52 protein-coding genes and 1 riboswitch (2 of these 53 cut by a window edge) are annotated in these 57,671 nt (G+C 38.5%); of the genes, 40 read left to right on the top strand and 12 right to left on the bottom strand.

Features of this window, described 5'->3' with window-relative positions:
- The 4 genes from ACFPM4_RS17540 to ACFPM4_RS17525 form a co-directional block, all read left to right on the top strand.
- On the top strand, nucleotides 1-452 hold the final stretch of the coding sequence (locus tag ACFPM4_RS17540; RefSeq protein ID WP_382354673.1) for a sensor histidine kinase. 550 nt of this gene lie to the left of the window's left edge; 452 of the gene's 1,002 nt are visible here — the last part of the coding sequence; its start codon lies beyond the left edge, outside the window; its stop codon occupies nucleotides 450-452.
- A 390-nt stretch (nucleotides 453-842) separates the two neighbouring features.
- Nucleotides 843-1,526 (top strand): ABC transporter ATP-binding protein, encoded by a 684-nt coding sequence (locus ACFPM4_RS17535; protein WP_382354670.1) that lies wholly within the window; start codon nucleotides 843-845, stop codon nucleotides 1,524-1,526.
- Nucleotides 1,523-4,117, top strand: a complete 2,595-nt coding sequence (locus ACFPM4_RS17530) for an ABC transporter permease (protein ID WP_382354667.1) — start codon at nucleotides 1,523-1,525, stop codon at nucleotides 4,115-4,117. The genes ACFPM4_RS17535 and ACFPM4_RS17530 overlap by 4 nt, the downstream gene beginning before the upstream one ends.
- A gap of 95 nt (nucleotides 4,118-4,212) precedes the next feature.
- Complete coding sequence (locus ACFPM4_RS17525; RefSeq protein ID WP_382354664.1) at nucleotides 4,213-5,472, top strand: hypothetical protein; 1,260 nt, start codon at nucleotides 4,213-4,215, stop codon at nucleotides 5,470-5,472.
- A 473-nt stretch (nucleotides 5,473-5,945) separates the two neighbouring features.
- On the opposite strand, the gene bshB2 is transcribed toward ACFPM4_RS17525, so the two are convergent.
- The 3 genes from bshB2 to pdxK all read right to left on the bottom strand — a co-directional run bounded on the left by bshB2 (nucleotide 5,946) and on the right by pdxK (nucleotide 8,441).
- Nucleotides 5,946-6,629 carry a bacillithiol biosynthesis deacetylase BshB2 gene (gene bshB2, locus ACFPM4_RS17520; protein ID WP_382354661.1) on the bottom strand — a complete coding sequence of 228 codons (684 nt, stop codon included), beginning with the start codon at nucleotides 6,627-6,629 and terminating at the stop codon, nucleotides 5,946-5,948.
- 25 nt (nucleotides 6,630-6,654) lie between these two features.
- A complete protein-coding gene (locus tag ACFPM4_RS17515; RefSeq protein WP_144921500.1) occupies nucleotides 6,655-7,002 on the bottom strand; it encodes a YojF family protein in 348 nt (115 codons plus the stop codon).
- A gap of 617 nt (nucleotides 7,003-7,619) precedes the next feature.
- A complete protein-coding gene (pdxK, locus tag ACFPM4_RS17510; protein ID WP_382354657.1) occupies nucleotides 7,620-8,441 on the bottom strand; it encodes a pyridoxine/pyridoxal/pyridoxamine kinase in 822 nt (273 codons plus the stop codon).
- 367 nt (nucleotides 8,442-8,808) lie between these two features.
- Here pdxK and rsgA point away from each other — a divergent pair, with 367 nt between their 5' ends.
- Both rsgA and ACFPM4_RS17500 read left to right on the top strand, forming a co-directional pair.
- A complete protein-coding gene (gene rsgA, locus ACFPM4_RS17505; protein WP_382354654.1) occupies nucleotides 8,809-9,870 on the top strand; it encodes a ribosome small subunit-dependent GTPase A in 1,062 nt (353 codons plus the stop codon).
- Between the two features lie 265 nt (nucleotides 9,871-10,135).
- Nucleotides 10,136-11,188: a PAS domain S-box protein gene (locus ACFPM4_RS17500; protein ID WP_382354651.1), complete on the top strand. Its 1,053-nt coding sequence runs from the start codon at nucleotides 10,136-10,138 to the stop codon at nucleotides 11,186-11,188.
- Between the two features lie 55 nt (nucleotides 11,189-11,243).
- Here ACFPM4_RS17500 and ACFPM4_RS17495 read toward each other — a convergent pair whose 3' ends face one another.
- The gene (locus tag ACFPM4_RS17495) at nucleotides 11,244-11,822 is read right to left on the bottom strand and encodes a YdcF family protein (protein ID WP_382354648.1); all 579 of its coding nucleotides are present in this window, start codon (nucleotides 11,820-11,822) and stop codon (nucleotides 11,244-11,246) included.
- A gap of 78 nt (nucleotides 11,823-11,900) precedes the next feature.
- Between ACFPM4_RS17495 and mobA the strand changes: the two genes are divergently transcribed.
- From mobA to ACFPM4_RS17470, 5 genes are all read left to right on the top strand, one after another.
- Nucleotides 11,901-12,482: a molybdenum cofactor guanylyltransferase gene (mobA, locus tag ACFPM4_RS17490; RefSeq protein WP_382354645.1), complete on the top strand. Its 582-nt coding sequence runs from the start codon at nucleotides 11,901-11,903 to the stop codon at nucleotides 12,480-12,482.
- Nucleotide 12,483: 1 nt separating this feature from the next.
- Complete coding sequence (locus ACFPM4_RS17485; protein ID WP_382354642.1) at nucleotides 12,484-12,948, top strand: molybdenum cofactor biosynthesis protein MoaE; 465 nt, start codon at nucleotides 12,484-12,486, stop codon at nucleotides 12,946-12,948.
- Complete coding sequence (gene moaD / locus ACFPM4_RS17480; protein ID WP_382354639.1) at nucleotides 12,941-13,168, top strand: molybdopterin converting factor subunit 1; 228 nt, start codon at nucleotides 12,941-12,943, stop codon at nucleotides 13,166-13,168. Before ACFPM4_RS17485 ends, moaD begins: the two co-directional genes overlap by 8 nt.
- A 4-nt stretch (nucleotides 13,169-13,172) precedes the next feature.
- Nucleotides 13,173-14,195: a ThiF family adenylyltransferase gene (locus ACFPM4_RS17475; protein ID WP_382354636.1), complete on the top strand. Its 1,023-nt coding sequence runs from the start codon at nucleotides 13,173-13,175 to the stop codon at nucleotides 14,193-14,195.
- Nucleotides 14,196-14,793: 598 nt separating this feature from the next.
- A complete protein-coding gene (locus ACFPM4_RS17470) occupies nucleotides 14,794-15,579 on the top strand; it encodes a YhfC family intramembrane metalloprotease (RefSeq protein ID WP_382354634.1) in 786 nt (261 codons plus the stop codon).
- Between the two features lie 39 nt (nucleotides 15,580-15,618).
- Here the strand turns inward: ACFPM4_RS17470 and ACFPM4_RS17465 are convergent, their stop codons facing one another.
- Entirely contained in the window at nucleotides 15,619-15,939 is a 321-nt protein-coding gene (locus ACFPM4_RS17465) for a YflT domain-containing protein (RefSeq protein WP_144927031.1), read from the bottom strand.
- A 125-nt stretch (nucleotides 15,940-16,064) separates the two neighbouring features.
- On the opposite strand from ACFPM4_RS17465, the gene ACFPM4_RS17460 reads away from it, so the two are divergent.
- Both ACFPM4_RS17460 and ACFPM4_RS17455 read left to right on the top strand, forming a co-directional pair.
- Entirely contained in the window at nucleotides 16,065-16,349 is a 285-nt protein-coding gene (locus ACFPM4_RS17460) for a YwdI family protein (RefSeq protein ID WP_382354631.1), read from the top strand.
- Between the two features lie 53 nt (nucleotides 16,350-16,402).
- The gene (locus ACFPM4_RS17455) at nucleotides 16,403-16,774 is read left to right on the top strand and encodes a DUF423 domain-containing protein (RefSeq protein WP_144927036.1); all 372 of its coding nucleotides are present in this window, start codon (nucleotides 16,403-16,405) and stop codon (nucleotides 16,772-16,774) included.
- Nucleotides 16,775-16,830: 56 nt separating this feature from the next.
- On the opposite strand, the gene gerQ is transcribed toward ACFPM4_RS17455, so the two are convergent.
- A complete protein-coding gene (gerQ, locus tag ACFPM4_RS17450) occupies nucleotides 16,831-17,256 on the bottom strand; it encodes a spore coat protein GerQ (protein ID WP_144927103.1) in 426 nt (141 codons plus the stop codon).
- A 209-nt stretch (nucleotides 17,257-17,465) separates the two neighbouring features.
- On the bottom strand, nucleotides 17,466-18,209 hold the full coding sequence (gene hemQ / locus ACFPM4_RS17445) for a hydrogen peroxide-dependent heme synthase (protein WP_382354628.1): 744 nt from the start codon (nucleotides 18,207-18,209) through the stop codon (nucleotides 17,466-17,468).
- A 229-nt stretch (nucleotides 18,210-18,438) separates the two neighbouring features.
- Here hemQ and pta point away from each other — a divergent pair, with 229 nt between their 5' ends.
- A complete protein-coding gene (pta, locus tag ACFPM4_RS17440) occupies nucleotides 18,439-19,443 on the top strand; it encodes a phosphate acetyltransferase (RefSeq protein ID WP_382354625.1) in 1,005 nt (334 codons plus the stop codon).
- A 378-nt stretch (nucleotides 19,444-19,821) separates the two neighbouring features.
- The gene (lipL, locus tag ACFPM4_RS17435; RefSeq protein WP_382354622.1) at nucleotides 19,822-20,652 is read left to right on the top strand and encodes an octanoyl-[GcvH]:protein N-octanoyltransferase; all 831 of its coding nucleotides are present in this window, start codon (nucleotides 19,822-19,824) and stop codon (nucleotides 20,650-20,652) included.
- Nucleotides 20,653-20,742: 90 nt separating this feature from the next.
- Here the strand turns inward: lipL and ACFPM4_RS17430 are convergent, their stop codons facing one another.
- The gene (locus ACFPM4_RS17430; protein ID WP_382354619.1) at nucleotides 20,743-21,477 is read right to left on the bottom strand and encodes an RsfA family transcriptional regulator; all 735 of its coding nucleotides are present in this window, start codon (nucleotides 21,475-21,477) and stop codon (nucleotides 20,743-20,745) included.
- Between the two features lie 179 nt (nucleotides 21,478-21,656).
- On the opposite strand from ACFPM4_RS17430, the gene ACFPM4_RS17425 reads away from it, so the two are divergent.
- Nucleotides 21,657-22,958: an HD domain-containing protein gene (locus ACFPM4_RS17425; RefSeq protein WP_382354616.1), complete on the top strand. Its 1,302-nt coding sequence runs from the start codon at nucleotides 21,657-21,659 to the stop codon at nucleotides 22,956-22,958.
- A 633-nt stretch (nucleotides 22,959-23,591) separates the two neighbouring features.
- Here ACFPM4_RS17425 and ACFPM4_RS17420 read toward each other — a convergent pair.
- Nucleotides 23,592-23,780 (bottom strand): 2-hydroxymuconate tautomerase, encoded by a 189-nt coding sequence (locus ACFPM4_RS17420; protein ID WP_382354613.1) that lies wholly within the window; start codon nucleotides 23,778-23,780, stop codon nucleotides 23,592-23,594.
- Nucleotides 23,781-23,901: 121 nt separating this feature from the next.
- Between ACFPM4_RS17420 and ACFPM4_RS17415 the strand changes: the two genes are divergently transcribed.
- Both ACFPM4_RS17415 and ACFPM4_RS17410 read left to right on the top strand, forming a co-directional pair.
- Nucleotides 23,902-24,540, top strand: a complete 639-nt coding sequence (locus tag ACFPM4_RS17415; protein ID WP_382354802.1) for a site-2 protease family protein — start codon at nucleotides 23,902-23,904, stop codon at nucleotides 24,538-24,540.
- 20 nt (nucleotides 24,541-24,560) lie between these two features.
- Entirely contained in the window at nucleotides 24,561-25,082 is a 522-nt protein-coding gene (locus tag ACFPM4_RS17410; RefSeq protein ID WP_382354610.1) for a YwhD family protein, read from the top strand.
- Between the two features lie 368 nt (nucleotides 25,083-25,450).
- On the opposite strand, the gene ACFPM4_RS17405 is transcribed toward ACFPM4_RS17410, so the two are convergent.
- A complete protein-coding gene (locus ACFPM4_RS17405) occupies nucleotides 25,451-27,463 on the bottom strand; it encodes a transglycosylase domain-containing protein (RefSeq protein WP_382354607.1) in 2,013 nt (670 codons plus the stop codon).
- Between the two features lie 352 nt (nucleotides 27,464-27,815).
- On the opposite strand from ACFPM4_RS17405, the gene ACFPM4_RS17400 reads away from it, so the two are divergent.
- Both ACFPM4_RS17400 and argS read left to right on the top strand, forming a co-directional pair.
- Entirely contained in the window at nucleotides 27,816-28,259 is a 444-nt protein-coding gene (locus ACFPM4_RS17400; RefSeq protein WP_382354604.1) for a YwiB family protein, read from the top strand.
- Entirely contained in the window at nucleotides 28,256-29,926 is a 1,671-nt protein-coding gene (argS, locus tag ACFPM4_RS17395; RefSeq protein ID WP_382354601.1) for an arginine--tRNA ligase, read from the top strand. Before ACFPM4_RS17400 ends, argS begins: the two co-directional genes overlap by 4 nt.
- Nucleotides 29,927-30,801: 875 nt before the next feature.
- Here the strand turns inward: argS and cls are convergent.
- Nucleotides 30,802-31,998, bottom strand: a complete 1,197-nt coding sequence (gene cls / locus ACFPM4_RS17390) for a cardiolipin synthase (RefSeq protein WP_382354598.1) — start codon at nucleotides 31,996-31,998, stop codon at nucleotides 30,802-30,804.
- A 134-nt stretch (nucleotides 31,999-32,132) separates the two neighbouring features.
- A riboswitch (cobalamin riboswitch) is annotated at nucleotides 32,133-32,318 on the top strand.
- A gap of 116 nt (nucleotides 32,319-32,434) precedes the next feature.
- Here cls and ACFPM4_RS17385 point away from each other — a divergent pair.
- The 14 genes from ACFPM4_RS17385 to ACFPM4_RS17320 all read left to right on the top strand — a co-directional run bounded on the left by ACFPM4_RS17385 (nucleotide 32,435) and on the right by ACFPM4_RS17320 (nucleotide 50,301).
- Nucleotides 32,435-33,415 (top strand): ABC transporter substrate-binding protein, encoded by a 981-nt coding sequence (locus ACFPM4_RS17385; RefSeq protein ID WP_382354595.1) that lies wholly within the window; start codon nucleotides 32,435-32,437, stop codon nucleotides 33,413-33,415.
- On the top strand, nucleotides 33,378-34,439 hold the full coding sequence (locus tag ACFPM4_RS17380) for a FecCD family ABC transporter permease (protein WP_382354592.1): 1,062 nt from the start codon (nucleotides 33,378-33,380) through the stop codon (nucleotides 34,437-34,439). Before ACFPM4_RS17385 ends, ACFPM4_RS17380 begins: the two co-directional genes overlap by 38 nt.
- 3 nt (nucleotides 34,440-34,442) lie before the next feature.
- The gene (locus ACFPM4_RS17375; RefSeq protein WP_382354589.1) at nucleotides 34,443-35,654 is read left to right on the top strand and encodes an ABC transporter ATP-binding protein; all 1,212 of its coding nucleotides are present in this window, start codon (nucleotides 34,443-34,445) and stop codon (nucleotides 35,652-35,654) included.
- A gap of 190 nt (nucleotides 35,655-35,844) precedes the next feature.
- Nucleotides 35,845-36,774 (top strand): EamA family transporter RarD, encoded by a 930-nt coding sequence (gene rarD, locus ACFPM4_RS17370; RefSeq protein ID WP_382354586.1) that lies wholly within the window; start codon nucleotides 35,845-35,847, stop codon nucleotides 36,772-36,774.
- Nucleotides 36,775-36,943: 169 nt separating this feature from the next.
- The gene (locus ACFPM4_RS17365) at nucleotides 36,944-37,456 is read left to right on the top strand and encodes a DinB family protein (RefSeq protein WP_382354583.1); all 513 of its coding nucleotides are present in this window, start codon (nucleotides 36,944-36,946) and stop codon (nucleotides 37,454-37,456) included.
- Nucleotides 37,457-37,646: 190 nt separating this feature from the next.
- Nucleotides 37,647-39,719, top strand: coding sequence for a heterodisulfide reductase-related iron-sulfur binding cluster (locus ACFPM4_RS17360; RefSeq protein ID WP_382354580.1), 2,073 nt, complete (start codon nucleotides 37,647-37,649; stop codon nucleotides 39,717-39,719).
- Nucleotides 39,720-39,788: 69 nt separating this feature from the next.
- Nucleotides 39,789-40,949 carry an acetyl-CoA C-acetyltransferase gene (locus tag ACFPM4_RS17355; RefSeq protein WP_382354575.1) on the top strand — a complete coding sequence of 387 codons (1,161 nt, stop codon included), beginning with the start codon at nucleotides 39,789-39,791 and terminating at the stop codon, nucleotides 40,947-40,949.
- A 37-nt stretch (nucleotides 40,950-40,986) separates the two neighbouring features.
- Complete coding sequence (locus ACFPM4_RS17350; protein ID WP_382354799.1) at nucleotides 40,987-41,838, top strand: 3-hydroxybutyryl-CoA dehydrogenase; 852 nt, start codon at nucleotides 40,987-40,989, stop codon at nucleotides 41,836-41,838.
- A gap of 97 nt (nucleotides 41,839-41,935) precedes the next feature.
- Nucleotides 41,936-43,072, top strand: a complete 1,137-nt coding sequence (locus tag ACFPM4_RS17345; RefSeq protein ID WP_382354571.1) for an acyl-CoA dehydrogenase — start codon at nucleotides 41,936-41,938, stop codon at nucleotides 43,070-43,072.
- Between the two features lie 61 nt (nucleotides 43,073-43,133).
- Complete coding sequence (locus tag ACFPM4_RS17340; RefSeq protein ID WP_382354568.1) at nucleotides 43,134-44,273, top strand: acyl-CoA dehydrogenase; 1,140 nt, start codon at nucleotides 43,134-43,136, stop codon at nucleotides 44,271-44,273.
- Nucleotides 44,274-44,308: 35 nt separating this feature from the next.
- Nucleotides 44,309-47,521 carry a fused isobutyryl-CoA mutase/GTPase IcmF gene (icmF, locus tag ACFPM4_RS17335; RefSeq protein WP_382354565.1) on the top strand — a complete coding sequence of 1,071 codons (3,213 nt, stop codon included), beginning with the start codon at nucleotides 44,309-44,311 and terminating at the stop codon, nucleotides 47,519-47,521.
- A gap of 56 nt (nucleotides 47,522-47,577) precedes the next feature.
- Entirely contained in the window at nucleotides 47,578-47,805 is a 228-nt protein-coding gene (locus ACFPM4_RS17330) for a hypothetical protein (protein ID WP_382354562.1), read from the top strand.
- Nucleotides 47,806-47,922: 117 nt separating this feature from the next.
- Complete coding sequence (gene rpoE / locus ACFPM4_RS17325; RefSeq protein WP_144920788.1) at nucleotides 47,923-48,507, top strand: DNA-directed RNA polymerase subunit delta; 585 nt, start codon at nucleotides 47,923-47,925, stop codon at nucleotides 48,505-48,507.
- A gap of 192 nt (nucleotides 48,508-48,699) precedes the next feature.
- Nucleotides 48,700-50,301: a CTP synthase gene (locus ACFPM4_RS17320; RefSeq protein WP_382354559.1), complete on the top strand. Its 1,602-nt coding sequence runs from the start codon at nucleotides 48,700-48,702 to the stop codon at nucleotides 50,299-50,301.
- 519 nt (nucleotides 50,302-50,820) lie between these two features.
- Here the strand turns inward: ACFPM4_RS17320 and ACFPM4_RS17315 are convergent.
- Nucleotides 50,821-51,342, bottom strand: a complete 522-nt coding sequence (locus ACFPM4_RS17315) for a DUF2529 domain-containing protein (protein WP_382354556.1) — start codon at nucleotides 51,340-51,342, stop codon at nucleotides 50,821-50,823.
- A 225-nt stretch (nucleotides 51,343-51,567) separates the two neighbouring features.
- Here ACFPM4_RS17315 and ACFPM4_RS17310 point away from each other — a divergent pair, with 225 nt between their 5' ends.
- The 6 genes from ACFPM4_RS17310 to ACFPM4_RS17285 all read left to right on the top strand — a co-directional run.
- On the top strand, nucleotides 51,568-51,945 hold the full coding sequence (locus ACFPM4_RS17310; RefSeq protein ID WP_382354553.1) for a response regulator: 378 nt from the start codon (nucleotides 51,568-51,570) through the stop codon (nucleotides 51,943-51,945).
- Between the two features lie 187 nt (nucleotides 51,946-52,132).
- A complete protein-coding gene (locus tag ACFPM4_RS17305; protein ID WP_144920780.1) occupies nucleotides 52,133-52,987 on the top strand; it encodes a class II fructose-bisphosphate aldolase in 855 nt (284 codons plus the stop codon).
- Nucleotides 52,988-53,439: 452 nt separating this feature from the next.
- A complete protein-coding gene (locus ACFPM4_RS17300) occupies nucleotides 53,440-54,726 on the top strand; it encodes a UDP-N-acetylglucosamine 1-carboxyvinyltransferase (RefSeq protein ID WP_382354549.1) in 1,287 nt (428 codons plus the stop codon).
- A gap of 472 nt (nucleotides 54,727-55,198) precedes the next feature.
- Nucleotides 55,199-56,482, top strand: a complete 1,284-nt coding sequence (gene rho / locus ACFPM4_RS17295) for a transcription termination factor Rho (protein ID WP_144920776.1) — start codon at nucleotides 55,199-55,201, stop codon at nucleotides 56,480-56,482.
- 148 nt (nucleotides 56,483-56,630) lie between these two features.
- Entirely contained in the window at nucleotides 56,631-56,831 is a 201-nt protein-coding gene (gene rpmE / locus ACFPM4_RS17290) for a 50S ribosomal protein L31 (protein WP_144920774.1), read from the top strand.
- Between the two features lie 335 nt (nucleotides 56,832-57,166).
- On the top strand, nucleotides 57,167-57,671 hold the 5' portion of the coding sequence (locus ACFPM4_RS17285; RefSeq protein ID WP_382354544.1) for a thymidine kinase. 113 nt of this gene lie beyond the right edge of the window; only the first 505 of its 618 coding nucleotides appear in the window; the start codon lies at nucleotides 57,167-57,169; its stop codon lies beyond the right edge, outside the window.

Below are 57,671 nucleotides of genomic sequence, written 5' to 3'. Positions count from 1 at the left end.
AAGAACGGGTGGAAGTTAAATCTCTAATACAAAAAGCACTAAAGCCGATTTTAATTCCGATAGATATTAAAGAGCAGAAATTATCGATTACAGGTGATGCTTCTGTATCATTTTTAGGCGATGTGAATTGGACAACTGAAGCATTAATTAATATCTTGAAGAACTGTGTAGAACATACGCAGGATGGCGGGGAAATCATGATTTCCTTTTCCGAAAACGCCTTGTTTACAGAAATAATCATTACGGATAGTGGCAAGGGAATTCCAAGAGAGGATCTTCCTTATATTTTCAAACGATTTTTTAAAGGCAAAAATGCAAGTGATGAAAGTATTGGTATCGGACTTGCGATGGCACATAGTATTATTACGAGCCAGAATGGTACGATTGAAGTGAAAAGTGATGAAAATGTAGGAACAGAGTTTCATATTAAGTTTTATAAACAAGTTATTTAATTCTATGCCGCTTCGGAAATACAATACGCTGGTAACTTTAATTATTCGCATAGTGGACCGTCTCATCCTGCGATACAACACTTCGAAGAAAAAATAAAAAGACCGAACTATCGTGAGTTGATAGTTCGGTTTATTATTTGACTTATATTCCTTTGTAACAGTCTCTTTTCGTTTTTCCTTGTCTCAAAACCTTTGCATGTCACGGGCAGGCACGGTGCGGGTCAGGAGGTCGCTACTTAAGCCTGCCGACAGGATGTGTTGTATTAGCCTTCCTTCAAGGACCCTTCGTATTTTTTCACCTTAAGTGACTAAATTGTTATTTTAAAGTCACTTGAAAGTCATTTTGGATGGATAAACTGTAATCATAGTCATTCATACGGAGGTATTATAATGGAAATATTAAAAATAGAGAATCTATCGAAGGTATATGGTAAGGGAGAAACGGCGGTAAAGGCTTTAGATAATGTATCTTTTTCTGTAAAAAAAGGTGAGTTTGTCGCTATTATTGGACCATCTGGGTCTGGGAAATCTACCTTACTACATTTACTTGGCGGTGTGGACAGACCGTCAAGCGGTAAGGTATATGTAGACAATACAGATATTTACAATTTGAATGAAACTCAGTTAGCCATTTTTAGAAGAAGACAAATAGGATTAATCTATCAATTTTATAATTTGATTCCAGTTTTAACTGTGGAGGAGAATATTTCATTGCCTATGTTACTGGATGGACATAAAGTAGATCAGAAACAGTTTGCTGATATTGTTAAAACTTTAAATTTAGAAAATCGACTTACTCACTTGCCGAACCAGCTTTCTGGTGGACAGCAACAACGGGTATCAATCGGAAGAGCTATCATTAGCAATCCTGCTATTATGTTGGCAGATGAACCGACAGGGAATCTAGATAGTAAGAATAGTAGTGAGATTATTGATTTGTTAAAAATGTTGAATAAAACATACAACCAAACATTGATTATTATTACGCATGACGAGCGAATTGCTCTCCAAGCAGATAGGGTAATCATGATTGAAGATGGAAAAATCGCCAAAGACGAGGTGGTTCGTCCGTGAATATTGTCAATAAACTAACGCTTAGACACTTGAAAGAAAATAAACGAAGAACACTCGTTACGATTATTGGTGTTATCATTTCAGTGGCCATGCTAACTGCTGTAGCAACAATTGGGGTTTCCTTTTTAGATTTGATGAAGCGGCAAGAGATTGCAGATAATGGAGAATGGCACGTACTATACAAAAATGTAAATGAGAAACAAATTGAAGCGATAAAAAAGGATGATAATTCGAAGAAAGTAGTACTTTCAAGAGACTTAGGCTATGCCAAGTTAGAAGGTAGTGAAAATGTTTATAAACCGTATTTTTTCATAAAAGAATATAATCACCATGGTTTTAAACAATTTCCGATTGAATTAAGTTCAGGTCGTTTACCAAGATCAGCAGGTGAAGTAGTCATTTCAGACGCCATAGCAGCAAATGCTAACGTTGAATATAAGGTTGGAGATATTTTAACGTTAGAGATAGGGGAGCGAATAGGTGATTTAAGTAATGGCAACGCCTTAAGTCAAATCGATGCCTTGCAAGTAGACGAAGATGGAAATGTGCTAGAAACATTAACAAACAAAACATCTAGAACATTTAAAATTGTGGGTATTATCGAAAGACCAACGTGGGAGCCTACTTGGTCACCCGGGTACACGATTATTAGTTATGTAGATGAAAACACACTTGCAAGTGGAGACACGGTTAACGCATCTGTTGTATTAAATAAAGTGAATAGATCCCTTTATTCACATGCTGAAGAGTTAGCTGCTGAAATACAGTTAGACAAGACATCTATCGGATATAATAGTGAACTTCTTCGCTACCATGGATTAACAAATAATGATAACTTACGGGCTACACTTTATTCCTTAACGGCAATCATTATGGCGGTCATCATTATTGGTTCTGTATCGCTTATTTATAATGCATTTGCGATTTCCGTTTCGGAACGTTCCCGTCATTTAGGAATGCTTGCTAGTGTCGGTGCTACAAAACAACAAAAGCGTAATTCTGTGTTTTTTGAAGGTGCAGTCATTGGTTTAATCAGCATACCAATTGGGATTTTTAGCGGACTGGCCGGAATTGGTATTACTTTTTATTTCATTAACACCTATATTCATGGAGCACTAAATGTATCTGAGAAATTAGCTGTAGCAGTTACACCAATGTCGATTTTAGTAGCTTGTGTTGTTTCCATCCTTACAATTTTTATATCTACTTATATACCTGCGAAAAGAGCATCCAAAGTATCAGCAATAGATGCTATTCGCCAATCAACAGATATAAAACTTACTGGTAAAGCTGTCAAAACGTCAAAACTAGTACGTAAGCTGTTTGGAATAGAAGCGGAATTTGGTTTAAAGAACTTAAAAAGAAATAAGCGCAGATACCAAGCAACGGTGTTTTCACTAGTGATTAGTATCGTCCTTTTCTTAGCGGTATCGTATTTTACAGATAGTCTCAAAAAGTCATTACAGCTTTCTCAAGATGGGGTTAGTTATGATATTCAAGTATCATTCCGAGGTGACGGGATTGATCATCAGATAGTTGACTCCATTACGTCACTTAAGAATGTAACAGGCAGTAGTATTGTGCGAGAAATGAGCTTATCTACATGGATTGAAGAAGAGGCAATTTCTAAAGAACTAAAAGAACTTGTAGAGCAAGATAAAAGTACGCTTCAGGATGGAAAGATTAACCACTTTATTAATATGACCGCGCTCGATGATGAAAGTTTAGAAGCATATGCAAAAAAAATAGGTATCGATAAAAATCAGTTGTTCGATTCAGAACGTATTAAAGGAATTGTGATTGATACAAATTCCTATCAAGACGCATATACTGGCAAATTTATTGAGTCCAAAGCAATCAATACAGAAGTTGGCAAAACGTTAGAGTTGTTATCTTGGAACGATGATGATGAAGAAGAGTTTGTAGATACAATGGAAATTGCAGCACTAACGGATGAACTACCGATGGGAGTAAATCAAGTTGGTGGAGCGAGCCTGAATGTTATTGTTTCCGAACAATCATTGGAAAAACTGCTAGCGAATAAAAATTTAAGGTCATATGCATATCTTTATTTAAACACTACTGATCCAATGAAAACACAACAACAGATCGAGGATTTAAAAGAAAGCGGGCTATATATTTACAATGTGTATCAACGAAGGCAACAACAAGAACAAATGATTATGTTAATGTCCGTATTCACGTATGGCTTCATTTTGTTGATAACGGCAATTTCGATTGCGAATATCTTTAATACCATTTCAACTAGCATTTCGCTCCGTAAACGTGAATTTGCAATGCTTAAGTCAGTTGGGATGACACCAAAGGGATTCAATAAAATGATAAATTACGAAAGTGTTTTTTATGGAATGAAATCATTACTTTACGGATTACCAATCAGTATCCTTGTTATGTATTTAATTCATAGATCTATGATGAACACGTTTAGTTATCAGTTTGAATTACCTTGGTTAAGCATACTATATGTCATTGTTGCAGTCTTTTTCATTGTAGGGTCTGCAATGCTCTACTCTAGCACTAAAGTGAAAAAAGAAAATATTATTGATGCGTTAAAACAAGAAAGTATATAAAATGGCAAAACAGGCTTCCAATATGGTGGCCTGTTTGCATTTTATGAAACTATTTGGAATAACCATTCGTACGTATGATAGCGGAGGTGGAGAAAATGAGTAAAAGTGTACAGCAATGGGAGAATGAACTTAAATCAAATTGGGGTTTGAATGATTTTGAGTTGCGACATTCAACCATTCATCGTGAAGTTTCCCCAATTAAAACGACTGAATATAAATTAGATATGGAATGGTTTCCTCCTGGAACGGAGATGGAGGATGACTTGAATCCCCCAGGAACTGTTGCTACTACTGTGAATTTAACTAATGGTGTGTTAACTAGTTTTATTGTAGTTATGAACGAAGACCACAGAGAGAATCCGCCTATCTTACCTAGTTCTAATTTGAATGATGTGGTTGCTTGGATAGAGTTACAAACAGGTTTAAAGTATAAGGTGGATTTCCAGTATAAGCGTAAAAAAACAGAAGATAATGGTGAAGAATATTTATTTATTGCTGTTTTAAATGGAAAAAAAGTATCTCCAGGTGGCTGGATAGAAATAAAAGTGAATGAAGCAGGAAGCATTGTTTTCTATTCATTGTACGGATATTTCCCAGCATTTTACCCTCCAATTGGAATCGAAGAGAGTCCAAAACTGAACGATTCATATGTAAAAGAGGTAATAAAACAACAGGTTATATTATTCGGAACGTTAGAAGAAGAGTACAAGCTTTTATATGGGGTAGAGGAAACATTTGTAGATGGGGTGGAGTTGCCGCGACAGGATGAATTAATTATTCGTTGGGAAGAATCGGATCCACTGGTGGATGTGGAAATTACGGATCAATATATCGGAGAAGATTGGGATGACTTTCGGATATCACAAACCATAACAGAAGAGGAGATAGCTAATAATATAGCTCATCCTGACACCTTACCAATTACAGTAGAGGAAAAACAAGCATGTATTCAGTTAGTTACGAACTACATACGTAATAGTCGTCCACATCAAAATGGAGAATGGAAAATAGAGAAGTTTGAGCGGGATTATGGGGATATTCATATGGAAGTAGTTCCAGTAAGTACGTTAGATCGAATCACAGATAAATTGAAAATTACTTATAACCATGAAAAAGGTGCTATCTTGAGTGTGCTGGATAAAAAGGAGATGTTCAGCCGATTTATGGACTTACCCGCGCCTCCATTAGAGCAAATCAGCATTTCACAAGAGCAAGCAATTGCTAATCTAGAAGAAGACATTTACTTTGAAGAACACTACGTCTATGATATCGAACGAAAAAAATTAAAGCTAATGTACAAAATAGATTGCCATTCATTTGTAAATGCAATAACAGGAGAGAAGTTTAGTAGTTAAATATGTTGTGTTGGTGAGAGATAGTATTCTACAAGGGAGTAACTGTTGTGTTTTCGTGACTGTGGGGGATATGCGTTCGTGCGAGGTTTTATTTGCGGGATTGTATTGAGATATTCGCGATTATGAGGAGTATTCTCGCGGTAAAGGAGATATACTCGCGATTATGAGGTTATTCTCGCGATTATGAGGTTATTCTCGCGATTATGAGGTTATTCTCGCGATTATGAAGTTATTCTCGCGATTATGAGGTTATTCTCGCGATTACGAGGTTATTCTCGCGGTTATGAGGTTATTCTCGCGATTACGAGGTTATTCTCGCGATAAGGAGAGATAATCTCGCGATAATGAGATTATTTTCGCGAAACCAGTAGAATTACTCGTGCAATCGAGTGAAGTGGAAGGATCCTCACAAAAGCTATGGGATACAGACGCAAAAAAATCTGCATGGAATAGTAATCCGTGCAGATTTTTAATTATAAGACTTTATCATTATCCCAATCATACGTCCAGAAGCGTTCTTTTTTCCAATGGGCGAGTAAGTCAGGATTGTCATCGGATATTTGTTTTTCCATATCAGCAAGCATCCATGCTGTTTGTGAGATGTGTGCTTTTAATGCACCAAACTTTTGCTCCCAGACATCACTAACATCATGAACGATATCTGCTGGGCCGATTTCTGCTTCATGGCCTTTCGAGAATGCAACACAATGCAGTTTCGGGCGTTTTTCGATAGGTAATCTGCGAACTGCCCGGACAACGGCACGTCCAGTAGCTTCATGATCTGGGTGAACAGAATATCCAGGGTAAAAAGTGATGACAAGTGATGGATTTAATTCTTCAATTAAGCCAAATACCATATTGGCTAGAGCTTGATCATTTTCAAATTCTAGTGTTTTATCACGATAACCCATCATTCGTAAGTCGGTAATTCCCATTGCTTTTGCAGCAGCTTCTAACTCTGCCTTTCGCACTTTTGGAAGTGATTCGCGTGTCGCAAATGGAGGGTTACCAAGGTTTCTTCCCATCTCTCCGAGCGTTAAGCACGCATATGTTACAGGCGTTCCATTTTTTATATGGCTCGCGATTGTCCCGGATACACCGAAAGCTTCGTCATCGGGATGAGGAAATACAACTAATACATGGCGTTCTTTTTCCATTAAAGTAACTCCTTTCCTTCCTCGTTTATTCAAACGGCGTCTTACTGATCTCCAAAGCAACGGCTAGTTTTCCATCAAAGCCGTGTCCTGCAAGAAGAAGTCTACCTAATTCATCTACTTCATAATGGGTAAGACCCTCTGCGTAAATCCAGCCAATTGGAAGTTTTAAGCCGACACGAAACGGTCCATCGCCAACAATTTTTCCGTGTTCATAGCTAACTTGCGCATTACGAATAAATGCTCCCGCTGAAAAAAATGATTCATCATTATGGGCTGCATATGCTCCATTAGTCGTTTCTAAATGTATGTAAACAGTCTCTCCAGCAAAGTCATTAATCAATTGCTGTACTTTATTAACATTAATAACCTCCATGACAAATGCCTCCTTCCATATGAAAGCTAATATTATTTTACTAAAAATTACAGGAGATTACGATTTAAAAGTTTTATACAATGCTGAGGAATTTCATAAGCATGATAGTATTAAGAATCTTTCTCTTGACCGATATTGTACTCATATCTTTACACAATAGTCGAGAGAACGTTCCTCACGACGCATTTAGAGGAAGAAGCTACCCGAAAAGGACGATAGAACGCTTGTCGCGACGGTTCTAGAGGGAATAGCCCTCATCCTGGTTGAGAGACCGCCCCTCAAGACTAATTCAGTGAAGGAAGCAACTCACAATGGTCGATAGAACGTTTATCACGACGGATTCATCGGAAGAAACACCACGAAATGGTCGAGAGAACGTTTGTCAAGACGGTTGCATAGGAAGAAACGCCATATAATGTTCGAGAGAATGGTTGTCACGACGTTTTCAAAGGGAATAGCATCACACAATGGTTGAGAGGCCGTCCCTCTAGACTGACTCATAGCGAAAAGGAGCGGACATTAGTTTAGAGGTTGAAAGAACTCCAGCAAGAAGTACATTATAAGCTTCCAGATGAACAAAAACCCAGTAGTGCTGATAACACTTACTGGGTCAGGTTTTAGTTTTTTGCGTTGCCTACAAATTCGTTATATGCGCCATGTTTTACAGGTCCAACATATTCGTTTAGTTTCCAACCGTGTTCAATGGCAGCTGTGACGAATTCTTTTGCTGCTGAAACTGCTTCTTTTACAGATTTTCCTTTTGCTAAGTTAGCGGTAATTGCTGCAGCAAATGTACAGCCGGCGCCGTGGTTGTATGTTGTTTCTAGTTTTTCTTTTTCTAATAAAACAAATTCTTGTCCATCATAGAATAGGTCGACTGCTTTGTCATGGTTCAAGCCTTTTCCACCCTTTATGACAACATTTTTTGCCCCTTGGTCTAAAATCTTGACAGCAGCTTCTTTCATATCGTCAATTGTTTTTATTGGGCCTGTTTTCGCTAGTTGCCATGCTTCAAACAAATTTGGAGTTACAATTGTTGCACGTGGCAATAACAATTCACGCATTGCTTCTGTGTTTTCGGGTTGTAGTACCTCGTCTTCTCCTTTACAAACCATTACAGGGTCAATCACGACTTTATCAAGTTTGTGTTCATCGATTTTACGAGCACCTAGTTCAATAATATCTACAGATCCAAGCATTCCTGTTTTCATTGCATCGATGCCAACTGAAAGGATGGTATTTAATTGTTGTTCTACGATATCAACGTCAATTGGAAAAACGCCATGGCTCCAATTGTTTTCTGGATCCATCGTTACGATTGACGTTAGAGCGTTCATACCATAAACGCCATTTTCTTGGAATGTTTTTAAATCTGCTTGTATACCTGCACCACCGCTAGAATCAGAACCAGCAAGTGTTAATACTTTTTTCATTGTCATTACAGTTGCCTCCCAGTTGAAATTTAACTTAAGTTTAGAATATACCAATTAATTACTAAAGAAAAGTAATAAATACTACCTATTTTAACCAAGAAAACGCTTAAAAATTGCTTTACAATAATGAAACGCCAATGTAAACTGAAATTGTAAAATTTTACTGATTTTCCAAGGGGGAGTGTCGCATGAGCATCATTCATATGTTTTGCGAAGATAATTTAATAATACCCTTAAGGAAATTAGTATGGAATTGATATAGGTCTATTTTCCAGGGGGAATGTGTAGCTCACGGTTATTAATAACAAAATGTAAAAGCGCCAGCCGCTGTGGGCGGTTATTTTTTATGTAAAAATATCATTGGAGGATAGACATGAATTTAGAAACATTAGGTTGGGGACCTTTTTTTGAAGCAGAGTTTACAGAATACAAAGATGAAGGATATGCAGTAGGGAGAGTATCATTAGAACATAAACGTTTATATAGAGTATTAACAGAATCAGATGAAGTATTAGCCGAAGTATCTGGGAAATATCGTTTTCATGCTACTGAACGTGGCGACTTCCCGTCTGTAGGGGATTGGGTTGTATTGTCTGTGCGACCTGAAGAAGGAAAGGCAACCATTCATGCGACGTTATCACGTAAAAGTAAATTTTCTAGAAAAGTGGCTGGAAATACAACGGAAGAACAGATTGTGGCAGCAAATGTAGATGTTGTGTTTATTGTTGCAGCACTAAATGCAGACTTTAATGTTCGAAGGCTTGAAAGATATATATTAACAACCTGGGAAAGTGGAGCAAATCCAGTCATTGTTCTCAGTAAGGCGGATTTATGTGAAAATATCGCTGATAAAGTACGAGAAGTTGAGTTGATTGCAATGGGGGTACCTATCCATGTTGTGAGTGTAGAAACAATGTTAGGTATAGATGAGCTTCAGGGATATATAAAACCAGGAAAAACAATCGCATTACTTGGTTCATCTGGGGTAGGTAAATCAACATTAATAAATTATTTTGCTGGAAAAGAGATGTTGAAAACTGGTTCTATACGGACAGATGATGACAAGGGACGACATACGACGACACATCGTGAGTTGCTCGTGTTAGATCAAGGTGGAATTTTGATTGATACACCAGGGATGAGGGAGCTACAACTGTGGGAGGCTGAAGCGGGACTTAGCCAAGGCTTTGCAGATGTCGAAGAGTTAGCAAGCCAATGTAAATTTAGGGATTGTCGACATAATGCGGAACCTGGATGTGCAGTGAGGCAAGCGATTGAAAATGGCGACCTTGATGAAAAACGCTATGAAAGTTATGTGAAACTGCAGAAAGAATTAGCTTATTTTGAACGAAAAGAAGATAAATACTTGGAGCTCGAAGAAAGAGATAAGTGGAAAAAGCTAACAATGGAGCAAAGAAGAAAAAAATTAAAATGATGAATACACGGGCTGGTTAATACTCCAGTCCGTGTATTTTTTGCGTTTTAAGCGTTATTATTTGATATTATATTTATAACTATCTAAAATGAATTAGTATTGTAAATACTCAATTTATCATAATTTTTGATTAATGCTTTGAATGGCATGAATAACTTAGCAAATTACATCATTGGTGAAATGCTAAACGAGGGATATAGGCATAAGCCAAATAAGAATTCTCTCTTATTTGGCACTTTTTAATACACCATAAGGAGTAAATAATATGAAGCAGGTTGATCTAGAGAATCCAACGTTAATATTACATGCATTTGATTATGCGGTGATAGGTAAGGCGCTAGTAGATTTAGATGGCATACTGTTAAAAGTTAATCATTCTTTATGTGATACGCTTGGTTTTGAGGAAGAAGAATTACTGAAACAAACCTTCAATGATATTACGTACCATGAAGATCGGGATAATGAATCATATTATATTGAAAAACTTTTGGTAGGTGAGGTAAACGATTTCCAACTAGAGAAACGTTTAATTCATAAGGATGGGCACATTATCTGGGGGTTATTAAGTGTTTCATTAGTAAGAGATGAAGATGGAGATCCTCTGTATTTTGTTAGTCAAGTACAAGATATTTCAGAAAGAAAACGAGCAGAAGAATTTATGAATAATTCGGAGAAGCTTACTGTTGCAGGCCAATTAGCAGCAGGAATTGCCCATGAGATACGAAATCCATTAACAGCTATTAAAGGCTTTTTTCAAATTATGGAACATGAATTTACAGATAAAAAAATGTACTTTGAAGTGATTAATACGGAAATGGAGCGTATAGAAACAATATTAAATGAATTACTTGTACTCTCAAAGCCACAAAAAACAAATTATAAACAAAAAAACATCACTACTATTTTACATCATGTGACAACACTACTAAAGACACAAACAAATCTCCACAATATAGAAATTACAGAACGTATCGATTCCAATTTACCCCCTATTTATTGTGATGAAAACCAATTAAAACAAGTCTTTATAAACTTTCTAAAAAACTCAATAGAAGCAATGGATAGTGGAGGCCGAATACATATTGAAGTTAGTAAGATGGAAACGAGTATGCTACTTGTCCGCTTTAAAGATGAAGGACCAGGAATACCAGATCACGTACTGAAACGAATTGGTGAGCCCTTCTTTACTACAAAGGAAAATGGAACTGGTTTAGGCATCATGATTTGTAAGCAAATTATTGAGAATCATAGAGGGAATATGCATATAGAAAGTGGTCCACTAGGTACAATCGTGGAAGTAGAATTGCCGATATTTTAAAGGATGAAAGGGTGTTGTATATATAATTACAACACCCTTTTAGTATTTTAGATTTCTACTTTCCAAATATATAAGTTTTTACTAAAGCAAATCGTTCGCGGACGTTTAATTGGAAACTTACGACATCAGGAGTTTCGGCTGCAACTACATCTGCTTCAAGCCCAAGATTACTTGCTATTTTCTTTGCCCTTGCAAGGTGATAATCGCTTGTAATGATGGTAATACTATCTGTTGAATCAGGTATTAATTTTTTGGAAAAAAGGATATTTTCATAGGTGGAAGTCGACTTATCCTCTATAATGAGTCGTTCTTCATCTATTCCGTAATCAATAAGGAATCTTTTCATTGCCTCTGCTTCTGTAATTTGTTCGCCAGAACCTTGTCCACCTGATAAAATTAAATGGACATGAGGATTATCCATTGCATAATGCAAGGCAGCATTTAGACGATAACGTAACGAGAGGGATGGCGATTCTCCATCAACTTTCGCTCCAAGAATAATGGCGTACTCGTTTTTTCCACGTGCTTCGGGAAATTTCCCGCTTTTGATCATTTCTCCTGTCATCATCCAAAAACCGACAATAAGAACGATAATAATTAATAAAATGATGATTATTTTTTTCAACGTTTCCACCACACATTTCTTCTAACTAGTATTTTAAGAATAACGTATTTATTTCTAATAGTAAATCAATTAAAGGAGCCGTATTAGGTGATAACGATTATTTTAGCTGGAGGAAATTCAAGCAGAATGCGCCAAAATAAAGCGCTTATGAAGATAAATGGGGAAAGAGTAATTGATCGACTAGTAGCAGAGTTTGACGAAATATCGGAAGAAATCTTTCTGATTGCAAAGGATGTCGCTCCATATGAAAATTTGTCGGTAAACATTCTACAAGATGATGTAAACTATAGAGGACAAGGTCCACTTGCTGGATTTTGGACCGCAATGTCAATGATAAAAACAGGTCCTTGCCTTGTAGTAGCATGTGATATGCCGTTTGCAACGAAAGAATTAGGACAAGCACTCATTCATAAGTTGATAGAAAGTAAGGGTGACGCAGTAATTCCTGTTGTGAATGGGCAACAGCATCCATTATTTGCTGCATACGACGCAACAATTGCAGATAAAGTAAGGCTTCACTTAGATAAAGGAAAGAGATCCGTTCATTCATTATTAGATACTATTGAGGTGAGCTATTTTCAGTTACCTACAGATGCTCATGATGTTTGGAATATGAATACCCAGGAAGATTACATACAAGCATTGAAAATAGTAGAAGGGAAAGAATAACATGAACTGCGAAATTACACGAGAACCAATTAAAATAGAGGATGTGTACGAGAAAGTAGTCCGCAGAGAAGCTGGTGCGGTGACATTGTTTATTGGTACAGTCCGCGAGTTAACTCATGGAAAGAAAACACTATACCTAGAATACGAAGCATATGAAGCAATGGCAGTTAAGAAGATGGAGCAAATTGTATCAGAAATGAAAAAGCGTTGGCCTGACGTAGAAGCAACAATCATTCACCGGATTGGCCGCTTAGAAATTACGGATATTGCAGTTGCCATTGCTGTTTCTTCTCCACATCGACCAGAGGCATATGAGGCAAATCGTTATGCGATCGAACGAATCAAGGAAATAGTCCCGATTTGGAAAAAAGAACATTGGGAAGACGGAGAAGAGTGGATAGGTAATCAACAAGGAACAAAAGCTTATTCAGGAGGAAAACCAGAGGAGGAAGATTTGCGTGAATAAGGTAATGTTATTTGCTCATTTAAAAGAAACTGCAGGAAATAGTACTTTACAGGTAGACGCAACTGGAAAAACAGTAGCCGAAGTCCGCAATCTATTGTCACCGAAGCTAGGTGATTTAGAAGGTGTTATGGTTGCAGTGAATGAAGAGTTTGCGACGGAAGATTATATGATTGCAGCGGATGATGTAATCGCCTTAATTCCCCCTGTTAGTGGAGGGTGAGGAAATGGATAGAGAAAGATACTCACGGCAAATATTATTTAAACCAATCGGCGATAAGGGACAGAATGAGATAAGTTCAAAACATGTACTAATTCTTGGGGTTGGTGCACTTGGGACTCATACAGCTGAGACACTTGCTAGAGCTGGCGTCCGCAAAATCACGATTATCGACCGAGATTATGTAGAAATGAGTAATTTGCAACGGCAACATTTATATACAGAAACAGATGCGTTGGAAAGATGGCCGAAAGCAGAAGCGGCAAAAGATAAGTTAAAGCGTATTAATAGTTCAGTAGATATTGAGGCAATCGTCGGCCACGCAGATGCAGATCTGTTAGAGTCGATTATGGACGATGTTGATTTACTTATGGATGGGACTGATAATTTCGATGCTCGTTTTCTATTAAATGACTTAGCCCATAAGTACAACATTCCATATATTTTTGGATCATGTGTCGGGAGCTTCGGTATGACGTTTACCATCATTCCAGGTGTAACTCCATGTTTGCAATGTCTGTTAAAAAGACTACCTTTACAGGGGCAAACATGTGATACAGTAGGCATTATCGCACCTACCGTACAAATGGTTACCGCACAACAAAGTGCCGAAGCATTAAAAATTTTATCCGGAAACAATGAGGCAGTGAGGAAGACATATGTTTCCTTTGATCTTTGGGAAAATGACTATTTATCTTTAAAGGCTGGAGCACTGAAAGACCCCAATTGTCATACATGTGGCCCAAGTCCCACATACCCTTACTTACAAAAAGATGCAGAAATGAAAGTAGCTGTCCTTTGTGGCAGAAATACCGTGCAAATAAGACCAGCTGCTGGAAAGACGCTTACGTTAGAACAGTTAACCGAGAGATGGCGAGAAGCCGGCTATGAGGTTAGTGGCAATCCTTTTCTTGTTTCCGTCATAAAAGAAGGAACACGAGTTGTCTTTTTCAAAGATGGACGTGCGCTTGTCCATGGGACCAATAATCAAGTAGAAGCAAGAAAGGTATATCATTCGTTAGTAGGTTAATGGTAGAGAGGCCTGAATGGAGTCACAACGTATTCCGCGGAAAAAGCTTCTTCTAATGGTTGAGAGAGAGTTTGTCACGACGCATTCCGTGGAAAAAGCCTCTCTTAATGGTTGAGAGAGAGTTTGTCACGACGTATTCCGTGATGAAAGCCTCTCCTAATGGTTGAGAGATAGCATGTCACGACGTGTTCCGCGGAAAAAGCCTCTCCTAATGGTTGAGAGAATGCATGTCACGACGTATTCTGTGATAAAAGCATCTATGAATGGTCGAGAGAATACATATCACGACGTGTTCCGTGAAAAAAGCTTCTTCTAATGGTTGAGAGAGAGCATGTCACGACGTATTTTGTGATGAAAGCATCTCTCAGTGGTCGAGAGAATGCATGTCACGACGCAATCTTTGATAAAAGCCTCTCATATTAGTCGAGAGAGAACATATCACGACGTATTCCGTGATAAAAGTATCTCTAAATGGTCGAGATAACTCCATAACGCGTTTAGAAAGAAAAACATGCTTGGTATCACCCTCTAACCAGCAACGGATAAAAAAACATACATAATACGGAAGAAAACATTCAAATAACGAAAGGATTTTGACATGGTTAGTTCATTTACGATTACTTCCATCATCATTTCATTATTAATTACAATTGGAACACCGATAGCACTGTTCATTATTTTTAGAAAAAGATTTCAAATTTCCATCCCAGTGTTACTCATTGGGGCAGCAACTTTTTTCATATTTGCACAAATGTTAGAGGGAATTGCTCATAATTTTATCCTTTTTAATAATGGGACGATGAGGGGATGGGCTGAAAACCCGTGGTTATATATGCTTTACGCAGGTTTAATGGCCGGGATCTTTGAGGAAACTGGTAGGTTCGTAGTGATGAAGTATGCGCTAAAGACTAGTAGACAATGGAAGGACGGACTTTCTTTTGGTCTTGGTCATGGTGGAGCAGAGGCGATTGTACTTGTAGGACTTAATAGTATCATTATGCTTGTTTTTGCTTTCATGATTAATAGCGGGTCATTCGATGCACTATTTACGGACAATCAAATGAAAGACGCTCTTACACCGATAAAGGAACAGTTAACAGGAGATTCTGGGGGATTAATTTTATTAGGTGGAATTGAGAGGTTAGCAGCAATGTCGATACAGCTAGGGCTTTCCATCCTAGTCATGTACGCAATTGTTAGTAAGCAGATGAAATATTTTATTTTTGCGATATTGATACATGCTGTTATTGACTTCCCTGTAGCATTATATCAAGTAAAAGTAATAGAAAATATTTATGTATTGGAAGCTTTGATTGTGGTATTTGCAGTGGGTGCGATTGTGTGGATAGCGAAATCAAGAAAGCTCTTTGTACATGAAAAATAAAAGAAGGAGTCTCTCGTTTGCGGAGACTCCTCGTTATTCCTAGCGGTTAGCTACAACTACTAGCTTTCCAGTATCTAGTACACTTTCATATCTTTCAGCTTCTTCTGCTGTTAAGCCAACAGCTTCGAACTTGGCACGCAATTCATCGCCTCGAGTTCGAAAAACATTTTGAACCGCATCAAAAAATCCTTGTTCCTCCAAGCCGACAGACGCGGTATTTGTGGCATCTGTTAAATCGTTGGAACGTCTCTCCCCATGTGCAAAGATATATATATTATCGTGAATATAACCTTGGGAAAGTAGTTCGTCGATAACTCGTGTTGCTTCTAAGCCGTTTTCGCAAATTTGTACTGTATTCATAACAATAACTCCTCCTTAGGTTAAAATAGGGATGTTACATTATGTATATAACCGAATTTTGGACGAGCAAACATGTTGGGGAAAATGAAGTTTGAAAATATAATGGGACGATAGGAGGTAATGTAATGAGCATTTCATATGAAGCGCTATTGGGAAAGATGGAAAAAGAATTGAGAGCAGCTCGTCAAAGTGGAGATGAAGCTAGTCGCCGTAACCATATATATGCGCTTAAAACACTAGCAGAAGTCATGTTAGAGGAGAAACAATCTAAGACTTATAATGAATTAAGTAAACCAATTGCGACAGTTCAACATACGCCTATTCAGCAATCACCGTCAGTTTCGTTACCATCATCTGAACCAATTGAAACAGAAGATGGGGCAAATGGGGATTCCATATTTGATTTTTAAGTTCAGTAGATTGGCATCCTGAGTGAAATTTACTAGGTAGAGGAGAATGATATATGAAAATTTTCATTATTATTGGTGCGATAAATGCGTTGTTAAGCGTGGGGCTCGGGGCTTTTGGAGCGCACGCACTTGAAGGGAAAATAGAACCGAAATATTTGGATGTGTGGAAAACCGGAGTTCAGTATCAAATGTTTCATGCATTAGGAATATTAGCGATCGGGATTCTATCACGGAATGTACCGGTTTCTGGTCTGCTTTCCTGGTCAGGGTGGCTCATGTTTATTGGAATCATCATTTTCTCAGGTAGCTTATATGTATTAAGTGTTTCAGGAATTAAAGTCCTCGGAGCAATCACACCAATTGGTGGAGTAGCTTTTCTTATCTCATGGCTATTATTAATCATTTTCACAGTGAAATATTTATAAAATACGAACCTAATAAAAAAGCTAAACACCTCCAGCGAAGTGTTTAGCTTTTTTGATTATCTTGGTGGCTGTGATACTAGTGGGCCGTTACCAAATGGATATTCATATTCAATTGGTTCATCAAATTCGACATAGTCAACATAGATCATCGGAATTAAGAAACGTTTTCCAGTTTGAGGATCACTAAGTATTACATGGTCACGACCAGCTGCTTCAATAATACCTGTGAAAACTTTCGCATTCCACTTTGTGTTATGCTCATATGTCGCGTAGAGATTAACAAGTTTTCCTTTATTCAGGCGCAAAATGTTTTCAATGTATGATTCCTCGATTGGGAGCATTCCCGGTACATTTACCCCACCTTTTGCTCCTCCTGTACCTACAGGAACTTGCGGTTGTTGCTGTGGAATATAGCCAGGGAACTGTGTTTGTGGTCCGAATGGCATTTGCTGTTGCATTGGATTTGAATAAAATCCTGCCATGTTTTGATATGGATTCATATTAGACAAAATTTTCCCTCCTCATAGTTATGGATGTTTGACTAGGGCACATCCAGAAGTAGGAATCAACCTACTTGTATTAATAGCCATCTACTCTTACATTTGTATGCACGTAGGAGGGTGCCTATGCTTGACTTTTATAAAAAAAGCCATCGTTCCATAATAGGACGATGGCTTTTTATTAAGATTGCTTAGACAGCAAGTAGTTTATCAATATCTTTTATTAAGTTTCCAACGTAGAATGAACCGAACTCTCCGTAGCGTGCACTCACTTCATCAAAGCGCATTTCATAGACGATTTTCTTGAATTGAAGAGCATCATCGGAGAATAGAGTAACGCCCCATTCCCAATCATCCAAACCAACGGATCCACTAATGATTTGCTTAATTTTACCGGCATATTGACGACCAATTAGTCCGTGACTATGCATTAGTTTTCTGCGTTCCTCCATGGAGAGCATATACCAATTATCTTCTCCAGAACGACGCTTATCCATAGGATAGAAGCATACATGCTTTGTTTGTGGAAGAATTGGATACAGACGTCCACGTACATATGGATTTTGGTAAGGATCTTCATTTGATTCCTTCGCTAAATAGTTACTTAATTCTACAACAGACACATAAGAATAAGTAGGAATGGTATATTCTGCAATCGTAAGTTTGTTGAATTCAGTTTCTAACTCATTAAGCTCGTCCAATGTCGGGCGCAAAATCATTAGCATAAAGTCTGCTTTTTGACCAACAATGGAGTAAAAGGCATGACTACCTTCTTTTTTATCTTGAACTTCCTCTAATTTTTGCAGAAATTGCTTTAACTCTACAATTGCTGTTTCTCTTTTATCACTTGAAAGCATCTTCCAAGATGCCCAATCTATAGTACGAAAATCATGTAAAGTATACCAACCATCTAGTGTTTGTGCTGCTTCACTCATGTGAATCAACTCCTAACTGAAAATTATTATCAATGCTTAGCAAATACAATATACCATAAGAATGCCACCATTTCATATGTAAAGCAATTTATGTAAAAAATATGCCATAAATACTGCATATTATTGTCGTTTTTTTAAAAAAAGGTTTATGCTTAGGAAGGAAGAATTAACCTTCAAATCAAAAAGACATCAATGGGGCATACTGAAAGAGAGATAGGAGGACAATTATATGAGAGAACGTAAAACTGAAAATGATTTATTTGCTGGTTTAAAAGAAAAGGCCAAGGGCTGGGATAGAAAGATTGTATTTCCGGAAGCATTAGATGACCGTGTATTTGCTGCAGCGGCACGTCTTGCAGCGGATGGTATATTAATCCCAGTATTAATTGGGAATATGGAAGCAATTCAAGCAAAGGCAAAAGAATTAAAAGTTTCGCTTGATAACGCTGAAATTTATGATCCGGAAAATTACTTAGAAATGGACGAAATGGTTGCTGCTTTCGTAGAACGCCGTAAAGGAAAAGCGACAGAAGAACAAGCTAGAGCAATGTTAAAAGATGAAAATTATTTCGGCACAATGCTTGTTTATATGAATAAAGCAGATGGACTTGTAAGTGGTGCTGCTCATTCTACAGCGGATACGGTAAGACCTGCACTGCAAATTATTAAAATGAAACCAGGATTAAGTAAAACTTCTGGTGTATTTATCATGGTCAAAGGTGAGGAAAAATACGTATTTGCTGACTGTGCTATTAATATTGCACCAACAAGCCAAGACTTAGCAGAAATTGCAGTAGAAAGTGCGAAAACAGCTGCCATGTTTGATATTGATCCACGTGTAGCAATGTTAAGTTTCTCTACAAAAGGGTCTGCTGTCTCTGATGAAACGAAGAAAGTTTCAGATGCCCTTACAATTGCAAAAGAAATTAACCCAGAATTAATCATAGATGGTGAATTCCAATTCGATGCTGCAATTGTTCCGTCTGTTGCTAAGAAAAAAGCTCCAGATTCCGAAATCCAAGGGGATGCAAATGTATTTGTTTTCCCTAGCCTAGAAGCGGGAAATATCGGATATAAAATTGCACAACGTTTAGGTGGATTCGAAGCAGTAGGGCCAATCTTACAAGGATTAAACGCTCCTGTTAATGACTTATCTCGCGGATGTGACGAAGAAGACGTCTACAACCTAGCACTCGTAACAGCAGTACAATCACTTGATAAAAGCAATAAATAAAGAGTTTTGAACTATAGTGAGCTGGGCTGGGACAAATAGCTAGTTGTGAATTCGAATGATGTAAGAAAACAATACCGCTACGGGAATACACTACGCTTTCCGCGGGCGGCTGATGAGCCTCCTCGTGCGATCGCACTGCGGGGTCTCATCGAGGCCTTTGCTCCCGCAGGAGTCTTCGTGTATTTCCTCCGCTGGTAACATTCGATTGAAACAGCTCCCTACTGTGCAATCATCAAGTTGAAGATTCCACAGAAATTGCTTTTTGGAAATTAAAAAGCCGAACTATCTTGAAACTGATTCAAGTAATAGTTTGGCTTTTAATTCCATATACATTCTTTTATCCCAGCTCCCTCTAGTTACTTATGAAGGAGTAAAGACATGTTAGAATTACTGAAACAGCCAGAATGGCGCCTTATCGATCAATCAAGCATTAATCCACATTTCCATGCCATTCAATCATTCGCTATCGATGATACACTATGTATGTCAGTTGGAAGCGGCTATTCACCGCCAACTGCTCGATCATGGGTCCACGTCAATACACTAGTACTCGGCATTCAAGATACCAAATTACCTGACCTACAAGCAGGACTGGATTTTTTACAATCAAAAAACATCACTGGAATAGTCCGTAACTCTGGTGGTCTAGCTGTTGCCCTTGACGAAGGTGTTCTCAATCTATCACTTATTGTACCGGATACAGAAAAAGGGATAGATATCAACCGAGGCTATGATTCTATGTGGGAACTTATTCGCATAATGTTTGCAGACTTTGACGTTGAAATTGAAGCGCGAGAAATCGTCGGTTCCTATTGTCCAGGTAGCTATGACTTAAGCATTAATGGAAAAAAGTTTGCTGGTATCTCACAACGCAGAGTGAGGAAAGGTGTAGCTGTCCAAATCTACCTTTGTGTGACGGGTAGTGGACAACAACGAGCGCAATTAGTGAAGGAATTTTATGAGCATGCAAAATACAACGAATCAGAAAAATTTGTGTTTCCGGATGTTCAGCCAGAGGTAATGGCCTCATTGTCTGAACTAATGAATGTTGATCTAACGATTCAAGATGTCATGTTTCGTTTTTTGACCACATTACATAAATTAAGTGGGAAAATATATAACGAACAACTACATGATGATGAATTGGAATGGTTCCAAGGATATTATGAGCGAATGGTTGATCGAAACAGAAAAGTAGTGAAGCTGTAGATATACTATCAGCTCCACTACTTTATTAAATAGCTGTTTGATTAGTACCAAACATGCTATTACTTATAATGTAAACAACTAATCCACTAATTATTCTGCCAATTTTTCTAAGTTACCGTTACGATCCATTTTGAATGAATTTGCAGTACGATCTTCTTCATCAAATAATACGAGTTTGCGGGCACGATTTAATATTTTCATTAAAGTTTCGTAGTCTTCTTGCATCGTAACAGAATTGTCCTCTAGTTTTTCAACTTGCTTTTTCAAATCCTTATTTTCAGCTCGTAAATCTTGTAACTCTCTTTTTAATCTCTCATTCTCATTTCTTAGTATATCTTTTTGGAATTCCGATGTTTGGAATGTTTGTAAATAGTGAATTACCTTATCAATATTCATTTCACCTGTATTCATATCACTTGGTGCAGGTAAAAGTTTGCCAGTAAAGGCTTCCGCATTTTCTTGGCCCATTTCCTCTGTAAACATATTAAACTGACGTGGTAATTCGCTCAATTCCTCATTATCTTGCGCATCTGGAATATACGTCATTGGTGGCTGATAGAGTAGCTTTTTCTTACCACCTGTTTCTTTACCTAGCATTCGCTGTCTTTGTTTACGTTGTTTCTTCGCCAAATCTAGTGCTTTTTCATATTGATGGCGAACAACTGCATTCCATCTAAAACCACAAGCAGCTGAAGTGCGATTTAATTTGTCGCCAACTTCTTCAAAAGCATTTAATTGTGTACTACCTTCTCGTACATGTCGTAAAACAGTTTCAGCTAGTAATAAATCATTTTCTTCTGTCCATGCATCTTGACGTGTCTTCATTGTCATCAACTCCCATTTTTCATCCATTATTTTATTAGTTTTTCCCGTAGCTATAGCATGGACAAGATATCCAATTTATATACCAAAATCGTAAAAAAGTTACTAGATAGTTATTTCCTTTATAAAAGGCAATAAAGCCGATATAATAGAAACATGATAGATAGGAAGAGGGTTGGATAATGCAAAGTTCCAATATGAAGTTAAGCGAGGAAAAAGTTTTTAAAGACCCTGTTCATCGGTACGCACATGTTAGAGACAAAATCATCTGGGATTTAATTGGTACGAAAGAATTCCAAAGGTTAAGGAGAATTAAACAACTAGGGACAACGTATTTGACCTTCCATGGTGCTGAACATAGTCGTTTTAATCATTCGCTTGGTGTATATGAAATTGTGAGAAGAGTAGTGGATGATGTTTTTAAAGGTCGACCTGAGTGGAATGAAGACGAAAGACTACTATCTTTATGTGCCGCGTTATTGCATGATTTGGGTCATGGTCCATTTTCTCATTCCTTTGAAAAAGTTTACCATTTAGATCACGAACATTTTACAAGGGAGATTATTTTAGGCAATACAGAAGTAAATCAAGTTTTATTACAAGTTAGTCCTGATTTTCCGGAAAAAGTTGCTGCTGTAATTGGAAAAACATATCACGATAAACTCGTAGTTAGTTTGATTTCTAGCCAAATTGATGCGGATAGAATGGATTATTTGCAACGAGATGCTTATTTTACAGGTGTAAGTTATGGTCACTTTGATATGGAGAGAATATTACGTGTCATGCGTCCGCGAGAAGACCAAGTTGTATTTAAATCAACTGGGATGCATGCTGTTGAAGACTATATCATGAGTCGCTATCAAATGTATTGGCAAGTTTACTTTCATCCTGTAACAAGAAGTGCAGAAGTAATCTTAACGAAAATTTTACAACGTGCTAAAGCCTTATATGAGGAAAACTATAATTTTAAATATGAGCCAAGGCATTTTGTTTCTTTATTTAATGAAGAAGTAACATTAGAGGATTATTTAAAATTAGATGAATCTGTCGTTCTTTATTATTTTCAAATGTGGCAAGACGAAGAGGATTCTATTTTACGAGATTTATGTAGTCGCTTCATGAATCGTAAGCTGCTAAAATATGTTGGTTTTTCTCCAGATAAAAAGGAGATTCTATCAGAACAGCTTAGCGAACTTTTCCGAGCGGCTGAAATTGACCCGGAATATTATTTAGCGTTCGATTCATCTTCAGATTTGCCATATGATTTCTATCGACCTGGGGATGAGGAAGAACGACGTCCTATTCATCTATTAATGCCCAACGGTGAGCTCCATGAATTGTCGAGGGAATCTACGATTGTCGATGCGATCTCAGGAAAGCTACGTAGTGATCATAAACTGTACTATCCAGAAGAGATTCTATTAGACTTTTCAAAACATGAAAAAGTGAAGCGAGAGATACTGGCGATATTGAAAGGGAAGTAATGTGTCTCTGAGGATTACATGATTATGCTGGCGGAAGATTCGGGGATAGTTCCTTAAGATGGAGTGATAGTGATTAACTGTCATTAATTTGCGGGAATAATGCCCTGGAATCGGAAAAAAGCGAGAATCGGTAACTAATCGTTGTGAATAGTGCCCTGGAAACGGGAAAAATGGAGAACCGGTAATTAATCGCTGAGAATAGTGCCCTGGAATCGGAAAAAAGCGAGAATCGGTAACTAATCGTTGTGAATAGTGCCCTGGAAACGGGGAAAAGTGAGAATTGGTAACTAATCGCTGTGAATAACGCCCTGGAATCGGAAAAAAGTGAGAACCGGTAACTAATTGCTGAGAATAACGCCCTGGAAACAGAAAAAAGCGAGAAATGGTAACTAATTGCTGTGAATAGTGCCCTGGAATCGGAAAAAAGTGAGAACCGGTAACTAATCGTTGTGAATAGTGCCCTGGAAACGGGGAAAAGTGAGAAAAGGTAACTAATCGCTGAGTATAATGCCCTGGAAACAAGGAAAAGCAAAAAACGGGAGTTAATCCTCGGGAATAACGCCCGGAAACGTTAGAAAAGAGAAGTGCGGTAACAATTCGCGGTTGAATCAAAAGTGGTTCAACCGCGTTTGATTACTCTTGATCGCTTAGTCGTTTTCCGCCTACAGCGTAATGGTTTTTACTCATTTCTTCAATGAACACAACAACCTTATCTTCAGATGCACCAGTAGTTTCGCTGACAGCAGCTGTTACTTTCTCTACAAGTGCCTTTTTTTGATCCTCACTGCGTCCTTCTATCATTTTGACTGTTACATATGGCATTTGCATTTCCCCCTAATATTTATGTATTAGTCAAAGTGTATTCGTTTTTTAATCATCAATCAAGATGCTATACTATAAATTAGTGAAAAACGGATGATAAGGAGTTGGCTGTGTGGATTTTTTGGAGCGCTTTTTACGATTTGATATAGAACAAATACCGCTCATTGCGGCAGTGTTAATTATTGCGTTTACGGTACATGAATTTGCTCACGCGTATACAGCATATAAATTAGGTGATACAACAGCGAAGGACCAAGGTCGATTAACATTAAACCCAATTCAACATTTGGACCCAATTGGTACATTATTGATTTTTATTTTTGGGTTCGGTTGGGCGCGTCCAGTCCCAGTCAAACGCCGAAACTTTAAAAACCCACGACTTGGGGGAATAATTGTATCGTTGATGGGACCTCTAAGTAACTTTGCACTAGCAGTGATAGGTACTGGAATTCTAGTGTTATTTAGTGCAAATTTCCCGCCGATGTTAGTTGAGTTTCTCTTGTGGTTTAATTATTTTAACGTCTTATTATTTGTCTTTAACTTATTGCCTTTACAGCCACTAGATGGATACCGGATATTAGAAGATTTAGTGTCTCCATCTGTAAGAGCAAAAATGACTCAATACGAGCAATATGGCTCCTTAGTATTTTTAATATTAGTGATTACTCCACTTGGGAGTTATACGATATATCCAATATTAAATACAGTTATTCCATATTTTGTGAGCAATTTGCAAAATATGTTCCTATCGCTTTTATAAATGAGTAAGGAGGAATATGTATGGAACAGAATAAGAAAAAACTAGAGTTTAATATAATAAAAAATGATCCAACTGATGGACATAAAGGATATGGAATTGGTTCTTTAAGTCTAGAAAATATCACTCCTGTTATGATCGATGTTGATGAAGGGGAAGTGTGGATCGAGTTACAAGCAATGCATGCGAGAAGTAAGACGGAACGAAGTGTTAAATATTTAAAGACACTAGAAGAGTTAAAAGAAGATTATCCAATTGAGGATTTGAAGAAATATTGGATTATTTGGGTTGCTGTTGATAGAAAAGTAGAGGGGCCGTATTATGCAGGTTTAGGAGCATGTGAGCTCTATATTAATCGCCCTGCACGCCGCGGATTTAAGTCAATGCCACAACATGTGAATCATATGGATAAAGCAATGAAGGGGAAAATCGTGGTTGATTCAATGGATGACAAATCACGGTTGGCACTAGCTGATTTTCTACAAAAACATGATGAAGGTATGTGGGAAAGATCCAGTGACGAATTAAAACAAGCACTCTCCTAAAATTTGGGTGATGTGTTAGAAATTCCTGGCAAAAAATGACGAAAATATGAACATTTTATGAAAGATTTCAAAAAACAATCCCTAACCTTGCCCAATTCTAAAAAAATAAGTAAACTTACATATAGTTCGCATACTGCAAACTAGGACAAAGAAAAGCGGAAGGCGGTCGTAAAGGGACGAAAGGCAAATGTTCTGATTCAAAGAAAGGCGTACTTTTCCTTTCAGTGAATCAGGTTATTTGACCCCGAGTCCCTACCGCCTGCAGCTAGACAAAGAAAAGCGGAAGCGCCTGGACAGCCTTTCGCTATAAAGAAAAGACCGAGGCCGCACACCTCGGTCTTTTCTTTATGAAAAAATGCATGTATACGTTAAAATCCGAATACGTGATCTGTACACATTTCGGTTGGTTCTGTTCCTGCTTCAAAATAAGTTAGTCTAAATGTTGGGCAGAAACTTGTTGCTAGTTTACCATTTGATGGATCAATAGGTACGGCTTCGACTCCAACTGGTGGTCGAAAGGTGTGAAGTTTCTCATCTTCTCCCTCAAGCGCCTGTTCCATAAATCGAATCCATATATTTTTGGCATACAGTTTATCTGCTGTTAGCGTAATTTCCTTCCCGCTATCATAGCCTGTCCACACAACAGCAGTAAGGCCAGGAGTGAAGCCGGCCATCCAGCTATCTGAGTTCGTCGACCCCGATTTACCTGCATATGTGCGACTCATCTGATTAATCATCGAAGCTCCTGTGACAGTAGCGTAGCCATTTAATTTTGAATCAAACATTCCTGTCATCATATGGCTCATAATAAAAGCTTGTTCTGGAGAGAATTCTTGTTGCTTTTGTTGTTCGGCTTCATAAATGACATTTCCTTTACTATCTTCTACCTTCGAGATAAAGACAGGTTCTACTTTTTTTCCACCATTGGCAAACATGCTATACGCATTTGCTAGTTCGACTACCTTAATTCCAGATGTACCTAGAGCAAGGGAAGGGACAGCTTGCATTGGACTTTGAATTCCAAAACGTTTTACGGTATCAACGAGTACCTCCTCGCCGAGAAACATATGAGTTTTCACTGCATACACATTATCAGAGACTGCGAGTGCTTGTGCCATCGTCACATCGCCATTTGCATACCTTTCATTAAAGTTATGAGGTATATACTTCGAATTTCCATTATCGTACTGAAATGTCGTTAATTCACTACGCATTAAGGTAGATGGAGTAAATCCACGTTCTAATGCAGCAAAGTAGAGCAATGGTTTCAATGTAGACCCAGGTTGTCTAGATGCTTGCGTTGCCCGATTAAATGGGCTTTCATCATAATCACGACCACCGACAAGCGCGGTAACATAGCCAGTCCTAGGGTCCATAGCAGTAAAGCCTACTTGTAAGTCAGAAGAATCGTCCATTGTTTGTTCTACTATTTTTTCTGCTATTTGTTGTTGCTTTAAATTAAGTGTTGTATAGACTTTTAATCCACCTAGAGCAATGACCCTTTCATCGAGGCCAACTGTACGGATTAACTCCTTTTTTACTTCATCGAAAAAGTATGGAGCAATCTCAGCGCGATGATGTGGATGTTTTCCTACTAATGTTAGTTCTTCCTTGGCGGCAATATTTTTTTCCTCTGCCGTAATCATATTTAAATCATGCATTTCATTCAAAATGAGTAATTGTCTATTTTTTGCATTTTCTGCAGAGTAAAAGGGCGAATAAACACCAGGCCCTTTTGGAATCCCTATAAGTAATGCAGCTTCCGCAAGCGTTAAATCTTTTGCGCTTTTTCCGTAATAATATTGACTAGCTGCTTCAATTCCATAGGCACCATGACCAAAGTTAATCGTATTTAAATAGCCTTCTAATATTTGATCTTTGTCATAATTAATTTCTAGCCGCATTGCATAGAAGGCTTCAGAGATTTTTCTTTTCCATGTCTTATCCATCGTTAAGTAGAGATTCCGCGCATACTGTTGGGTAATCGTACTAGCACCCTGTACTTTTTCCATTGCTTGGACATTCGCGACTACGGCACCAGCTATTCTTTTTACATCAAATCCAGCGTGTTCATAAAAATTTTGATCCTCAATCGCGATGACCGCATCTATGGCAGAAGGAGAAATCTCATCTAAAGGTACCCAATAACGCTTTTGACCGCTATTACTCTCCCCGAAAATCTCCCCATCCACTGTGTAATATAAAGTAGATTGTGGAATTGCTAGGGGAGGAGGACCTAACACTCTCATATAAATATAAAAAGAAGTAAATATAATTGCGAAAATGATGAAAGCAAAAATACTAATAAATGTTATTAACCGAAACGTTCTCCATTTCTTTCTACTGACTCTAGTTTCCGCCTCCACTTTTCTCACCTCCATAAACTAGCAATCTCCCTTCACATTATGAAGATAAAATCAGGTTTTTATTCATGAAACGAGAAGAAACTTAATTTTTTGCGTCATTTTTCATAAAATTTGCACTTTCTGCGAATACCGACATCATTCCCCCGTTACATTGCTTTTCCACCAATATTTTCATATAATATTTAGATTACAAGAAAAGCGTAAGGCGGTCGTTAAGGGACGACAGGCAAATGTTCTGATTCAAAGAAAGGCGTATTTTGCCTTTCAGTGAATCAGGTTATTTGACCCCGAGTCCCTGCCGCCTGTAGCTAGACAAAGAAAAGCGTAAGCGCCTGATGGACAAGACTACATAAAGGATGTGATTAACATGATGGTGGAAACGCAAACTCCCGTCAAAATCCATCTAAAGAATAAAATTCAAGTAGATGATGAAGCAGAAACATATGAATTAACCCTTTTTGGAACTCATTATCGCAAGAAAAATGCGATTTACTTAAAATATGATGAGGTACAAGATGAGGGGACGGTACATACTATTGTAAAAATAACGAATGATGAAGCCGTTATTATAAGAAGTGGTATCATTAAAATGCGTTTAAGTTTCCAACTTTCACAGGAACGAAATGGTTCACATGAAAGTGGCTTTGGACATCTATTTTTAACTACGAAAACTAAAAGACTTCAGCATACGGAGCAAAATAATGAATGCGAGGGTGCACTACACTTAGCTTATGAACTAGCAATGGAAGGTACTGTTGCAGGTTATTATGAAATGGATATTCACTATGAGGAGGATATGGTAAAAAAATGAATATTGTCGAGCAAATTCAAGAGAACATAAAACAGGAAATTAAAGCAGCAGTAATAAAAGCAGGACTTGCAGAAGAAAGCCAAATTCCAGACGTCATTTTAGAAACACCAAAGGATAAGGAGCATGGTGATTATTCCACAAACATGGCGATGCAACTTGCGCGTGTAGCAAAGAAAGCACCACGTATGATTGCGGAGCAGATTCAAGCAAATATGGATACTTCTAAAGTTTCGATTGAGAAAATAGAAATTGCTGGACCTGGTTTTATTAATTTTTACTTAGACAATAGTTATTTAACAGCAATTATCCCAACCATTTTTGAACAAGGGGACGAGTATGGTCGTTCTAACAGTGGAAAGGGTCAAAAAGTCCAAGTGGAATTCGTCTCTGCAAACCCAACAGGGGACTTGCATTTAGGACATGCTAGAGGTGCAGCAGTTGGTGACTCTATTAGTAACGTATTAGATAAAGCTGGCTATGAAGTAACTCGTGAATTTTATATAAATGATGCTGGTAATCAAATTCATAACCTTGCTGTTTCCGTAGAAGCTCGTTATTTCCAAGCGCTAGGCTTAGAAAAAGAAATGCCAGAAGATGGATATCATGGGAAGGATATTATCGGGATTGGTAAAAAATTAGCCGAGCAATATGGGGATAAGTATGTGCATGAGGATGAAAAGACTCGCTTCGAATTTTTCCGTAAATATGGTCTTGAGTATGAACTTGCTAAATTGAAAAAGGATCTTGAAAATTTCAGAGTTCGTTTTGATGTTTGGTTTTCAGAAACTTCCTTATATGAAAATGGAAAGATTGAGCCTATGCTTGAAATCCTTCGTGAAAAGGGACATATTTACGAACAAGATGGAGCAACTTGGTTCAGATCCACGACATTTGGGGATGACAAGGACCGTGTTTTAATTAAAAATGATGGTTCGTATACTTATTTAACGCCAGATATTGCGTATCACTTGGACAAAATTTCTCGTGGCTTTGATAAATTAATCAATGTGTGGGGCGCTGATCACCACGGATACATTCCTCGTATGAAGGCTGCAGTAGAGGCATTAGGGTATGAGCGTGATCTTCTCGAAGTTGAAATCATTCAGCTCGTACATTTGTATAAAGATGGCGAGAAAATGAAGATGAGTAAGCGGACAGGGAAGGCAGTAACAATGCGCGAACTTGTTGAGGAAGTTGGCCTAGACGCTGTTCGTTACTTCTTCGCAATGCGCAGTGCGGATACACATATGGATTTTGATTTAGATTTAGCAGTTTCGGAGTCTAATGAAAACCCTGTATACTATGCACAATACGCTCATGCACGTATAAGTAGTATTCTGCGTTCAGCAGAGGAAAAAGGTTTTTCTGTAGATGCGGGTGTTGATTTAACATCTCTATCTAGCGAGAAATCGGTGGATCTTTTGAAAAAGCTTGGTGAATTCCCTCAAGTAATTGCCGATGCAGCTGAGAAAAGAATTCCACATCGCATCACGCATTACATTTATGAATTAGCATCTACATTCCACAGCTTCTACAACGCGGAGAAAGTACTGAATGAAGATAATGAAACAGAAACAAAAGCTAGACTAGCTCTTGTCAAAGCTGTTCAAATCACATTAAAAAATGCACTTGCACTTGTTGGTGTATCTGCGCCAGAAAAGATGTAAGTTAATAGAAAGGACGGTGGGAGGCCACCGTCCTTTTTCTATTTCTGCCTACTTTTAGGGGGAAGTATGACATGCTAGTAGATTTGCGTTCCCTCATCAGAGAGAAAATCGTTTGATCGGTCAGGCAAGAGCGTCCAACGTGCCCGGCTCGACGAGAAAATCGTTCAAGTGGTAGCGCTGGGAGGTTCAACGTTCCCGGCTCGGCGAGTGAACCGTTCAAGTGGTCACGTAAGAGCGTCCAACGTGCCCGGTTCGGTGAGAAAATCGTTCAAGAAGTAACGCTGGGCGGTTCAACGTGCCCGGCTCAGCGAGAAAATCGTTTAAGAGGTAACGCTGGGCCGTTCAACGTGCCCGGCTCAGCGAGAAAATCGTTCAAGGGGTAACGTTGGGCCGTTCAACGTTACCGGCTCAGCGAGAAAATCGTTGCAGTGGTCACGCAAGAGCGTTCAACGTGCCCGGCTCGGCGAGAGAACCGTTCGAGCGGTAACGCTGGGCCGTTCAACGTGCCCGGCTCAGCGAGAAAATCGTTTAAGAGGTAACGCTGGGCCGTTCATCGTGCCCGGCTCAGCGAAAAAATCGTTGCAGTGGTCACGCAAGAGCGTCCATCGTGCCCGGTTCAGCGAGAAAATCGTTGCAGTGGTCACGCAGGAGCGTCCAACGTGCCCGGTTCAGCGAGAAATTCGTTCCAGTGGTCACGCAGGGGAGTTCAACGTGCCCGGCTCAGCGAGAAAAACGTTTCAGTGGTCACGCAGGAGCGTTCATCGTTCCCAGCCAAGCGAGAATACTATTCAAGTGGCAACGCAGGAGCACCTATCTCAAACCCAATAATTAATAAAAATCGCTAGTTTGGTGTCATTTATACCCACTAGCGATTTTTATAATAGGCCGCGCACTAATCCGGCGATCCATTCTCGGAATGTCACAGAAAATGGTACCTTTTTTAAGTTTTCCAAAGTTAAAAAGGTGGAGCGGTTCATATCTTCTTGAAGTGCTTCTTTTACTTCTTTGATAAAATCTTGGTCATAAATGAAACAGTTGATTTCGTGATTTAAAAGGAAACTGCGATTGTCAAAGTTGGCAGTTCCGATATCACATATCGTGTTATCTAAGACGATTATTTTTGCATGGAAGAAGCCTTTTTCATATTGGTGGACTTTGCCTCCCGCGGCGAGCAATTTTCGCAAAAAAGGGAATGAACCTTCTTTTACAAATGGATGGTCTGCCTTATCGGGAACGAGCACACTCACATATACGCCTCTTTTTAATGCGTCTAGTAGGGCAAGAAAAACCTTCTTTGGTGGTACGAAATAGGGTGTCCCAATGATGATAGATTCTTCCGCACGATGAATTAAATTTTCGATATGCTCGACTACTCCGATTCCTTCTGAAGGGTAAAAGTAATGGACTGATTCCCCAACGACTTTCTCAGGTTTATGAGGCATATCTACTTTCTTCTTTGTCGCCCGATACCAATCCACGAGAAATTCTTGTTCTAAATCGAGTGCGCCTTCCCCGACAATGCGGATATGGTAGTCGCGCCAAGGGGATAATTCTGGTTCCATATCGATATATTCTTTTCCAATGTTATAACCACCGAGATATCCTATATGTGAATCAATGATGGTGATTTTACGATGATTGCGTTGTTGTAGTGTGAAAAAGAGAAATGGAAAGCTAGGTCGATGACAAAATTCAATTTCGATACCATATTTTTGCGCTTCCATAATCCATTCCTTTGGAACTTTTCGACTGCCCAACCAGTCAAGTAGTAACCGAATTTTTATTCCTCTTTGTGCTTGCTCGATTAATGCTTCAAAAAATAATTTGCTGAACCGATCATTTTTCACGATATAAAATAAGATATGAATCGAGTGTTTTGCTTCTTGTAAATCCTGGAAGTAACTTTTATATAATTCTCCGCCGTTTGTGATGAGTTGGATGTGACTTTTTCTTTTTGGATATTCTCGTTTTTTCCAGTTTTTCGCATGCACATATTTACCAAGGTGAAAGTCGATATAGCCCCATATTCCGATGATGGCAATAATTAAGCAGATTACGAATAACCACCGCATATTTCAACCTCCAACTTTTTTTCTATGCATGCATCGTCTCCAGTAAATGAAGCATATATTCTTGTTATTCCCTAAAAAGCGACAAAAAAGCTGATAGAAATGAAAAAAAGATGTATAATGACGTTGAAACAAAATTACATAGCTAAAGATTCGGTGCTTTTTATTTTATGAAAAGCTTAAAAGGGAAGTTGGTGTAAATCCAACACGGTCCCGCCACTGTAAATGGGAGTGAACTGTGCAATCCACTGTGCAATACGCATGGGAAGGAGCAGTAAGCGATGATCATAAGTCAGGAGACCTGCCGAATCTACTGCACCTGTCAACCTACGAGGATAGGAGGGTGAAGAATTAGTAATAATAGTATTACTTATTTTTCATTCTGCATCCCTCCTAAAAAGGGATGTTTTTTTGTTTACAAAAAAGGGAGGAATACATCATGAAGAAGTTTTATGGGGTATTAGCAGTATTTTTATTCGTTTTTGCCTTTTTAGCTGGATGTGGCAATACGGAAGAACAAAATAAAGAGGATGATAAAAAAAATCCAGTAACGGAACAGAGTGGGGACAATAAAGAAGCGAGTTTCCCAGTAACAATTAAAGATGCAAGTAACGAGGATGTAGTAATAGAGGAAAAACCGGAAAAAATAATCTCGTTAATTCCAAGTAATACAGAGATTGTATATGCGCTTGGAGAAGGAGATGCAGTAGTTGGTGTTTCGGATACGGATAATTACCCAGAAGAGGTAGTAAATAAAGAACAAGTCTCATCCTATACAGGAATTAATATGGAAAAAGTGCTTGCGCTGGAGCCAGATATTGTCCTTGCACATCAATCAAATTTAACGATGTGGGAGACAGGGATACAACAGTTAAGAGATAATGGAATTACTGTTTTAGTTGTAAATGACGCGCAAAATTTTGATGCGGTTTATACTTCAATTGAGATGATTGGTAAGGCAATTGGAAGAACGACCGAATCAGAAGCATTAATTAATGACATGAAGACAAAATTAGATGAATTGAAAACAAAAGCGGAAGCAGTAACAGATAAGAAAAAAGTATTTATAGAAATTTCAGGTGCTCCTGAAATATATGCATCTGGAAAAGATTCCTTTATAAATGAAATGCTAGAAGTTATTCAAGCTGAAAATGCTGTACAAGAAAATGGCTATCCACAAATGAGTGAAGAAGCTGTTATTGAATTAAATCCTGATATAATTTTAGTGACGTATGGTGCGTATGTGGAGGATGCTCCTGCACAAGTAATGGATCGGGATGGCTGGCAAGATGTAACAGCTATAAAAGAAAAACAAGTGTATGAGGTAAACGAAGATTTAGTGAGTCGTACCGGCCCGCGAATCGTTGAGGGAGTAGAAGAACTTGCAAAATCCATTTACCCTGAAGTTTTCGGGGAATAAGCGCATAATTTCATATTTGATTGCAAGTGGCTTTGTAGTTATTTCCATCTTATTAGCAATATCGATTGGGTCCGTTCAAGTACCGATCAAGGAAATTATCACAATATTAGGTCGCGAAGTATTCCATCTTCCATTAGAGGAACCGAATAAAACAATGTACACCGCGATTGTGATGAATATTCGCCTGCCACGTGTGTTGTTAGCGGGGATAGTCGGGGCTTCTTTGGCTCTTGCAGGAGCAGCTTTTCAAGGGCTGCTCCGTAACCCACTGGCAGATCCATATACATTAGGTGTTTCCTCTGGAGCATCTGTTGGTGCGGTAGTAGTTCTATTTTTCCACATTAGTCTTCCATTCATTGGCGAGTTTACATTACCATTTTTAAGTATCATCGCTTCTTTTGTTACTATTTTCCTCGTCTTATTGTTTGCTAGAAGCATAGAACCAGCGATGAAAGTAGAGACGATTATTTTAACAGGAATTATATTTAGTTCATTTCTAGGTGCTTTATTGTCGTTAATGATTGCCTTAAGTGGAGAGGAGCTTCGACAAATCATTGGCTGGCTTTTAGGTAGTGTATCGATGCGTGGCTGGAGTTATATCAAAATTATTTTGCCATTCTTTTTAATTGGTGGATTTGTGCTTATGCTCCATACGAGAGAATTAAATGCACTTACTTTTGGCGAGGAGCGGGCAAAGAATCTAGGAGTTAATGTGGAAAAAAGGAAACTGCTAATTTTGGCTGCAGGATCTTTATTAACTGGAGCTGCAGTTGCTGTTTCGGGGACAATCGGTTTTGTTGGTCTCGTCATCCCGCATTTAGTTCGTTTATTGTGGGGACCAGATCATCGCCATCTTCTGCCATTATCAATGTTGGTTGGGGCGGGATTCCTTATCTTAACCGACTTAGTCGCGAGAACGATTATTCAACCTGCTGAATTACCAATCGGTGTCATTACAGCATTAATTGGTGCTCCGGTATTTGCGGGTATTTTAGTAAAAAGAAGAATGGAAAGAAGAGGATAAGTCATGCTACATGTGAAAAATCTATCAGGGGGTTATCCTGGTCATGATATTTTAACTGATATATCCTTTTCTGTTTCTAGTGGTGAATTATTTGGGATTCTCGGTCCTAATGGAAGTGGGAAAACGACTTTATTAAAAATGATAAGTGGTTTGCTAACTTCAAAACAAGGGGAAATTTTAGTCCAAGATAAGCCATTATCTACATTTTCTTCCAAAGAGCTAGCAAGGATAATTGCCGTATTACCTCAAGTTTCATCGGAGGTATTCGCATATACCGTGAGAGAAACCGTCTCACTAGGGCGTTATGCGCATCAAACTGGCTGGTTTCAAGCGAATAAATCCGAGGATGAGCAAATAGTTGTAGAAGCAATGAAAATGACTGGTGTCGATCAATTTGCGGATAAGCTTTTACATGAGTTATCTGGTGGAGAGCGGCAACGGGTATTCCTTGCCCAAGCACTTGCTCAGGAACCAAAAATTTTATTGTTAGATGAACCTACGAATCATTTAGACCTTGCTTATCAAAAAGAATTATTGGATCAATTAAAATCATGGACACGGACAAGAGATTTAACGGTCATTTCCATATTCCATGACTTAAATATTGCTGGTTTATATTGTGATCGGATTTTGCTTTTACATAATGGACAACCTCATATGCTTGGTAAACCAGAAGAGGTGTTGCAAGAATCAATTATTCAGCAGGTCTATCATACAAAGGTGGTTCAGTTGCCACATCCTGAGGTAGCGAAAACGCAAATGTTATTGGCTCCTAACTTGCAAGAGGATATACATAAGGTGACATTGGGACAAGAGTTCCTTTATACGGATGAAACAAGTGTTGAATTTCGTTCTCCTATTCCGTTAAAAACGATGGCGATTGGAGCAGTACATGGAGCGGGTATTGGATGGTATGATGGAATTACTGCTCAGTGGGGAGAAAAATCTTCCTCAGGTCGGATTACTTTCCTATATAATAATCCAGTCGAAAAAGTAGAAATGAATAGTATCCGTACAGATGAATGTACTATTTTTATCGTAAAGTCTTCAGGATTCATATGGATAATGATGAATGGAGAATTGTCAGATGAAGGATTTCTGCAATCAATGGCAGTGGCAGCAAGGTCTGCAAGTAATATCGTTGTCGCTAGTACACAAATGGGAAAACTAGTGGATAGTCAATTATTGATAGAAACATTAACAAATTTTATATAGTAAGTAAAAGGCATTAGGATTTGTACTTAATGCCTCTTTTTTTATGATTTTATTAAAATGCATAGCAAATGAATCTACTCCTATTTTCACTTTACAGCAACAAGATAATTTCCTCCTTATATGTGAGATGAGTGTGATATAATTACTTAGATTTTTTAGGAATCCAAACATTAGAAGCAGGAGAATAAGTATGCAACGTGAAAATACAACAGGGATTATGTATACAGCAGGAGCTTATATATTATGGGGGATATTACCGATATATTGGAAATTGGCATATGATGTGCCAGCGTTAGAAATTCTAGCTCATCGAGTCATTTGGTCGTTTGTTTTTATATTAGTGATCGTGGCTTTTTTGAAGCGAAAACTATTAAAAAATTTCTTTTTAGTTCAAATGAGTCAGAAAAAAACATGGATTGGACTTATATTAGCGTCACTTTTTATCAGTATTAATTGGCTCACTTATATATATGCTGTAAATACAGACCACATTGTCGAGGCTAGTTTAGGATATTATATTAATCCGCTTGTCGCTGTTTTATTAGGAGTTTTTGTGTTACGTGAGAAAGTAAATGGATGGCAGGCAGCCTCATTTGTTTTAGCTGGCATCGGGGTTATTTATATGACTGTATCGATCGAGAAGCTTCCATGGATTTCACTTATATTAGCACTATCATTCGGTTTTTACGGATTGTCTAAAAAACTAGTAAAAGTAGATTCCATTCTTGGACTACTATTGGAAACATTATTTGTTTTACCTTTTGCTTTATTGTTTTTAGCGTATTTAGGTGCAAATGGTCAACATAGCTTTGCAACAGGGTCTCTTCAAACAAACCTATTATTATTAGGTTCAGGTATCGTTACAGCAATACCACTTTTATGGTTTGGTATTGGAGCACAAAAGATTCCACTTTATTTGGTTGGTTTTATACAATATATTTCGCCAACGATAAGTTTAATTATTGGAGTGCTTATGTACGATGAGGCTTTTACGAAAGACCATATTGTCGCCTTTACATGTATATGGATTGCAATAGCTATTTTTACGGTTTCCAATATACTTGCGGGGATAAAAAAACGAAAACTGCCAATAGCAAACACAAATGTAAGAAGTGTTTAGAAAGGGGGACCTATGTGTCGCCCTTTTTTTAGTAAAACGGCGGATAGTCTGTTTGATATCATCTCTGGTTTATAAAAAAACACTACTTTTGATTGGAAAGCTTTAGATAAAAATAGTTCAAGTGAATATATATATTAGAAAACTAAATATTACTAGAAGGGAGAAATGGATGAGTTACTCAGTAAATTATCATCTGTTTGAAACGAGAAATAAATTAATAACGGAGATTAGTTCATTAACGCATTCTCAATTGAATTGCCGGCCAGTTATTAACATGTGGAGTATAGCGCAAGTTTGTCATCATTTAGTGTTGGTGGAACAAGCAACTTTAAAGGCTATTGCGTTTGGATTGAAAAAGATTGAACGAACTCAAGTAGAACGTAAAGATGTTCAACTTATGTTGGATCGAACGAAGAAGTTTAAAGCTCCTGCGATTGTTGAACCAGCTGTAGAACCATTTGAAATGGAGTCATTGATTGGTTTGTTAAATAAATCGAGGGAAAAATTAATGACTGTACTTAGCAAAATAGAGGATAAAACACTATTGGAGGGAAAATCATTTAAACATCCTGCCTTAGGTGAGTTACCACTTGATCAATGGATTGAGCAGATATATTTGCACGAACAAAGACACATAGATCAAATAAAAGAGATAAAATTACTTTTAAAAAGCGGTCAATAACACTATGTATTAATCAATCTTACTTCATTGAATAAGTGAATAAGAACCACATTCATACTGACATCGCTTTGTAATCCCTTTTAGGGCTTTTTTTTTTTCGAAATGAACACCCATTCATATTTGGGTCATGTATTGATGCTTGGAAACGTATAGTATAATAACGCATTTTTATAAAGGAGTGTTCGTCCACATGGATTCGTTATTATGGATAAATTGGATTGCCTTTATCCTTGTCACCCTTTACGCTATTTCGTTATTTGTCTATGTCGTGAATACAAGGATCAAATATATCAAACTAGGGAAAAAGTCAGAGTTTGATAACAATGTAAAAGCACGGTTGCAAAACATTTGGGTCCATGTTTTTGGCCAAAAGAAGCTGTTGAAAGATAAGAAGAGTGGCCTAATTCATGTCATGTTTTTTTATGGGTTTATTTTGGTTCAATTTGGAGCGATCGATTTTATTTGGAAAGGGCTAGCACCGAATTCACATATTCCGCTTGGTCCATTATATCCGGGTTTTACCTTTTTCCAAGAACTCGTCACACTCATGATATTAGTTGCGGTAATTTGGGCGTTTTATAGGCGTTATATTGAAAAATTAGCGCGGTTGAAGCGTGGATTTTACCCAAGCATTGTATTGATTTTCATTGGTGGATTAATGCTATCGGTGCTTTTTGGAAATGGAATGGGACAAATTTGGCATGGTGCTTCTGCTGTATGGACAGAACCAGTAGCGTCCGTCATTGCGCTTGGATTTAGCTGGATGGGAGAAACTGCAGCAGCTGTTCTCTTTTACATTTCCTGGTGGATTCATCTCCTGTTCTTACTAGCATTTCTTGTGTATGTTCCACAATCAAAGCATGCTCATTTAATTGCGGGACCTGCAAATGTGTACCTTGAATCACTGGATGGCGGGAAAAAACTAAAGCCAATTGATTTTGAAGATGAAACTCAAGAAAGTTTTGGTGTAGGGAAAATTGATGAATTTGATCAGTTACAACTTCTCGATTTATATGCATGTGTGGAATGTGGGCGCTGTACGAATATGTGCCCGGCCTCCGGAACGGGAAAAATGTTGTCACCAATGGACATTATCGTGAAGTTACGTGATCACTTAACAAATTACGGTGCTGCTGTTACCCAAAAGCAACCGTGGGTTCCGACATATGCATTTAGTGGAACGGTTGGGAACATGGCCGCTAGAGCAGGGGAAGAGGCTGAACCCTTTAGTAGGAGTTTGATTGGTGACGTTATTACGGAAGAAGAGCTGTGGGCATGTACGACTTGTCGTAATTGCGAAGATCAATGTCCAGTAATGAATAAACATGTTAGTACGATTATCGATATGCGCCGTTACTTAGTGTTAACAGAAGGGAAGATGGACTCTGATGCGCAACGGGCAATGCAAAATATAGAGCGTCAAGGAAATCCATGGGGGTTGAATCGAAAAGAGAAGGAAAACTGGCGCGAGCAACGGGAAGATGTGTATGTACCGACAGTGAAAGAATTGAAAAAAACTGGTGAAGAATTCGAATATTTATTTTGGGTTGGCTCGATGGGGGCTTTTGACAATCGCAGTCAGAAAATAGCACTGTCTTTTGCAAGATTACTAAATGAAGCAGGAGTGACTTTCGCTATCCTAGGAAATAAAGAAAAAAATTCAGGTGATACACCGCGCCGTTTAGGGAATGAATTTTTATTTCAAGAGCTTGCAACTGCTAATATCGCAGAATTCGAGAAAAATAATATTAAAAAAATCGTGACGATTGATCCGCATGCATATAATATTTTTAAAAATGAATATCCAGATTTCGGTTTACAGGATGTGGAAGTATATCACCATACAGAATTACTAGATAATCTCGTGAAGGCAGGGCGCTTGCAACCTAAATATGAAGTGAATGAAAAAATTACTTTCCACGATTCATGTTATCTTGGTCGTTACAATGAAGTGTATGATCCACCGCGAGAAATTTTAAAGTCTATCCCAGGAGTCACATTGGTAGAAATCGAACGTAATCGCGAAAATGCCATGTGTTGTGGAGCTGGTGGTGGCCTCATGTGGATGGAAGAAAATGTTGGTGAACGCGTAAACGTGGCGAGGACAGAACAAGCACTTGCTGTTGATCCATCCATCATAAGCTCAGGCTGCCCATATTGCCTAACGATGCTGTCAGACGGCACAAAAGCAAAGGAACTAGAAGACACCGTTCACACATACGATGTAGCGGAACTTCTCGAAAAAGCCTGCATTGGTTTGTGAACATTAGAGGGTCTGCCCTAAAGTATTTGCTACAGGACTGACCCTTTATAGGAGAAAGGAGGTGGGCTAATGAAGACGGTTGTTGTAGCTGGAGCACGGACCGCTTTTGGTAGGTTTGGAGGTGGTTTACGTTCCTTTAGTGCTGCAGAGCTTGGGGGAGTGGTAATCAAGGGTGCTTTACAGAGAGCGGGGGTTAAGCATGCAAATATTGACCAGGTCATTTTGGGAACAGTATTGCAAGCTGGGCAAGGGCAATTACCTTCGCGACAGGCAGCACGTGAGGCAGGAATTCCTTGGGAAGTGAAAACAGAAACAATTAATAAAGTGTGTGCTTCTGGCCTTCGAGCTGTATCACTAGCAGACCAAATAATACGTGCAGGTGATGAAGAGGTTATTGTAGCGGGTGGAATGGAGTCCATGTCCAATGCTCCATATGCAATGAAACATGCACGCTGGGGTACAAAGATGGGGAATGTTCCGATCGTAGACTTATTGCTACATGATGGTTTGACATGTGCTTTTACTGGTACCCATATGGGCATGTACGGAAATGCGATGGCAAAAAAGTATGAGATTACAAGAGAAGAACAGGATGAATGGGCTCTTCGTAGTCATCAGTTAGCTGTAAAAGCGATGGAAGAAGGCTTTTTGGCAGAAGAAATTGTTCCGGTTATTGGTAACAAAGAAACGATCACTGCTGATGAATCTCCCCGGAAAGATACAACAATAGAAAAACTAGCAAACTTAAAACCTGTTTTTGGTGAGACGATCACTGCAGGCAATGCCCCGGGAATAAACGATGGTGCAGCAGCTTTTGTACTAATGAGTGATAAAAGAGCACATCGAAGCGGTCATCTTCCAATCGCATCCATTATTGGTCATGCAGAGGTTGCAGTACAGGCAGAAGAATTCCCACTTACCCCTGTGTTGGCGATTCAAAAACTACTTCAAAAAACAGGAAAGAGAATCGAGGAGATTGATCTTTTTGAGATTAATGAGGCTTTTGCTTCTGTAGCACTTACAAGTATTCATCTCTTAAAGCTAGATCGAAATAAGGTAAATGTTAATGGTGGTGCAGTAGCGCTTGGCCATCCAATTGGGGCAAGTGGAGCACGTATTCTCTTAACACTCATGTATGAATTAAGAAGGCGTGGTGGTGGATTAGGGATTGCGACGATTTGCTCTGGCGGTGGGCAAGGAGATGCCATATTAATCGAAGTCCCAAAATAAGTTTATAGTGCCTCAAATATGGGAAGGAGCTGTAAGGGTGGAAATAAAGACTGTCATGGTAATTGGCGCAGGTCAAATGGGTGCAGGTATCGCGCAAGTATGTGCAATGGCAGGATATGAGGTAACGTTACATGATATAAAGGAGGAGATCATTGAAAAAGGAGTATTTGCAATTCAGCAAAATATATATAGAGCTGTAGAAAAAAGCAGGATGACGGAAGTAGAGGCAGAGGATACATTACAGAAAATCTGTACCTCGACTCACTTACATGCAGCGGCACATGTAGATGTAGTGATTGAAGCAGCAGTAGAAAATATGGAGACAAAAACAAACATCTTTCGTCAACTTGATGAAATTACCCCAAAACATACAATATTAGCCACAAATACATCCTCACTACCAATTACAGAAATTGCCGCGGCGACGAAGCGTCAAGATAAGGTAATTGGTATGCATTTTATGAATCCAGTTCCTGTTATGAAACTAGTAGAAATCATACGTGGATTAGCTACTTCCCAAACCGTATTTGAAACCATTGAAGCAATGGCAATAAAACTGAATAAAATCCCTGTTGAAGTCCGTGATTATCCTGGCTTTGTTTCCAATCGAATTTTAATGCCAATGATTAATGAAGCGATTTATTCGTTATATGAAGGGGTTGCTTCAAAAGAAGCAATTGATAATGTGATGAAGTTAGGTATGAATCATCCAATGGGACCACTAACTCTAGCTGACTTTATTGGCCTTGATACATGTCTTTATATTATGGAGACACTCCATCAAGGTTTTGGCGATGATAAATATCGGCCCTGTCCTCTTTTACGTAAATATGTAGCTGCTGGCTGGTTAGGTAAAAAGGTAGGAAAAGGATTTTACGAGTACTCATAATGCGAAATCAGTTAAAGTATTTCCTTCTCCAGTGAGTTTTCACTGATTTTTAGAAGGCAAGTAACGGATACATTTGCATTACCCTAGGAGGGAGGCAATGGATCTACACTTCACAGAGGAACAGCTAATGATGAGGAGCATGGTGCAAGATTTTGCGCGGACGGAAATTGAACCACTAATTCCAAGCATGGAAGCTGGTGAATTTCCGCGTTCCATCATCAATAAAATGGCAAAGCTAGGCTTGATGGGGATCACCATCCCGGAAAAGTATGCTGGTGTTGGAATGGACTTTATATCATATATCATTGCCATTCATGAGCTATCGAAGGTAAGTGCAACAATTGGCGTTATTTTATCTGTCCACACATCTGTAGGTACGAATCCGATTGTTTATTTCGGTACAGAGGATCAGAAGCAAAAATACGTGACGAAACTAGCTCGCGGAGAATTATTAGGGGCGTTTTGCTTAACAGAACCAGGAGCGGGTTCAGATGCAGCAAATATAAAAACGCAGGCTGTTCTGAAAGACGACCATTACATTATCAACGGCAGCAAGGCTTTTATCACAAATGGCGGAGAAGCGGACGTATATATCGTTTTCGCAGTTACGGATCCCCAAACGGGCAACAAAGGTATATCCGCATTTATTGTTGAGAAGACGACACCTGGTTTTATCATTGGAAAAGATGAGAAAAAAATGGGCTTGCATGGGTCAAAAACAGTGCAATTAACCTTTGAAAATATGAGAGTTCCGATAGAAAACCGCTTAGGAAAAGAAGGTGATGGTTTCAAAATTGCACTCTCTAACTTAAATATCGGAAGAATTGGTATCGCTGCTCAAGCACTTGGCATTGCAGAAGCTGCTCTGAATTCGGCAATATACTATGCAAAAGAACGTAAACAATTTGGTAAGACGATTGCCGAGCAACAAGGAATTGCGTTTAAATTAGCAGACATGTCCACTGCAGTAGAAGCTGCTCGTCTTCTCGTATATCGTGCAGCTCATTTGTGTGCTTTGGAGGAGTCCTGTGCTAAAGAAGTGTCGATGGCTAAGCTGTTCGCTTCCAAGACTGCTGTTCAAGTTGCTACAGACGCGATTCAAATTCATGGTGGTTATGGCTTTACAGAAGACTATCCGGTAGAACGATACTTTCGAGATGCGAAAATAACCGAAATATACGAAGGTACTAGCGAAATACAACAAATCGTTATTAGTAAATATCTACTCCGATAAAGGAAGTTGGAAAAATATAAGGATGGAGTACGTTTCCGCTTTTCGAAAAGGAGGATGCACCATGAACTTTCGCTTAAGCGATGAGCATACAATGATTCGGAAACTAGTACGTGACTTTGCGAAGAAAGAAGTAGAACCTACAGCTGCAGAACGAGATGAAAATGAACGGTTTGAGGTGGAGATTTTTGAGAAAATGGCGATGCTCGGTTTAACGGGTATTCCGTGGCCAGAAAAATACGGCGGCATCGGCAGTGATTATTTAGCTTATTGTATTGCAGTAGAGGAACTGTCTCGTGTGTGTGCTTCAACGGGTGTTACATTATCTGCCCATACCTCCTTAGCAAGCTGGCCAATTTACGCGTTTGGAACGGAAAAACAAAAACAACAATATTTACGCCCAATGGCAGAAGGGAAGAAGATTGGCGCATACGGCTTAACGGAATCAGAATCTGGGTCTGATGCTGCTAGTATGAAGACAACAGCTCGTATAAATGGAAATCATTATGTACTGAACGGATCTAAAATATTTATCACAAATGGTGGAGTTGCAGACTTCTATATCGTATTTGCATTAACAGATCCAAAAGATAAACGAAGTGCGACCGCTTTTATTATAGAAAAAGATTTCCCAGGTTTTTCAATAGGGAAAAAGGAAAGGAAATTGGGAATTCGTTCTTCCCCTACAACAACGATTATTTTTGAAAATTGTAAGGTACCTGTAGAAAATGTACTTGGTGAAGTGGGGAAAGGCTTTAAGATAGCGATGATGACACTAGACGGAGGTCGCAATGGGATTGCCGCACAAGCAGTAGGGATAGCACAAGGTGCTCTCGATGCAGCTGTTGCCTATTCTAAAGAGCGAAAACAATTCGGAAGGGCAATTGTAGAAAATCAGGGGATTTCCTTTAAATTAGCGGATATGGCAACAAGTATAGAAGCGGCAAGGTTGCTTACTTATCAAGCGGCGTGGTTAGAGTCGACAGGGCAACCATATGGGAAAGCGTCAGCGATGTCAAAATTGTTAGCGGGCGATACCGCAATGAAAGTAACGACAGAAGCTGTGCAGGTGTTTGGAGGATACGGATATACGAAGGATTATCCTGTAGAACGATATATGCGCGATGCGAAAATCACGCAAATATATGAAGGTACACAGGAAATACAACGATTAGTAATAGCACGTATGCTAACGAAGGACTAGGGTTTTAGCAGAAGGAAGGGAGGGAGGGATGTACGATGGATGTGTATATACCGAAAAATATTCTTCGCTTTATTACTGCTTCCAGCTTGTTTGATGGGCATGATGCTTCGATTAATATTATGCGGAGAATGTTGCAGGCAAGTGGAGCAGAAGTGATTCACCTTGGACATAACCGGTCTGTTGAGGAAGTAGTAGCAGCGGCAATTCAAGAAGATGTGCACGGGATCGCCATCTCTTCTTATCAAGGTGGGCATGTGGAATATTTTAAATATATGTATGATTTATTACGGGCAAGAAACTCCTCCCATATACGAATATATGGTGGTGGAGGTGGTGTCATTGTACCTCGTGAAATAAATGAGCTACACAACTATGGGATTGCACGAATATTTTCTCCAGAAGATGGGAGGAAAATGGGTTTACAAGGAATGATTAATCATATCCTGAAAGAGTGTGATTCGCCAGCCTCAACCCCACTTGAATTGGAGCGTTTATTAATAGGAGATATGCAAGCAATTGCAAGATTCATTACAGCTGCAGAGCGACGAGTTTCACGAAAGGATTATCATGAGATTTTTCAAAAGGTGAGTAGAGTAGCTAGTAATAAAAAGGTGCCGGTATTAGGGATTACTGGTACTGGTGGAGCGGGAAAAAGCTCGCTCACCGATGAACTAGTACAACGGTTTTTGCATGAAATTCCTGAGAAAAAAGTTGCAATACTTTCTGTAGATCCGTCGAAAAGGAAAACAGGTGGTGCTTTACTGGGAGATCGTATTCGCATGAATGCGATTTTTTCACCGCGTGTCTATATGCGTAGCTTAGCAACACGAGGTTCGAGAAGTGAACTATCGCTTGCGATGAAAGAAGCGATTGAAGTAGTGAAAGCTGCTGGGGTAGATCTTGTCATTGTGGAAACGAGTGGGATTGGTCAAGGTGACGCAGATATTAAGGGAATTAGCGATGTCTCCATGTATGTGATGACTAGTGAATTTGGAGCACCTTCACAATTAGAGAAAATAGATATGATAGATTATGCGGACTTCATCGTGATTAATAAATATGAGCGAAAAGGTTCAGAAGATGCAAAGCGTCAAGTGAGTAAACAATATCAACGCAGCCATTTACTATTTGATCATTCAATAGAAGCAATGCCTGTTTATGGGACGATTGCTAGTCAATTCAATGACAAAGGGACAAATATTTTGTTCACAGATGTAATGAAGAGATTGGGCTGGGAAGTTAATATAACCTCTGACACGAGTAAATTAGGTGTCATTATTCCAAATAACCGGCAAGCATATTTACAAGAAATCGTAAATGCAATTTGCGAATACAAACAGCAGACAGAGCACCAAGTTGGATTAGCTCGTAAGCTGTACCAAATGGAAGGTGCAATAAGAACAGTAAGAGAAGCGGGTCAAGATACTTTACTAACAGAGTTAAGCAAGATAAAAGATGATCTTGAAAAACAGTTATCGAACGATTCACGAGCGATGTTGGCAATGTGGCCACAACTAAAACGAAAGTATGCCGGAGATTCATTTACAACCGAAATACGGAATCGGAAAATCGTTACGTTATTAACAACGAAAACTTTATCTGGATTATCAATACCGAAAATTTCCTTACCTAAGTTTGAGGATTATGGTGAGATTTTAAAATGGTTGTATAAAGAAAACGTTCCAGGTTCCTTTCCATTTACAGCTGGTGTATTTCCATTCAAACGCGAAGGTGAAGACCCAAAAAGACAATTCGCAGGGGAAGGTACACCGGAGAGAACGAATCGACGTTTTCACTATTTATCGAAGGATGATGAGGCGAAACGCCTTAGCACGGCATTCGACTCAGTCACATTATATGGGGAAGATCCAGATGTGCGCCCAGATATTTATGGAAAAGTTGGCGAGAGTGGTGTAAGTGTATGTACGCTAGATGATATGAAGAGATTGTTCGCTGGCTTTGATTTATGTCACCCAACTACATCTGTTTCCATGACAATAAATGGTCCTGCACCAATTTTATTAGCGATGTTTATGAATACAGCAATTTCTCAACAAGTTGAGAAAAAAGAAGAACAATTAGGCAGAAAGCTAAGTGTTGAAGAACGAGAGCAAGTAAAAGCTACCACATTACAAACAGTACGAGGTACAGTACAGGCAGATATTTTAAAAGAAGATCAAGGACAAAATACGTGTATCTTTTCCACGGAGTTTGCTTTACGAATGATGGGGGATGTGCAGCAATATTTCATCGATCAGCAAGTGCGAAATTATTATTCTGTCTCAATCTCGGGCTATCATATTGCTGAAGCCGGCGCGAATCCAATATCCCAACTGGCTTTTACTCTCGTAAACGGGTTTACGTATGTAGAGTATTATGTAAGTCGTGGAATGGATATTAATGATTTTGCTCCTAATTTGTCATTCTTTTTTTCCAATGGACTTGATCCAGAATATACGGTCATTGGTCGGGTTGCACGCCGTATATGGGCGATTGTGATGCGTGATAAATACGGAGCAAATGAGCGGAGCCAAAAGTTAAAATATCATGTGCAAACATCAGGTAGATCATTACATGCACAGGAGATAGATTTTAATGATATTCGTACGACACTACAAGCGTTGTTAGCTTTGCAAGATAATTGTAACTCCCTGCATACAAATGCGTATGACGAGGCAATAACAACTCCAACAGAATCGTCTGTTAGGCGCGCAATGGCAATCCAAATGATTATTACGAAGGAATTTGGTTTATCCAAAAATGAAAATCCATTACAGGGGTCATTCATTGTGGATGAATTGACAGATCTTGTAGAGGAAGCGGTCCTTCAAGAATTTGAACGGATTCATGAGCGTGGTGGTGTATTAGGAGCAATGGAAACGGGTTATCAGCGAGGGAAGATTCAGGAGGAGTCTTTATATTATGAAACGCTTAAACACTCTGGAAAGCTTCCAATAGTTGGAGTAAATACGTATTTAAATCCGAAAGCGAATCCAGACGATGAACTCGATAAAATGGAACTGGCACGAGCAACAAAGGAAGAAAAGGAAACGCAAATTCGAAACTTACACCAATTTCATCAGCTGAATAGTGATAAAGTGGAGGTCGCACTACGACGTTTGCAGACAGTAGCTATAAAGGGCGAGAATATTTTTGCTGAATTAATGGAAACTACAAAAGTAGCGAGCCTTGGTCAGATTACGCATGCACTATATGAAGTTGGTGGGAAGTATAGGCGGAATATGTAATCCGCCTTTTTTATGTTATTTTGTGAATACCTTTCTCTTTGCGAAAAAAACTAGTAATGATTACAATAAAGGAAAATACAGTACAGTGGAAAGGGTGTGGGACATTGAAAATCGTATTAATCATCATTGCGAGTATTTTCGTATTAGCGGCTAGTTATTTTTTATACGAAAACTCACTTGGTTCCATTCCATTTCTACTCGCATCCTTTATTTTATTCTTTTTAGTGCGCAGGATGAGCAAAAAATCCAAGTTAGAAGAACGAAAAGATACCCAAGGTAAATAAAGTTGTTTTAAAATATATGCTAAATAGTAAAATGTGTAGCATAAATGAATTTAATTTGTTTATAATGGGAAGTATGGATTTTTTCCTTTATACTACATAGGGAAGGATGTGCGGTTTTTGAATTTACAAGAGATACCAAAAGAACAACGTAAAGAAATGTCATTTATTGAAATTGCGCAATATATTTTTGCAGAAAAGAAAGAGCCGATTTCATTTAAGGATTTAGTGGATGAAATTGCTCAATTCCTAGAGCTAGGCGAGGAAGAAACAAAAACAAGGATGCTTCAATTTTATACAGATTTAAATATTGATGGTCGCTTCATTACGTTAGGTGAAAATCGTTGGGGATTACGCGAATGGTACCCTAGTGATAAGATTGATGAGGAAATCATCACACCTGTTAAACCGAAAAAGAAGAAGAAGAAAAAACGTGATGAAGAAGATGACGAGCTATTAGAAGACTTTGATGACGAAGATCTAGACTACGACCTCGATGATGATTTGGAAGATGATCTTGACGAAGAAGAGGACGAGGACGAAGAGGAAGATGAAAGCTTAGAAGCACTTCGTGAAGAAGAAGAAGAGTTCGATGAAGATGATGAGCTCATTGATGATGATGACTATGAAATCGTCGATGATGAGGAAGAAGATATTGACCTCGACGAAGAGGATGAAGAAGAAGAGGAAGAAGACGAAGAATAATCTTCTTGACTTCCTATCAGAGAATATATATTATTTTATTTGGGCTCCTTGAAAAAGGACAGATAAATAATACGTCACGCTCCCATACATTTGTAGCGGGAGCTTTTTTATTTTTTTGGGAAAGAATAATCATAAAAAGTTCCAAGTTTGCTTGAAAGTGTAGACTGTTAATGCATTGAAGGAGGAAATGTTGTGTCAAAGTATATTTTCGTAACGGGCGGGGTTGTATCGTCATTAGGGAAAGGAATTACTGCTGCATCTCTCGGTCGTTTGTTAAAAAACCGTGGTTTAAGTGTAACGATCCAAAAGTTCGACCCATATATAAACGTTGATCCAGGAACAATGAGTCCTTATCAACATGGAGAAGTTTTCGTGACAGAGGATGGTGCGGAAACAGATTTAGACCTTGGTCACTATGAGCGCTTTATTGATATTAATTTAAATAAATATAGCAATATTACGACAGGAAAAGTATATTCTGAAGTAATTAAAAAAGAACGCCGTGGTGATTATCTTGGCGGTACTGTCCAAGTTATTCCACATATCACGAATGAAATTAAAGATCGCATCTACCGTGCTGCTGAAAAAACGGATGCAGATGTCGTAATCACTGAAATTGGTGGAACGGTTGGTGACATTGAATCACTTCCATTCTTAGAAGCGATTCGTCAAATGAAAAATGATGTTGGCCGTGACAATGTGATGTATATTCACTGTACACTTGTTCCGTATTTACGTGCAGCAGGTGAAATGAAGACAAAACCAACTCAACATAGCGTGAAAGAGCTTCGCAGTCTCGGTATTCAACCAAACGTTATCGTATGTCGTACGGAAATGCCGATTCCGCAAGAAATGAAGGATAAAATTGCTTTATTCTGTGATATTGATAAAGAGGCTGTTATTGAAGCTGGCGATGCAAGTACACTTTATTCAATCCCTCTTTCGTTACAAGAGCAAAAGCTTGATCAAATTGTTTGCAATCATTTAAAACTTGTATGTGCGGATGCAGATATGACAGAGTGGAAACAACTCGTTGAAAAAGTACAAAACTTAACGAAAACAACTAAAATCGCATTAGTTGGTAAGTATGTCGAGCTTCCTGATGCATATATTTCTGTAGTGGAAGCATTGAAACATGCGGGATACTCTTTCGATGCAGATGTAGAAGTTAAATGGCTAAATGCTGAAAATGTAACAGATGAAAATGTGGAAGAACTTCTTAGCGATGTAGATGGAATTCTAGTACCTGGTGGTTTTGGTGATAGAGGAGTAGAAGGTAAGATTTCTGCTATTAAGTATGCACGTGAAAGAAAAGTTCCGTTCTTTGGTATTTGCCTAGGAATGCAACTTGCTTCTATTGAATATGCTCGTAATGTTGTTGGTTTAACAGAAGCACATTCTTCTGAACTTAACCCAGATACGCCACATCCAGTAATTGACCTTTTACCAGATCAACATGGAGTAGTTGAACTTGGCGGAACATTAAGATTAGGGCTTTATCCTTGTAAATTACAAGAAGGTACAAAAGCACAAGCTTTGTATGAAAATACATTAGTGCATGAACGTCATCGTCATCGTTATGAATTTAATAATAAATACCGTGAGCAACTAGAAGAAGCTGGATTTGTCTTCTCAGGAACAAGCCCAGACGGACGCCTAGTAGAAATTGTGGAACTAGAAGATCACCCATGGTTCGTAGCATGTCAATTCCACCCAGAATTTACATCACGCCCAACACGTCCACAACCTCTATTCTACGGTTTCGTAGAAGCAGCAATAAAAAACGGTAAGTAATAATGAAGAAAAAGGCCCACTCTGGATTCGGAGGAGGGCCTTTTTATTATGGGGATGGTAATGCGGTATCTTTTGGATTTTGATTCGTGAATTAGGTTTGGTTTGGGATGTGTTAGTGGGGATTTGGTAAGTGGTTTCGGGTTGAAGTGTGTGCATGGGACGTTCTAATGGACATTTGGTAGGTGAATCGAGGTAGAAATGTCTGATAGGATTGTTCTAATGGACATTTGGTATGTGGGTTGGGGTTGAAATGTCCGATAGGATCGCTCTAATGGACATTTGATAGGTGAATCGAGGTGGAAATGTCTGATAGAAGTGCTCTAATGGACATTTGGTATGTGGGTTTGGGTGGAAATGTCTGATAGGATCGCTCTAATGGACACTCTGACCATGAATCGAGGTAGAAATGTCTAATAGAAGTCTTCTAATCAACACTTGATCCATAATTCCGTGACGAAGTGTTTAATATAAACATTTCTACCTCAAATTTTTTGTTGTAACACAACTAAAGCACTTGTTTTATAAATAATCTTCCAAAATCTCATCCATTGTAAATTTTAATGAGTGATAAATATATAAAGCTGCGATGAGAGAAGGGAAGCCTACACGAGTTCCATCCATATTTGGGAGCATTGGTTTTACTACTTGAGTATTTATGTGGAAATCAGCAAGCTCCACTAAACTATTTTCACCTGTTTTTTTATCGCCTGAAATAGCAACGAAGGGTATTCCTTTTTCAATAAGTGCATTAGCTAACGCAACCGCCTCTATGTCATCTGAATAACGACTAATAACAAGTACACGGTCAGCAATTGTTAAGTCATCGATATTTTGAAATGCGAAGGCATTATCTAATTTTTCCTCACCTTCTAATGCCTCCAATACGACGCCTTCCATCTCTTTAAAACCTTTTATATAGATGGAGCCTTCCCCAACAAGCGCCTGTGCCAATAATCTAGCACTATCTTCTATTTCAAAATCTGTTTTATCAAGAATACGTTTAAACAACCCTGCTAGCTGTGTTGTAAACATTTTTCTCATGTACATTCACTCCTTTTCTAGCATAAATAACATTATACTTACTCTAAAAGCTGAAAGAAAGAAAATGAATGCACAAATTGTCAAAAATTGCTTCAAGTTTTTAGCAGGATAAATGGAAAAAAAGAAGAACATGTAATAGTGATGAAAAAATACATACATATAAATCTAATTTCCTATTGTTAAACTCAGAATTAAAGTATATTCTGTAGAATAAGGAGTGAGTTCATGAAGGAAAAAGTGCTGATAGTAGATGACCAGTTCGGTATACGAGTACTATTAAACGAAATATTACAGCGTGAAGGCTATGACCTTTATCAAGCGGCGAATGGGTTGCAAGCTCTAGCAATCACAAAAAAGCAATCACCTGACCTTGTTTTACTTGATATGAAGATTCCAGGAATGGACGGTTTAGAAATTTTAGAAGAAATGAAAAAAATTAATCCTGACATCCGTGTTATTATTATGACGGCTTACGGGGAATTGGAAATGATAGAAGCCTCAAAAGAATTGGGAGCGCTTGCACACTTCTCGAAGCCTTTCGATATTGACGAAATTCGTCGAGCAGTGAAAAGTTATCTCCCGGCAAAAATGAATACAATATAAGTAATTTCAAGCATTTCTAGTAATGGTATTGAATTTGGCAAATTTACCCTCCCAAAAAATATTGTCATTATTGGTAAAAATAAGCTGGATTTGGTATGATAAGAAAGGAAAAATTCTTATTCTATATATTGGAGTAGGATCTAGCTTATAGCACATCTAGTGCAGTATCTCGAAGGAGGAAGAAATAATGCCATTAGTTTCCATGACTGAAATGCTTAATAAAGCTAAAGAAGGAAAATATGCAGTCGGCCAATTTAACTTGAACAACCTAGAGTTCACTCAAGCAATTCTACAAGCAGCAGAGGAAGAAAAGTCCCCTGTTATTCTTGGTGTATCTGAAGGTGCAGCTCGTTATATGGGCGGCTTCAAAACTGTTGTAAAAATGGTTGAAGCTTTAATGGAGGATTATGGTACAACCGTACCTGTTGCTATTCACCTTGACCATGGTTCCAGCTTTGAAGCATGTGCAAAAGCAATTCATGCTGGATTTACATCTGTAATGATTGATGCTTCACACGATCCGTTTGAAGAAAATATCGCAACTACTTCAAAAGTAGTGGAACTTGCTCATTTCCATGGAGTATCAGTTGAAGCTGAACTTGGTACTGTTGGTGGACAAGAGGACGACGTATCTGGAGATATCATCTATGCAGATCCAAAAGAATGTGAAGAAATGGTTAAACGTACAGGCATTGACTGCCTTGCACCTGCATTAGGATCTGTTCACGGACCTTATAAAGGTGAACCAAACCTAGGTTTCAAGGAAATGGAAGAAATCGGTAACGCGACTGGAGTACCACTAGTTCTACACGGTGGAACAGGTATCCCTACAGCTGATATCCAAAGAGCTATTTCTTTAGGAACTGCTAAAATTAACGTAAACACAGAAAACCAAATCGCATCTGCGAAAGCAGTTCGTGAAGTATTAGCAGCTAACCCAGAAATGTATGATCCACGTAAATATCTTGGACCAGCTCGCGAAACAATCAAAGAAACAGTCATTGGAAAAATGCGCGAATTTGGATCTTCAAACAAAGCTTAATAATAGAAATAGAAAAGCGAAAGGCGCCCGCTAATCGGCGACAAGCAAATGTTCTACACCAAAGAAAGGTGTAGTTTACCTTTCATTGGTGTAGGTTATTTGACCTCGAGCCGATGGCGACTTGAGCTCGACATAGAAAAGCGAAAGGCGCCGCTAATCGGCGTAGCGCTAAAGATACATTAGAAACCGCCCACCCAATTAGGGCGGTTTCCATTCAAATAATATTTACTACCTCTAAAACAACGTCTATCACTGCTCCGTGCAAAGCATTTCCTAATATTTTATGATAAATTATAATAAAATAATCCATTTCAAAAATTACAACAGTATTAAAATTGTAATACGATGCTACATGTTTGATTAGTTATCGTATATAATAGCTATTAAAATGTCGTTTTATCAAATTACAAATTAGTATAATTTATACAGTTTGGACAGAAAGGAAGACTATAATGGAAAAGCTTAAAATTGCAGGCGGTCATCCATTGAAAGGGACAATTAAGGTTAGTGGTGCCAAAAATAGTGCTGTAGCTTTAATTCCTGCGACTATATTAGCTGAAACGCCTGTAACTATAGAAGGCCTTCCTGATATATCAGATGTTCATACATTAAAAGCATTACTTGAAGAAATTGGTGGAAATGTTAGTTTCGATAATGGAGAAATGACAGTAGATCCAAGTCAAATGATTTCCATGCCTTTACCAAATGGTAGAGTAAAGAAATTAAGAGCCTCCTATTATTTAATGGGTGCAATGTTAGGCCGTTTTAAAAAAGCTGTAATTGGACTACCTGGTGGCTGTCATCTGGGCCCACGTCCAATTGATCAACATATTAAAGGCTTCGAGGCACTGGGAGCCAAAATTACAAATGAACAAGGTGCTATCTACTTAAGAGCAGATGAACTTCGTGGAGCGCGTATATATTTGGATGTTGTTAGTGTTGGAGCAACCATTAATATCATGCTTGCTGCTGTTCGTGCAAAAGGACGAACAATTATTGAGAATGCAGCAAAAGAACCTGAAATTATTGATGTTGCTACATTATTAACAAATATGGGTGCGAAAATTAAAGGTGCAGGCACAGACGTCATTCGGATTGATGGTGTGGATACTTTACAAGGGTGTCAGCATACAATAATTCCGGATAGAATTGAAGCAGGAACATTCATGATTTTAGCTGCAGCAGTCGGAGACGGTGTGTTAATAGATAATGTAATTCCACATCATCTCGAGTCTCTTATAGCAAAGTTGAGAGAAATGGGTGTACGTGTCGTAACAAGGGATGACCAAGTATATATTGAAAGAAGTAAGGAATATAAACCGATTGATGTAAAAACACTTGTATATCCAGGTTTTCCAACCGATTTACAACAACCTTTTACCGTGTTATTAACACAAGCAGTCGGTACGTCGATTGTTACAGATACAATCTATCCGGCACGTTTTAAACATATAGACGAATTAAGAAGAATGAACGCTAATATTAAAGTGGAAGGCAGTTCAGCAATTGTGAACAGTCCATCACTCCTTCAAGGTGCTAAAGTGAAGGCAACTGATCTACGTGCAGGTGCTGCGCTCGTTATCGCAGGACTACTAGCAGAAGGAATTACAGAAATTACAGGATTAGAACATATTGATCGTGGCTATAGTGATTTAGTAGAGAAGTTAAATGGACTCGGTGCGACAATATGGCGTGAAAAAATGTCAACAACGGAAATGGAACAACTGAAGAACTCTTAAATGTATCTTTATAAAGAGCATATTTTTAGTAGATACTTTTATTTTTTGTTGATTGTAGTGGATGGGGTGGGACTCCTGCGGGATGAACGGTAGCCGGGAGACCCCACAGTTAGAAAAGCGAACCCCTGGCAGGCTAAGATCGCCACTTCCTGTGGCAACGCCTGCACTAGTACATCGTGTACGTCGCAACGGAAATCAACATTATTAAATGGAGAGTGCTGTTTTACAGAACTCTCCTTTACAAACTTTTCATGTTCCGTGTAAAATACATTCATAGGGAAAGAGTACCTACATATTCTTCAACCTCTTCTAACATCTTCAAAACATAGCAATAAACCAATCCTCTAACAAAAAGATAATTTTCACCTAGAGTTCCTTTTATTTGTTGATTGGCAAATGCTTGAGGCAGATAGAATATTGAAATAATTTTTACTGGATGTAAGAAACGAAATTAAAAAAGAGTGGTGTCAAAATGGCTGAGTTAACAATTTCATTACTGGAAGATATGAAACTAAAAGAATTATATGAATTAGCAAGAGAATATAAGGTTTCTTATTACAGTAAACTAACAAAAAAAGAATTAATCTTTGCGATTCTTAAAGTTCGTGCAGAAAGGGAAGGCTACTTCTTTATGGAGGGCGTCCTGGAGATAATACAATCAGAAGGGTTCGGATTTTTAAGACCTATTAATTACACAGCTAGTTCTGAAGATATTTATATTTCAGCTTCACAAATACGTCGTTTCGACCTTCGTAACGGAGATAAAGTATCAGGTAAGGTACGACCACCGAAGGAGAATGAGCGTTACTTCGGATTACTCCATGTGGAAGCGGTAAATGGAGATGATCCAGAAACTTCAAAGGAACGGGTTCACTTCCCTGCATTAACTCCACTATATCCAGATCGTCAAATTAAATTAGAAACTACTCCAACGAATCTATCAACTAGAATCATGGATTTAGTCTCTCCTGTAGGATTTGGACAAAGGGGCTTAATTGTTGCACCTCCAAAAGCTGGTAAAACAATGTTGCTTAAGTCGATTGCAAATGCAATTACGACAAATCACCCAGAAGCGGAGTTAATTGTATTATTAATCGATGAACGTCCGGAAGAGGTAACAGATATCGAGCGTTCTGTAAATGCAGAAGTCGTTAGCTCTACATTTGATGAAGTTCCTGAAAACCATATTAAAGTAGCAGAGCTTGTACTGGAAAGGGCAATGCGTCTTGTTGAGCATAAGAGAGATGTTATCATTTTAATGGATAGTATTACTCGACTTGCTCGTGCTTATAACCTTGTAATTCCTCCAAGTGGTAGAACATTATCAGGTGGTATTGATCCGGCAGCATTCCATCGTCCGAAGCGATTCTTTGGAGCTGCGCGAAATATCGAAGAAGGCGGAAGCTTAACGATTTTAGCAACTGCACTCGTTGATACTGGTTCACGTATGGATGATGTTATCTACGAGGAATTCAAAGGAACTGGTAACCTAGAACTTCATTTAGACCGTGCACTATCCGAGAGAAGGATTTTCCCTGCGATCGATATTCGCCGTTCTGGAACAAGAAAAGAAGAATTACTTGTACCGAAAGGCCAGCTTGAGATCCTATGGAAGCTTCGTAAGGCAATGTCCGATTCTCCAGATTTTGCCGAGAAGTTTATTAGGAAATTAAGACAAACTAAATCAAATGAGGAATTTTTTGCTGCATTATCGGAAGAAATAAAAGCAAATGCGAATTCAAAAGCAATGTTGTAATTTTTGACATTATATTGCATTTTAAATATGTACTTGTTATAATGAAAAATGTGTTTTTAAGAAATAAATGTAGGGATAAAACTCTGCATTCATTATATTTAACTCTGTTTCAGCAAATGATTCAGGGCGCATAAGGAGCTGAAAGTAAATGAAAGCTGGAATCCATCCGGAATATAAAAAAGTTATGATTAAATGCGCATGCGGAAACGAATTCGAAAGTGGTTCTGTAAAAGACGCAGTAAGCGTTGAGATTTGCTCAGACTGCCATCCATTCTATACAGGACGTCAAAAATTCGCTTCTGCTGATGGACGCGTTGATCGCTTCAATAAAAAATACGGTCTTAAATAAGAAAGCGGAAGGCGGCTGGTCAGAGGCGACAGGCAAATGTTCTTCAACCAAGGAAGTTTGGTTTATAACTTCCGTGGTTGGAGGTTATTTGACCCCGAGTCTCTGCCGCCTGTAGCTGGACTAGTAAGCCGAATAAAGACGGGCAAGAATTGCTTGCCTGTTTTTTTATTGCCAAAAATGGGTAATTAAGCTTCGGTATTCCATAAAAATTCGTTGTTTTGATGTTCAATTTTATGAAGAAGAAAACTAAATCAGTATTCAATTGATTAGTATAAAAATAAATGATTTCCTTATAAAAATCAGGGGAAGATAAGTATGAAAGGAGCGGCCATCTAATGGATATAATGAAACATACAGGTTGGGTTGAAGTAATTTGTGGGAGTATGTTCTCAGGTAAATCAGAAGAATTAATTCGCAGAGTGAGAAGGACGCAATTTGCCAAGCAAAACATAATGGTTTTTAAGCCAGATATAGATGACCGCTATAGTGTAACAGAGGTAGTTTCACATAATGGCACATCGGTTATTGCCATTCCTGTATCGAATACTACCCAAATTCTTCAAACTGTTCATGCAGATATAGATGTTGTTGCCATAGATGAGGCCCAGTTTTTCGATCATGACATCATTCGAACTGCTCAGCAGCTTGCAAACAGTGGTCATCGCGTTATCGTTGCGGGCCTTGATCAAGATTTTCGTGGCGAACCATTTGGACCAATGCCACAATTAATGGCGATTGCGGAACAAGTGACGAAACTACATGCTGTATGCTCTGTTTGTGGTTCGCCAGCTAGTCGAACACAACGCCTTATCAATGGGGAACCTGCTTGCTACGATGACC

The organism is Lederbergia graminis, from assembly GCF_042655485.1.
Taxonomy (GTDB): Bacteria; Bacillota; Bacilli; order Bacillales; family Bacillaceae_C; genus Lederbergia; species Lederbergia graminis.
Note: the sequence above shows the minus strand (reverse complement) of the source record. Positions and strands in the feature narration are given on the sequence as shown.

Coding starts and splice junctions, on each gene's coding strand:
- ACFPM4_RS17535 (WP_382354670.1), top strand. CDS start 843: ATGGAAATATTAAAAATAGAGAATCTATCGAAGGTATATGGTAAGGGA.
- ACFPM4_RS17525 (WP_382354664.1), top strand. CDS start 4,213: ATGAGTAAAAGTGTACAGCAATGGGAGAATGAACTTAAATCAAATTGG.
- bshB2 (WP_382354661.1), bottom strand. CDS start 6,629: ATGGAAAAAGAACGCCATGTATTAGTTGTATTTCCTCATCCCGATGAC.
- ACFPM4_RS17515 (WP_144921500.1), bottom strand. CDS start 7,002: ATGGAGGTTATTAATGTTAATAAAGTACAGCAATTGATTAATGACTTT.
- pdxK (WP_382354657.1), bottom strand. CDS start 8,441: ATGACAATGAAAAAAGTATTAACACTTGCTGGTTCTGATTCTAGCGGT.
- rsgA (WP_382354654.1), top strand. CDS start 8,809: ATGAATTTAGAAACATTAGGTTGGGGACCTTTTTTTGAAGCAGAGTTT.
- ACFPM4_RS17500 (WP_382354651.1), top strand. CDS start 10,136: ATGAAGCAGGTTGATCTAGAGAATCCAACGTTAATATTACATGCATTT.
- ACFPM4_RS17485 (WP_382354642.1), top strand. CDS start 12,484: ATGAACTGCGAAATTACACGAGAACCAATTAAAATAGAGGATGTGTAC.
- ACFPM4_RS17475 (WP_382354636.1), top strand. CDS start 13,173: ATGGATAGAGAAAGATACTCACGGCAAATATTATTTAAACCAATCGGC.
- ACFPM4_RS17470 (WP_382354634.1), top strand. CDS start 14,794: ATGGTTAGTTCATTTACGATTACTTCCATCATCATTTCATTATTAATT.
- ACFPM4_RS17465 (WP_144927031.1), bottom strand. CDS start 15,939: ATGAATACAGTACAAATTTGCGAAAACGGCTTAGAAGCAACACGAGTT.
- ACFPM4_RS17460 (WP_382354631.1), top strand. CDS start 16,065: ATGAGCATTTCATATGAAGCGCTATTGGGAAAGATGGAAAAAGAATTG.
- ACFPM4_RS17455 (WP_144927036.1), top strand. CDS start 16,403: ATGAAAATTTTCATTATTATTGGTGCGATAAATGCGTTGTTAAGCGTG.
- gerQ (WP_144927103.1), bottom strand. CDS start 17,256: ATGGCAGGATTTTATTCAAATCCAATGCAACAGCAAATGCCATTCGGA.
- hemQ (WP_382354628.1), bottom strand. CDS start 18,209: ATGAGTGAAGCAGCACAAACACTAGATGGTTGGTATACTTTACATGAT.
- pta (WP_382354625.1), top strand. CDS start 18,439: ATGAGAGAACGTAAAACTGAAAATGATTTATTTGCTGGTTTAAAAGAA.
- lipL (WP_382354622.1), top strand. CDS start 19,822: ATGTTAGAATTACTGAAACAGCCAGAATGGCGCCTTATCGATCAATCA.
- ACFPM4_RS17430 (WP_382354619.1), bottom strand. CDS start 21,477: ATGAAGACACGTCAAGATGCATGGACAGAAGAAAATGATTTATTACTA.
- ACFPM4_RS17425 (WP_382354616.1), top strand. CDS start 21,657: ATGCAAAGTTCCAATATGAAGTTAAGCGAGGAAAAAGTTTTTAAAGAC.
- ACFPM4_RS17420 (WP_382354613.1), bottom strand. CDS start 23,780: ATGCCATATGTAACAGTCAAAATGATAGAAGGACGCAGTGAGGATCAA.
- ACFPM4_RS17410 (WP_382354610.1), top strand. CDS start 24,561: ATGGAACAGAATAAGAAAAAACTAGAGTTTAATATAATAAAAAATGAT.
- ACFPM4_RS17405 (WP_382354607.1), bottom strand. CDS start 27,463: ATGGAGGTGAGAAAAGTGGAGGCGGAAACTAGAGTCAGTAGAAAGAAA.
- ACFPM4_RS17400 (WP_382354604.1), top strand. CDS start 27,816: ATGATGGTGGAAACGCAAACTCCCGTCAAAATCCATCTAAAGAATAAA.
- argS (WP_382354601.1), top strand. CDS start 28,256: ATGAATATTGTCGAGCAAATTCAAGAGAACATAAAACAGGAAATTAAA.
- cls (WP_382354598.1), bottom strand. CDS start 31,998: ATGCGGTGGTTATTCGTAATCTGCTTAATTATTGCCATCATCGGAATA.
- ACFPM4_RS17385 (WP_382354595.1), top strand. CDS start 32,435: ATGAAGAAGTTTTATGGGGTATTAGCAGTATTTTTATTCGTTTTTGCC.
- ACFPM4_RS17375 (WP_382354589.1), top strand. CDS start 34,443: ATGCTACATGTGAAAAATCTATCAGGGGGTTATCCTGGTCATGATATT.
- rarD (WP_382354586.1), top strand. CDS start 35,845: ATGCAACGTGAAAATACAACAGGGATTATGTATACAGCAGGAGCTTAT.
- ACFPM4_RS17365 (WP_382354583.1), top strand. CDS start 36,944: ATGAGTTACTCAGTAAATTATCATCTGTTTGAAACGAGAAATAAATTA.
- ACFPM4_RS17360 (WP_382354580.1), top strand. CDS start 37,647: ATGGATTCGTTATTATGGATAAATTGGATTGCCTTTATCCTTGTCACC.
- ACFPM4_RS17355 (WP_382354575.1), top strand. CDS start 39,789: ATGAAGACGGTTGTTGTAGCTGGAGCACGGACCGCTTTTGGTAGGTTT.
- ACFPM4_RS17345 (WP_382354571.1), top strand. CDS start 41,936: ATGGATCTACACTTCACAGAGGAACAGCTAATGATGAGGAGCATGGTG.
- ACFPM4_RS17340 (WP_382354568.1), top strand. CDS start 43,134: ATGAACTTTCGCTTAAGCGATGAGCATACAATGATTCGGAAACTAGTA.
- icmF (WP_382354565.1), top strand. CDS start 44,309: ATGGATGTGTATATACCGAAAAATATTCTTCGCTTTATTACTGCTTCC.
- ACFPM4_RS17330 (WP_382354562.1), top strand. CDS start 47,578: ATGATTACAATAAAGGAAAATACAGTACAGTGGAAAGGGTGTGGGACA.
- ACFPM4_RS17315 (WP_382354556.1), bottom strand. CDS start 51,342: ATGAGAAAAATGTTTACAACACAGCTAGCAGGGTTGTTTAAACGTATT.
- ACFPM4_RS17310 (WP_382354553.1), top strand. CDS start 51,568: ATGAAGGAAAAAGTGCTGATAGTAGATGACCAGTTCGGTATACGAGTA.
- ACFPM4_RS17305 (WP_144920780.1), top strand. CDS start 52,133: ATGCCATTAGTTTCCATGACTGAAATGCTTAATAAAGCTAAAGAAGGA.
- ACFPM4_RS17300 (WP_382354549.1), top strand. CDS start 53,440: ATGGAAAAGCTTAAAATTGCAGGCGGTCATCCATTGAAAGGGACAATT.
- rho (WP_144920776.1), top strand. CDS start 55,199: ATGGCTGAGTTAACAATTTCATTACTGGAAGATATGAAACTAAAAGAA.
- rpmE (WP_144920774.1), top strand. CDS start 56,631: ATGAAAGCTGGAATCCATCCGGAATATAAAAAAGTTATGATTAAATGC.